Genomic DNA, 57,671 nt, shown 5'->3' on the forward strand with positions numbered 1-57,671 from the left:
GGTTCGCTGCAAGGCCTGCGTATCGGTGTACCGAAAGAGTACTTCAGCGCCGGTCTCGACCCGCGCATTGCCGACCTGGTCATGGCCAGCGTCGAAGAGCTGAAAAAGCTCGGCGCCGTGGTCAAGGAAATCAGCCTGCCGAACATGCAGCACGCGATTCCTGCGTACTACGTGATCGCCCCGGCGGAAGCCTCTTCCAACCTGTCGCGCTTCGACGGCGTACGTTTCGGCTACCGTTGCGCAGACCCGAAAAACCTGGAAGACCTGTACAAGCGCTCCCGTGGCGAAGGTTTCGGGACAGAAGTGCAGCGCCGGATCATGGTCGGTGCCTACGCCCTGTCCGCCGGTTACTACGACGCCTACTACCTGAAGGCGCAGAAGATTCGTCGCCTGATCAAGAACGACTTCATGGCCGCTTTCAATGAGGTCGACATCATCCTCGGCCCAACCACGCCGAACCCGGCCTGGAAGCTTGGCGCCAAGAACAGCGACCCGGTCGCTGCGTACCTGGAAGACGTCTACACCATCACCGCCAACCTCGCAGGCCTGCCCGGCCTGTCGATGCCGGCCGGTTTTGTCGACGGCCTGCCGGTCGGCGTGCAATTGCTCGCTCCGTATTTCCAGGAAGGTCGCCTGTTGAACGTTGCCCACCAGTATCAGTTGAACACTGACTGGCACACCCGCACCCCAACCGGCTTCTGAGGAGACACACATGCAATGGGAAGTCGTGATCGGGCTGGAGATTCATACCCAGCTCACCACCCGGTCGAAAATCTTTTCCGGTAGTTCCACCACCTTCGGTTCCGAGCCGAACACCCAGGCCAGCCTGGTAGACCTGGGCATGCCGGGCGTATTGCCGGTGCTGAACCAGGAAGCGGTACGCATGGCGGTGATGTTCGGTCTGGCGATTGACGCCGAGATCGGCCAGCACAACGTGTTCGCCCGTAAAAACTACTTCTACCCGGATTTGCCCAAGGGCTACCAGATCAGCCAGATGGAGCTGCCGATCGTCGGCAAGGGCCACCTGGACATCGCCCTCGAGGACGGCACGGTCAAACGCGTAGGCATCACCCGTGCGCACCTGGAAGAAGACGCCGGCAAGAGCCTGCACGAAGAATTCAGCGGCGCCACCGGCATCGACCTGAACCGTGCCGGCACGCCGCTGCTGGAAATCGTTTCCGAGCCGGACATGCGCAGTGCCAAGGAAGCCGTGGCCTACGTCAAGGCGATCCACGCCCTGGTGCGTTACTTAGGGATTTGCGACGGCAACATGGCTGAAGGTTCGCTGCGTTGCGACTGCAACGTTTCGATCCGCCCGAAAGGCCAGGCCGAGTTCGGCACCCGCTGCGAGATCAAGAACGTCAACTCGTTCCGCTTCATCGAGAAGGCGATCAACAGCGAAATCCAGCGTCAGATCGAATTGATCGAAGACGGCGGCAAGGTGATCCAGCAGACCCGCCTGTACGACCCGAACAAGGACGAGACCCGTCCGATGCGCAGCAAAGAGGAAGCCAACGACTACCGTTACTTCCCCGATCCGGACCTGCTGCCGGTGGTCATCGAGAACTCCTTCCTCGACGACGTGCGCGCCACCCTGCCGGAATTGCCACCGCAAAAGCGCGAGCGCTTCCAGGAGCAGTTCGGTCTGTCGGTCTACGACGCCAGCGTGCTGGCCACCAGCCGCGAGCAAGCCGATTACTTCGAGAAAGTCGCGAGCATCGGCGGCGACGCCAAACTGGCGGCGAACTGGGTGATGGTCGAGTTGGGCAGCCTGCTCAACAAGCAAGGTCTGGACATCGAAGAGTCGCCGGTTTCCGCCGAGCTTCTGGGCGGCATGCTGCTGCGCATCAAGGACAACACTATCTCCGGCAAGATCGCCAAGGTGGTGTTTGAAGCGATGGCCAACGGCGAAGGCAGCGCAGACGAGATCATCGACAAGCGCGGCCTCAAGCAAGTGACCGACACCGGCGCCATCTCGGCGGTGCTGGACGAAATGCTCGCGGCCAACGCCGAGCAGGTCGAACAATACCGCGCGGCAGACGAAGCCAAGCGCGGCAAGATGTTCGGCTTCTTCGTCGGTCAGGCCATGAAAGCCTCCAAAGGCAAGGCCAACCCGCAACAGGTCAACGAACTGCTCAAAAGCAAGCTCGAAGGCTGATGAGAATGGAGCCAGCTCTAAAATCTGGCTCCATTCCCTGTGGGAGCCAGCTTGCTCGCGATAGCGGTCCGGCACTCAACACCAAGTTGACTGTCAGAATGCCAATCGCGAGCAAGCTCGCTCCCACATTTGTTTTCGGAAGCTTTCAAATGAAGCGTCTACTTGGACTTTGCGCCCTCCTCTCGCTCCTGGCCGGTTGCGCCAGCACCGACACCGTCGATCCGCATGGCTACGACAAAACCGGCGTGGCTTCGTACTACGGCGCCAAACACCAAGGCAAACGCACCGCCAACGGCGAGCGTTTCAACATGAATTCCATGACCGCCGCCCATCGCCAGCTACCCTTCGGTACACGGGTGAAGGTCACCAATCTGAATAACGACAAATCCTGCGTGGTGCGCATCAATGATCGCGGGCCGCACACCCGGGGCCGCCTGATCGACCTGTCCAAGGAAGCCGCCGAGCGCCTGGGCATGCTGCGCAGCGGCACCGCGCGGGTTCGCGTGCAAGCCCTCGACGACTGACCGATGGAGCCCCGACCATTTTCGGATTAGCCGATTTACCCCTGATCAGCGTGATCGAATTGCTCAGCGGATTGCTCCTGCTGATTGTCGGCGCCGAATTGATGGTGCGCGCCGCCGTACGCATCGCCGCGCGGTTGCACGTACGACCGCTGATCATCGGCCTGACCATCGTCGCCCTCGGCAGCAGCGCACCGCAGATGGCGGTCAGCCTGCAAGCGACCCTGGCGCACAATGCCGACATCGCCGTCGGCAGTGTGATCGGCAGCAGCATTTTCAACATCCTCGTCACCCTCGGGTTGTCTGCACTGATCATTCCGCTGCGGGTTTCCCGACAATTGGTGCGCCTGGATATTCCGTTGATGATCGGCGCCAGCCTGTTGGTGTTCGTACTCGCCTGGAATGAAGATCTGACCCGGGCCGACGGCGTGATGTTGCTGACGGCGCTGGCGATTTACCTGGGCTTGTTGCTGCGTCAGTCGCGACACTCGGCACGCCCGGTATCGAGCCATGATCACAACGGCCAGGCGCCATGGCTGAGCAGCCTGCTGATGATCGTCGCCGGACTGGCGATGCTGGTGTACGCCGGGCACTTGCTGCTGGGGGCGGCCGTTGCGGTCGCTACCGACCTTGGGTTGTCGGAGCGGATCATCGGCCTGACCATCGTCGCCGTCAGCACCTCACTGCCTGAGCTCGCCACTTCGTTGATCGCGGCTATACGCGGCGAACGCGATATTGCCGTGGGCAACGTGATTGGCAGCAACCTGTTCAACCTCCTGGGCGTGCTCGGCTTTACCGCGCTCGTGGCACCGTCACCGCTGTCGGTGTCGCCCAACGCCCTGGATTTCGACCTGCCGGTGATGCTCGGCATCGCGGCGCTGTGTCTGCCGGTGTTCTACTCCGGCTATCGGGTGACCCGCGCCGAAGGCCTGCTGTTTCTGGGTTTGTACCTGGCGTATGGGCTGCACGTGGTGTCGTTCACCACCGGCATGCCACTGGCCGGCAAGCTGGAACACTTGATGCTGTTATTCGTCCTGCCAGCGCTGGTAGCGTTTTTGCTGTTCACGTCACTTCGCGCCTGGCGTCGCCAACACCATAAGAAGGAAGTCCCATGACCGAGAATAAAAAACCCGGCGTTGAAGTCCGCCGCCAAGTGATGGGCGACGCCTTCGTCGACCGCGCACTGGGCAACGCCACCGAGTTCACCCAGCCGCTGCAAGACTTCGTCAATGAACACGCCTGGGGCGGCGTGTGGAATCGCGAAGGCCTGCCGCTGAAAACCCGCAGCCTGATTACCCTCGCAGCCCTGACCGCACTCAAGTGCCCGCAGGAGCTGAAAGGTCACGTACGCGGTGCGCTGAACAACGGCTGCACCGTGGAGGAGATTCGCGAAGCGCTGCTGCATTGCGCGGTGTATGCCGGTGTGCCGGCGGCGATCGATGCGTTTCGGGCGGCGCAGGAAGTGATCGACAGTTACCAGAAGCCGGAGTGATCACCATCGCCAGAGCGGACCACAGCCCTCGGTAACGCTCGTGACTGAACGGCTCAACCACATATTTCGACAATAAAAGGCGCCCCGCCAAACCTGTTCATCCACACCTCCTTTCGACACACTGCGCCGACAAAAAACCGCCAGGGGGAAGGCCGGCGCAGCTTCGTTGTACCCAGCACTCGAACCTCCCCCCCTGCTTTACAAGGAAGGTTCCCATGGGATTGAACGTCAGGTTCGTATTGTCGAAATTGATATTATCCAGCCTGCTCATCAGCAGTTCGATACATGCCTCAACCCAAGCGTGTTTCGAGGCCGGCAATCAAGACTTCAGCGAAGTGCTTGCCTGCTACAAGAAAGCCGAAGACGCCAATCCACTGGTTTACACCGCCAAAGGCAACACGACATTTCCAGGTGTGGAAAAGCGCAGTTTCGACCTGTCCTCCCAGCAATGGTCGCCGCAGGGATTGGTCAGCCCCGCGCAGTGGAAACACACCGTGGACATCTACATCCCGGACAATGCCCTGCACGGCCAGTCACTGCTGGTGGCCAATAACGGAACCCCCAACGCAGGGCAGAACAACGCCGACGATCCGACGGACTTTACCGAAACCATGGCACTTGAAGTGGCGCGCAAAACACGCACGATTGTCATTTCAGTCAGCAACGTTCCGAACCAGTACCTGACCTATGCCGACGACGGCATAGCGCGCACGGAAGATGCCAGTGTCGCCCACAGCTGGAAACTCTTCCTCGATGACCCGCACCAGCGCCCGTACATGTCGGTGCGCCTGCCCATGGTGGTGTCGATGGTCAAGGCTATGGACCTCGCGCAAAAGGAGCTGCAACCCTGGGGAATAGACCGTTTCATTGCCAGCGGCGCATCAAAACGTGGCTGGACCACTTGGCTGGCGGCGATTGCAGATGACCGGATCATGGCCATCGTGCCTTTTGTGATCGACGTACTGGGCACGGACAATGTGCTTGAACATACCTGGCAAGCCTATGGAAAGAACTGGCCACTGGCATTTTTTGACTACCATCACGAGGGCATCACCCAACAGATCAAGACTGAAAACTTCGCACACCTGATGAAAATCGAAGACCCGTTAAGCTACCTGCAAACCCGCTATGCCGATCGCCTGGCGATTCCGAAATACATCGTCAATGCCAGCAGCGACGATTTTTTCCTGCCAGACAATTCGCAGTATTTCTTCGATCAATTGCCAGGTCCGAAAGCTTTGCGAGTCGCTCCCAATGCGAGCCACTACGGTATCAACCGGTTCATCGAGAACTCGCTGATACCGGTCATCAATCGCTGGCAACAGGACAAGCCTTTGCCGGTCATTTCCATGCGCTCGAACCCGCACGTTTCATCACAAGGGATGGGGCTGCACTTTTCCGAGACACCGGTGCGAGTGGTTCAGTGGACGGCGGTAAATCCGGTCGCCCGGGACTTTCGTCACCCCTGTGGCATCCAGTACGCGCCTGAAGACGTAAAACTCACGGACCCGTTCAACGCCGACATACAGATCGACACACCGGAAAATGGCTGGAAAGCGACCTTTGTCGAAACGACTTTTGCCGATGGCTTCGTCATGACGACCCCGGTTCAGGTCATACCCACGCACTATCCGACCCAGGCGCCTCCGGTTATCGAACCGGCGTGCAAAACCCTGGCCGATGAACAGAGGCGTTAAATCCAGCCACCCCACTGCAAAAAGAAGATCCCGACGTTAGTGGTGACCGCCGCCATCAGCGTGGTGATCACGATGATCGCTGCCGCCAACTCGTGATTGCCGTCCGCCGCCCGGGCCATGACGAAACTGGCTGCGGCTGTCGGGCTGCCGAAGTACAGAAACAGAATCCCCAGTTCCGCCCCACGAAAGCCCCACAACCACGCCCCCAGTGTCGCCAATACTGGCAAGCCGATCATCTTCACCAGGCTTGAACTCAGCGCCATGCTGCCGCTTTTGCGCAGTGCCGCCAGCGACAGCGTGCCGCCGATGCAGATCAGCGCCAGCGGCAACGTGGTTTGCGCCAGGTACTGGCCGGAGGTTTCCAGCCAGCCGGGCAAGCCGATCTTGAAATAGGCGAAGGGTGCAGCCGCAATCACGCTGATGATCAGCGGATTGCTGAACACGCTTTTGCAGATGCTCCACGGATCGGACTTGATCACCGGGCTGTACACCGCCAGCACGATGGTCGAAAGGGTGTTGTAGAACAGGATCACCAGCGCCGCCAGGATCGCTCCGAGGGAAATCCCGTAGTCGCCGTACATGCTTGCCGCCAGCGCCAGGCCAATGACCCCGTTGTTACCGCGAAAGGCACCTTGGGTGTAGATCCCCCGATCTTCCCGCGGGCACTTCCAGATCGCCCAAACCCAGGCGATGGCAAAACACACCAGGGTCGCAAGGGAAAAATAGATCAGCAGCGCCGGCTGCAACGCCGCGTGCAGGTCGGCATGCAGGATGCCCAAAAACAGCAACGCCGGCATGGTGACGTTGAACACCAATGCTGACGCGGTGTGGATGAAATTGTCGTTGATCCAGTCGATGCGTTTGAGCAGCACACCCAGAAACAGCATGACGAACACCGGCGCGGTGATGTTCAGGGTTTCAAGGAAAATTGCCAGCATGCCGGGAGGACCTTGGGGTGGGCGTCGTTAGGGGGCTAATGATAAGCCACCAAGTCCCCTGGCGTCTGTTAGACCGATATCGCGAGCAAGCTCGCTCCCACATTTTTCCAGTGCCGAACACAAAATTTATGCACGGCGAAAATCCACTGTGGGAGCGAGCTTGCTCGCGATGAAGGCGACTCGGTCTTAGGTGATCGGTGCCGGGTTAAACAAGGTGATGTCGTTATGCAGTTTGTGCTGCTCGGCCCACGTCTGCTTCTTGCCGCTCGCCACGTCCAGATAGTAGTGGAACAACTCCCAGCCAAGATCTTCGATGGAAGCGCGGCCGGTGGCAATGCGCCCTGCGTCGATGTCGATCAGGTCCGGCCAGCGTTGCGCCAGTTCGGTCCGGGTAGAGACCTTCACCACCGGCGCCATGGCCAGCCCGTAAGGCGTGCCACGACCGGTGGTGAACACGTGCAGGTTCATCCCCGCCGCCAACTGCAAGGTCCCGCAGACAAAGTCGCTGGCCGGGGTCGCGCAGAAGATCAGGCCTTTGCGCTTGAAACGCTCGCCAGGGCCAAGCACGCCGTTGATCGCGCTGCTACCGGACTTGACGATCGATCCCAGGGATTTCTCGACAATGTTCGACAACCCGCCCTTCTTGTTGCCCGGCGTGGTGTTGGCACTGCGATCCGCCTCGCCCTTGGCCAGGTAGCGGTCGTACCAGTCCATTTCCCGCACCAGTTCCTGGGCGACGTCCTGGTTTTCCGCGCGGGAGGTCAGCAGATAAATTGCATCGCGCACTTCGGTGACTTCGGAGAACATCACCGTCGCACCGGCCCGTAGCAGCAGGTCAGAGGCATATCCGAGCGCCGGGTTGGCGGTGATGCCGGAGAACGCATCACTGCCACCGCATTGCATGCCCAGGATCAACTCGGATGCCGGCACGGTTTCCCGGCGACGTTGATCGAGCTTCTTCAAGCGCGTCTCGGCCAGTTCCATGATCTGCTCGATCATCTCGGTGAAGCCGTGACTGGAATCCTGCAGGCGGTACAGCCATGGCTCGCTCAAATCCACCGAGCTGTCGTTCTCGTGCATCACTTGCCCGGCCTGCAATTTCTCGCAGCCCAGGCTGATCACCAAGGCTTCGCCACCCAGGTTCGGGTTGCGTGCCAGGTTGCGCACGGTGCGGATCGGGATGTACGCGTCGGTGGCGGTGATGGCCACGCCACAGCCGTAGCTGTGGGTCAGCGCCACCACATCATCGACGTGCGGGTACTTGGGCAGCAACTCGTCCTTGATGCGCTTGACCGCATGATCCAGTACTCCGGTCACGCACTGCACGGTGGTAGTGATGCCGAGAATGTTGCGCGTGCCGACGGTGCCGTCGGCGTTGCGATAACCCTCGAAAGTGAAGCCCTCCAGCGGTGCCTGCGCGGCCGGCACGTCGGTGGACAGCGGCAGGCTGTCCAGCGGTGGCGCGGTCGGCATGCGCAGTTGATCTTCCTTGACCCAACTGCCTCGGGGAATCGGCTGCAAGGCATAACCAATGACCTGGCCATAACGAATCACCTGACCACCTTCGGGAATGTCTTCCAGGGTGACCTTGTGGCTCTGCGGCACGAAATCCACGGTAACCAGACCGTCCGCAAACTCGGTGCCGGCCGGTACACCCTGATCATTGACCACGATCACTACGTTGTCCCGCTCGTGCAGGCGGATGTAGCGCGGCGAGTCGGAATGTTCAATCAACTGCATGACGCCGCTCCTCAGGAATGCGCTTGAGACAATTTGCCTGGGGCTTCAGTACCGTTCGCTGGTGGCTCTTTGAGCACCACGCGCTTGATCGGGCCCACGATCACCAGGTAGCTGAACACCGCAACCAGTGCGTTGCAACCGACGAACACCAACGCCCACTTGAATGAACCGGTGGAGCTGATGATGTAACCGATCACGATTGGAGTGGTGATCGAAGCAATGTTTCCGAAGGTGTTGAACAGGCCACCGCTCAGACCGGCGATCTGCTTCGGCGACGTGTCGGACACCACGGCCCAGCCCAGTGCGCCGACGCCTTTGCCGAAGAACGCCAGGGCCATGAAGCCGACGACCATCCATTCTACGTCCACGTAGTTGCACGCCACGATGCTGCTGGAAACCAGCAGGCCAGCGATGATCGGCGCCTTGCGGGCGAAGGTCAGGGAATGGCCCTTGCGCAACAGGTAATCGGAAATCACCCCGCCGAGTACACCACCGATGAAGCCGCAGATTGCCGGCAAGGACGCGATGAAACCGGCCTTGAGGATGGTCATGCCGCGCTCCTGCACCAGGTACACCGGGAACCAGGTCAGGAAGAAGTAAGTGATGCCATTGATGCAGTACTGGCCCAGGTACACGCCGAGCATCATGCGGTTGGTCAGTAACTGGCGGATGTAATCCCACTTCGGACCGTCGGACTTCTTGCCCTTCTGGTCCATGTCGACCATGCCGCCGTTTTCGGAGATGTGCTTGAACTCAGCATCGTTGATCCGTGGGTGTTCGCGCGGGCTGTAGATCACTTTCAGCCAGACCAGCGAGAAGATGATGCCCAGGATACCCATGACGATGAACACGTGCTCCCAGCCGAAGGAATAGACGATCCAGCCCATCAGCGGAGCGAACAGCACGGTGGCGAAGTATTGCGCCGAGTTGAAGATCGCCGAGGCCGTACCGCGTTCAGCAGTCGGGAACCACGCCGCAACGATTCGGGCGTTACCAGGGAAAGACGGCGCTTCAGCCAGGCCCACCAGGAAGCGCAGCATGAACAGCGCAACCACCGCCGTGGACATGCCGAACTCACCGACGAAGCCTTGCAGCACGGTGAACAGCGACCAGGTGAAGATGCTCAATGCGTAGATTTTTTTCGAGCCAAAACGGTCCAGTAGCCAGCCGCCGGGGATTTGCCCGGCCACATAGGCCCAACCGAATGCGGAGAAGATGTAGCCGAGGGTCACGGCGTCGATGCCGAGGTCTTTTTGCAGGCTGGAGCCAGCGATTGCGATGGTAGCCCGGTCGGCGTAGTTGATTGTGGTCACCAGAAACAGCATGAGCAGGATCAAATAGCGGACGTGAGTCGGCTTCTGGGTCGGTTGCATGTAGATGTACTCCCACTGATTATTTTTATGCGGGTAATAACGGTGCTCTGTAGGAGCGAGCCTGCTCGCGATGGTGGTCAACGATGACGCGAGGCTCAGGTTTACCGCCGCGACCTCAAGACCATCGCGAGCAGAGCTCGCTCCTACAGGGGGCACGGTATCGTTGCCAATACCGCGGTGTTTCTTGTTACGAGCCGATGTAGCTGGTCTTCACGACCGTATAGAACTCTTGCGCATAGCGACCTTGCTCACGTGATCCATAGGATGAACCTTTACGCCCACCGAACGGAACGTGGTAGTCCACACCGGCGGTCGGCAGGTTGACCATCACCATCCCGGCCTGGGAGTGGCGTTTGAAGTGGTTGGCGTACTTCAGCGAGGTGGTGGCAATGCCCGCCGACAGCCCGAACTCGGTGTCGTTGGCCATGGCCAGCGCGGCTTCGTAATCGGCGACGCGGACGATGTTGGCCACTGGGCCGAAGATCTCTTCCTGGCTGATGCGCATCGAAGCTTCGCTGTCGGCAAACAGGGTTGGCGCGAGGAAGTAGCCCTCGGTGTCGCACGTCACCAGACCACCGCCGCTGACCAGACGCGCACCTTCGGACTGGCCGATGTCGATGTACTTCATGTCCTGCTCGAGTTGCGCTTGCGAGACCACCGGACCGATATCGGTACCCGCCTTCAATGCATGGCCGACCTTGATCGACTTCATGCGCTCGGCCATGGCTTCGACGAACTGGTCGTGAATCCCGGCGGTGACGATAAAGCGGCTGGAAGCGGTGCAACGCTGGCCGGTGGAGTAGAACGCGCTCTGTACTGACAACTCGACCGCTTGCTTGAGGTCGGCGTCGTCGAGAATGATCTGCGGGTTCTTGCCGCCCATTTCCAACTGGACTTTGGCCTGGCGCGATACACAGCTGACAGCGATCTGACGACCCACGCCCACGGAGCCTGTGAAGCTGATGCCGTCGACTTTCGGGCTGTGGACCAGTGCATCGCCCACCACGCGACCGCTGCCCATCACCAGGTTGAACACACCGGCCGGGAAGCCTGCGCGGGAGATGATTTCGGCCAGGGCCCAGGCGCAACCTGGAACCAGGTCTGCGGGTTTCAGCACGACGCAGTTGCCGTAGGCCAGGGCCGGGGCGATTTTCCATGCCGGGATGGCGATCGGGAAGTTCCACGGGGTGATCAGACCGACCACGCCCAAAGCTTCGCGAGTGACTTCAACGTTGACGCCCGGACGCACCGACGGCAGGTAGTCGCCGGACAGGCGCAGGCACTCGCCGGCGAAGAACTTGAAGATATTGCCGGCGCGGGTCACTTCGCCGATGGCTTCAGGCAGGGTCTTGCCCTCTTCCCGGGCCAGCAGGGTGCCGAGTTCTTCGCGACGGGCGAGGATCTCAGTGCCGACTTTATCCAGGGAATCGTGACGCGCCTGAATGCCGGACGTGGACCAGGCCGGGAACGCGGCACGGGCGGCGTCGATGGCAGCGTGGACCTGAGCCAGATCAGCCTTGGCGTAGTCGCCGATGGCGTCGGTCAGTTCGGACGGGTTGATGTTGGTCGAATAATCGCCACCGGCAACCCATTCGCCGTTGATGTAGTTATCGAAACGCTTTGTATCTGCCACTTTGAGATCTCCTCACGCAAAAGGCCGCTGATTGCTCAGCGGCCTTACTTGAACGGATGTGTTACTGCGCACCCTGCTTGTCGATCAGCGCGGCGAGCATTTCGTACTCTTCGCCGGTCAGATCGGTCAGCGGTGCACGCACAGGACCTGCGTCGTAGCCGGCAATTTTTGCCCCGGCCTTGACGATGCTTACGGCATAACCGGCTTTGCGGTTACGGATGTCCAGGTACGGCAGGAAGAAGTCGTCGATGATCTTGCCGACGGTGGCGTGATCTTCGCGAGCGATCGCGTGGTAGAAGTCCATCGCGGTTTTCGGAATGAAGTTGAACACCGCCGAGGAGTAGACCGGCACGCCCAGTGCCTTGTAGGCCGCGGCGTAGACTTCGGCGGTCGGCAAGCCACCCAGGTAGCTGAAGCGATCACCAAGGCGGCGACGGATCGACACCATCAACTCGATATCACCCAGGCCATCCTTGTAGCCGATCAGGTTCGGGCAGCGCTCGGCCAGACGTTCCAGCAGCGGCGCGGTCAGGCGGCAGACGTTACGGTTGTAGACCACCACGCCGATGTTGACCGACTTGCACACGGCTTCAACGTGGGCGGCAACGCCGTCCTGGCTGGCTTCGGTCAGGTAGTGCGGCAGCAGCAGCAGACCTTTGGCGCCCAGACGCTCGGCTTCCTGTGCGTATTCGATAGCCTGGCGAGTCGAACCGCCGACACCGGCCAGGATTGGCACGCTGGTGGCGCAAGTGTCGACCGCAGTCTTGATGATTTGCGAATATTCGCTGGCCGCCAGAGAGAAGAACTCACCGGTGCCGCCTGCGGCGAACAGAGCCGAGGCGCCGTATGGGGCCAGCCATTCCAGACGCTTGATGTAACCCGCGCGGTTGAAGTCGCCCTGTGCATTGAAATCGGTAACCGGGAAAGACAGCAGACCGGAAGAGAGGATGGACTTCAGTTCTTGTGGATTCATTATTCGAACACCCTGGATTGCGACGTTGTGTGAGAAAACCGTTCAGCCTGCGCTGAAGTTGTAGGTCATCGTACAACTTAAAATACAACCGTCAACTGCATTTCATCGCTGCGGGTGAAAATTGTTGGACAAGCGGATCAGGAAACCAGCAAATCAGAGGCTCTCCGACCTAAGAGCGCGGAGGAAAAAAGTCGCGACCGTAGGCGTATCAGAGATACGTTGTCAGAAGAGAAGTCAGTAGGAACGAGGCTTTTCTGGTGTGGCTTACGGCCCAATCGCGAGCAAGTTCGCTCCCACAGGGGCTGTGTGTGATCTCAATTCTACGATCGACACAAGACACTGTGGGAGCGAGCTTGCTCGCGATGGCGGCAGATCAGGCGAGGGATTACCGGAGTCAGATTTCTTATCCGCGCTGCGCCTCAGCCTCTTCATGGGCATGACGCAACCGCTCACGGCTGTTGGTCAGGTGCAAACGCATGGCGGCCCGCGCCGCATCGGAATCCTGACGGGCAATGGCGTCGTAGATTTCTTCGTGCTCACGGCTCAGGCGACTCATGTAGTGCTGCTGGTCGTCATGGGCCAAGCGCGCGGAGTTCAGCCGTGTGCGCGGAATGATGCTGGTGCCCAGGTGGGTCATGATGTCGGTGAAGTAGCGGTTGCCGGTGGACAGCGCGATTTCGAGGTGGAAGGCGAAGTCCGAAGCCACGGCGTCACTGGCGTGAGCGGCACTTTCATTCAACGCATCGAGGGCGGCGCGCATGTTGGCCAGTTGTTCCGGACTGCGCCGTTGCGCCGCCAGCCCGGCAGACTCCACTTCCAGACTGATGCGCAGTTCCAGGATCGCCAGCACATCTCGCAGGGTTACCACAGTCGCCGGGTCGATACGGAAACCGCTCGGGCTCGGCGTGTCGAGCACGAAGGTGCCGATACCGTGGCGGGTTTCCACTTGCCCTGCCGCCTGCAAACGGGAAATCGCCTCGCGCACCACCGTGCGGCTGACACCATGGGCATCCATGATGGCCGACTCGGTGGGCAACTTGTCGCCACGCTTGAGATGGCCGTCGCGGATCTGCTCCGACAGCACCGTCACCAGTTCCTGAGCGAGGCTGCGGCGCTTGCGTGGGAGGCGTGGTACGTCGTTCGGGTTTTCCATGGTGAACATCTGTCTCGAAAAAATCGGCGGCTGAAACCGCATCATAGCGCAACGCGGTTGTACGATCACCACCACCCCTGCTCGCGATGGACTGGCAAGCGCCGCGTGTCTTCAGGAAGCACGCGTTATCGTTAGCCACCATCGCAAGCAAGCTCGCTCCTACAAGGGATTGTGGTGTTATGCAGTCACAGCCTGGTCCACCAGATGGCCATTCTCGATACGAATGTGCCGAGGGTGGAAGCGCTTCAGGCTGCTGCGATGGCCGACGCTGACGATGCTCAGCCCCGGCAACTCGTCGATCAGCGCCTGATAAAGCGTGGCCTCGTCTTCTTCGTCCATCGCCGAGGTGGCCTCATCCATGTACAGCCATTGCGGTGCATAAAGCAGCGCACGGGCGAAGGCCAGGCGCTGCTGCTCACCCGGCGACAACATGCGCTGCCAGTGGTTGGCTTCGTCGAGACGGGCAATCAGGTGCGGCAAGCGGCAGGTTTCCAGCACCTGCGCGTAGCGCTCGTTCGGATAGGTATCGCCGGGCTGTGGATAACTGAGGACATCACGCAGGGTGCCAATCGGCAAATACGGTTTTTGCGGCAGGAACAGGTAGCGCGCCGATGGCAGGCGAATACTGCCGTGGCCGGTCGGCCACAGATGCCCCATCGCCCGCAGCAGGGTCGACTTGCCGCTGCCGGAACGACCGCTGAGCATCACACGCTCGCCCTCCTTCACGGTCATGTCGGCGTTGGTCAGCAGGTGACGACCTTCAGCCAGGTCGAGGCCGAGGTTGTGCACCTTCAGCACCGATCCCGAATTCTGGACGTCGATGGCCGGCGCACGTTCTTCGTTGTCACGCATGGCCTGGTGGAAGCTCAACAGACGATCGCAGGTGGCGCGCCAGGAAGCGAGGCTCTGGTAGGCACTGATAAACCAGCTGAAACTTTCCTGCACATTGCCGAACGCCGAGCTGATTTGCATCAGTTCGCCCAGTTCGATCTTGCCGGAAAGGTAACGCGGGGCGGCAACCATGAAGGGGAAGATGATCGCGGCCTGGCTGTAACCAGCGGTGAAGAACGTCAGGCGCTTGGACACCTTCATGATGTCCCAGAAGTTATGCCAGACCATCCCGAAGCGACTGCTCAACCGGCGGTTTTCGTTCGGCTCTCCGTTGTACAACGCGATGCTTTCGGCATTCTCGCGAATTCGCACCATGGAGAAACGCAGGTCAGCTTCGAAGCGTTGTTGCTGGTTATTCAGGCCGATCAGGCGACGACCGATCAAATGCGTCAACCAGCTGCCGACCACCGCGTAAACCAGCACGCACCAGAACATGTAGCCGGGAATGGTGATGCCGAATACTTCAATACTGCCCGACACACCCCACAGGATGATCGAGAACGACACCAGGCTGACAATATTGCGCAGCAGCCCGATACCCAGCTCAAGGGTGTTGGAGGTGAAGTTGTTGAGGTCTTCGGAAATCCGCTGGTCCGGGTTATCGGTGTAACCGCCCTGCTCCAGCTGGTAGTAGTTTTTGTCACCCAGCCAGCGGGTGAAATGCTTTTCGGTGAGCCATGCCCGCCAGCGGATCGTCAGCATCTGCGTCAGGTACAGCCGATACACCGCGCCGACGATCGCCACCGCAGCAATCCCGCAGAAATACAGGATCAGCCGCCAGAATGCCTCCTCGTCCTTTTGTTGCAGCGCGTTGTAGAAATCCTTGTACCAGGTGTTGAACCACACCGAGATCCCTACGCTGATCAGCGACAGCGCAATCACGGCGATCAGCAGAGTCCAGGCTTTGACCTTTTCTTCACTGCGCCAGTAAGGCGTGATCATCGCCCACACTTTGCGAAAAAACTGCCCGCGCACAGCGTCGTTGACCGCGGAATACTCAGCGTTCTGATTCATGGATAAGGCTCGATAGAAAAAAGTACACACACGAACCGATCATAGATGATCGGTCCGGTTTTTCGCGAGATACGGCCCGCATTCGTTCAGCGCAGGCTCAGCGGCGAACGGGACGCTTCTGCAGTTTGCGCTGCAGGGTGCGGCGGTGCATGCCCAGGGCACGGGCGGTGGCGGAGATGTTGCCTTCGTGTTCAGTCAGCACGCGCTGGATGTGCTCCCACTGCAGGCGGTCCACGGACATCGGGTTTTCCGGCACCAGGCTGTCGAGGTCGGCGTGCTCGGACAGCAGCGCCGCCAGCACGTCGTCGGCGTCCGCCGGCTTGCACAGGTAGTTGCAGGCACCGCGCTTGATCGCCTCGACGGCAGTGGCAATGCTCGAGTAACCGGTGAGGATCACCACGCGCATTTCCGGGTCCATTTCCAGCAACTTGGGCAGCAGCACCAGGCCGGAATCGCCGTCCATCTTCAGGTCCAGGGCGGCGTAATCCGGCAGATCGGCCTTGGCCAACTCCAGGCCTTCCTCGGCGGAACCGGCAGTGCTGACGCGAAAACCGCGGCGAGCCATGGCGCGGGCCATGACGCGGGTGAATGTGGCGTCGTCATCGACCAGCAACAAATGCGGCAGTTCTTCGCCTTCGACTTGGATCTCTTCACTCATGTTCGTCTCCTCGGGCGACACGGGGCAGGCGCAGCTCGGTGAGCGTGCCACCTTCCTCATGACTGTAGAGTTTCACTGAGCCGCCGGCGCGTGTCACGCTGGCCTTGCTCAAAAACAGGCCCAGGCCGAAGCCTTTGCCCTTGGTGGTAAAAAACGGCTTGCCGATTTGCTCGGCGATGGCCAGCGGCACACCGGCACCATGGTCACGAATGCTGATGGTGAGGTTTTCCCAATCCCAGTCCAGCGTCACTTGCAGCCCTTCGGGGCAGGCATCGGCAGCGTTGTTCAACAGATTCAGCAAAGCCTGGGTCAGGTCCGGCGGCGGCGCCATCCGGGGGACCGGGCCCTGGCCGAGGCGCTGGAAGCGATAACTGGCTTCCGGGCGCATCAGGTGCCAGCGATTGAGGGCTTCATCAAGCCAATCGGTGACGTCCTGCATCTCCACCGCCAACCGGCGATTGGCCTCGGCGGCGCGTACCAGATGCTGCAAGGTCTCTTTACACAGCTTGACCTGATCCTGCAGCACGCTCAGGTCGTCCTGCAACATCGGATCATGATGATCCTGGCGCATTTCCTTGAGTAGCACACTCATGGTCGCCAACGGCGTGCCCAGTTCATGGGCCGCACCGGCGGCCTGGGTGGCGACGGCCAGCAGTTGCTGATCGCGCAGGCCTTCTTCGCGGCGAATGGCGCGCAACTCTTCCTGACGACGCAGCTCTTCGGCCATGCGCGCGGCGAAAAACGTGATCACCGCTGCAGCCAGGGCGAAGCTCAGCCACATTCCGTACACCTGCAGGTTTTCGCGGGCGATCGGGAAGGTTTGCAGCGGATAGAACTGCGCCAGCAACAGCGTGTACATCGTCAACGCGATACCCGACAGGATCACCGAGTAACGCCACGGCAAGGTCACGGCGGCAATGGTCAGCGGCACCAGGTAATAGGAGACGAAGGGGTTGGTCGAGCCACCGGAGAAATACAGCAATGCGCTGTGGATAAACAGATCGCAGGCCAGTTGCACGGCGTATTCGAGCTCGGTCACCGGCCACGAGGTACGCAGGCGAATGGCCGTGAACACGCACAGCAGCATTGAACATGCGAGCGTCGCCGCCAACTGAAACCAGGGCAGTGGCAGCAATTCGAGCCAGTAGGCCAGGCCAACGGAACCGGCCTGGGCGGCCAGCACCAACGTGCGGATGAACGTCAGCCGCCAGAGGTTCTGGCGAGTGGCGGAAGTGATTTGAACGGGGGCGAGCATGAGCTCTCCTGATGAGCGCTCCAGGCGGATCGCAGGGAGTATAACCAAGCGCGGGGGCTGACAGGCAAAAGTGCGGCAAACGGCCACATGGCAGGAAGGTCTGCAGCGTCTACGAGGCCGCTTTCGCGAGCAGGCTCGCTCCCACATTGGAATGCGGTCAACTGTGGGAGCGAGCCTGCTCGCGATTGGCTGCGAAGCAGCCACCAAAGTTCCATCTGTATAGAAGTTGTAACTGTGCGAACCGGAACTTAAAAGCTAGAGTCTGATGGTTTCACGCAGGTCCGGACCATACCCCTGCGCACCTTTCAAGGAGCCTTCATGCACACATTCCGCCGCAGCGCCGCCGTCCTCGCCCTGAGCGTTGGCACCGTCGCCAGCCTCCCGGCCCTGGCCGCCGACGAGCTTCATTACAACCAGATTTCCCTGCGCGCCGAAGTCAGTCAGGAAGTGGCCCGCGACCTGATGATCGTGACCCTCTACACCGAAGAACAGAACACCGACCCGGCCAAACTCGCCGCCGATGTCAGCACCACCATGAACAAGGCACTGGCCAAGGCCAAGCAAGTCAAGGACATCACTCTGCGCCAGGGCAGCCGCAACAGCTACCCGATCTACGACACCAAGGGCCAGAAAATCACCGGCTGGCGCGAGCGCGCCGAATTGCGCCTGGAAAGCCCGGACTTCGCTGCGCTGTCGAAGCTGACCGGCGAACTGCTCACCGACCTGAAAATGGGCGGCATGGACTTCGCTATCGCCACCCCGACCCGCAAGGCCAGCGAAGACGCCTTGCTCAAGGACGCCGTGACCGCCTTCAAGGCCCGCGCCCAACTGGCCACCGACGCCCTTGGCGGCAAGAGCTACAAAATCGTCAACCTGAACCTCAACAGCAACGGTTATCCACAGCCTTACATGCGCGCGCCGATGATGATGAAAGCCGCCGCCATGGACAGCGCACCGGTGACGCCGGATGTCGAGGCCGGCACCAGCCAGGTCAGCATGACCGCCGATGGCTCGATTGAAGTGCTGATGCCTTGAATCGGTAGCCCGTAAACAAAAACGGCGATCATGAAAATGATCGCCGTTTTTTTTGGCAGTTTTCAGGCATGAGCTATAACTGGATAGGTCCCCCCGAGAAAAGCCGTCGATTGGCCACTATCGGTACAACAATAACCACTCTTATTCACGCCATGCCCACCCCTCAATCCGGGGTATGAATAAGTAACACCCCGCCCCACGCGGGAGCAACCCGAGTCAAGAGCGCACTGTAAAAGTGCGTCATTTGCACCGTAAAAACGCCGCGCAAACGGTCAAATGCGTCAGGAATTATACAAATGCGACATTAAGGTACGTTCGTTCCACTGTTTAAGGCTTGTAGTCACTCTGGATCTTGCATTGGGTATGGCCCCTGCATAAGTATCCGCAGGCACGACTCACGAGGTCGTCCTCTAATTCCAAAAATGACAACAAATCATGAGGCCACCATGCTTAAACACGCGGTCATTCCGTTCTTAGTTGGCGCAAGCTTGTTAGCCAGCGCACCGTTCGCCCAAGCAGCGACTAACCTGGTGTTCTGCTCCGAAGGGAGCCCGGCCGGTTTCGATCCAGGTCAATACACCACCGGAACCGACTTCGACGCCTCTGCAGAAACCATGTTCAACCGCCTCACCCAGTTCGAACGTGGCGGCACCGCCGTGGTTCCTGGGCTGGCGACCAAGTGGGACGTTTCCGATGACGGCCTGACCTACACCTTTCACCTGCGTGAAGGCGTCAAGTTCCACACTACCCCGTATTTCAAACCGACTCGTGAGTTCAACGCCGACGACGTGCTGTTCACCTTTAATCGCATGATTAACAAGGATGATCCGTTCCGCAAAGCGTACCCGACCGAATTCCCGTACTTCACCGACATGGGGATGGATACCAACATCACCAAGATCGATAAAGTCGACGACCACACGGTCAAGTTCACCCTCAAGGACGTTGATGCCGCGTTCATCCAGAACATGGCCATGAGCTTCGCCTCGATCCAGTCCGCCGAGTACGCTGCCCAGCTGCTCAAGGAAGGCAAGGCAGCCGACATCAACCAGAAGCCGGTCGGCACCGGCCCGTTCGTGTTCAAGAGCTACCAGAAAGACTCCAACATCCGCTACACCGGGAACAAGGACTACTGGAAGCCTGACGACGTCAAGATCGACAACCTGATCTTCGCCATCACCACCGACCCGTCGGTACGCATCCAGAAGCTGAAGAAGAACGAGTGCCAGGTCACCCTGTTCCCTCGTCCGGCCGACCTGAAGGCGCTCAAGGAAGACAAGTCCTTGAAGATGCCTGAGCAGGCGGGGTTCAACCTGGGCTACATCGCCTACAACGTGATGGACAAGATCAAGGGCGACGACAAGCCAAACCCGATGTCGCAGTTGAAAGTGCGCCAGGCCATGGACATGGCCGTCAACAAGCAGCAGATCATCGACTCCGTGTACCAGGGCGCCGGCCAACTGGCGGTCAACGCCATGCCGCCGACCCAGTGGTCCTACGACACCACCATCAAGGACGCCAAGTACGATCCCGAGAAAGCCAAGGAGCTGCTCAAGGAAGCCGGCGTCAAGGAAGGTACCGAAATCGTCCTGTGGGCGATGCCGGTTCAGCGTCCGTACAACCCGAACGCCAAGCTGATGGCAGAAATGCTGCAGTCCGACTGGGCCAAGATCGGCCTCAAGGTCAAGATCCAGAGCTACGAGTGGGGCGAGTACATCAAGCGCTCCAAGGGCGGCGAGAACGGCGCGATGCTGATTGGCTGGAGCGGCGACAACGGTGACCCGGACAACTGGCTGAACGTGCTGTTCGGCTGCGACTCGCTGGAAGGCAACAACTTCTCCAAATGGTGCGACAAGAAGTTTGACGACATCGTCAAGCAAGCCAAGCGCACTTCGGACCAAGGCAAACGCACCGAGCTGTACAAACAGGCGCAACACGTCCTCAAGGATGCTGTGCCTATGACACCTATCGCTCACTCGACGGTGTTCCAACCCATGCGCGCCAACGTGCAGGACTTCAAGATCAGCCCATTTGGCTTGAACTCCTTCTACGGCGTCAGCGTCAGCAAATAAGGTTTTGCAACGGCGACGTTCCTGACGTCGCCGTTGCTTTATCTTCCGAGAAAGCAGGAATTCGCCTACATCCTGGTCCGCAGCTGACTACAGCATCGGGCGAGGACGCGTTGCCATTTCCTACGAGTCTTTAGGACTCTACGCATTTACTGCCGGACCCGTGGCTCATACCGTCGGGATCTGACCAGTGCACGCGTGGGTCATCGGTTAATGCTGCGCGCATGGCTTGAAATCAGTGATGCCTCTACGTCCGCGGACGGGACGGCGACTCATTGAAAACACTTTGAGAGTAAAGGGAGCGTTATGCGCCATACCTTGGTTTTATCCGCATTGCTGGGCACCGGCCTGTTGGCCGCCACTTCCATCAGCCAGGCCGCCAACAACAGCCTGGTGTTCTGCTCCGAAGGCAGCCCCGCCGGTTTCGACACGGCGCAGTACACCACTGCGACCGACAACGACGCCGCCGAGCCGCTGTACAACCGGTTGGCTGAGTTTGAAAAAGGCGCGACCAACGTCGTACCGGGCCTGGCCACGAGCTGGGATATTTCCGAGGACGGCCTCAAATACACGTTTCACCTGCGCGAAGGGGTGAAGTTTCATACCACCAAGTACTTCACGCCGACCCGCGACTTCAACGCCGACGACGTGCTGTTCACGTTCAATCGCATGCTCGACCCGCAGCAACCTTTCCGTAAGGCTTATCCGACAGAGTTTCCGTACTTCAACGGCATGAGCCTGAACAAGAACATCGCCAAGGTCGAAAAGACCGGGCCACTGACCGTGGTCTTTACGCTCAATAGCGTGGACGCCGCGTTCATCCAGAACATCGCCATGAGCTTCGCTGCCATCCTTTCGGCCGAATACGCCGACAAGCTGCTGGCCGAAGGCAAGCCGAGCGACATCAACCAGAAGCCGATCGGCACCGGGCCGTTCGTGTTCAAGAGCTACCAGAAAGACTCGAACATCCGTTACACCGGCAACAAGCATTACTGGGCCCCTGACCGGGTCAAGCTCGATAACCTGATTTTCGCCATCAACACCGACGCCTCGGTGCGCGTGCAGAAACTCAAGGCCGGCGAGTGCCAGATCACCCTGCACCCGCGTCCTGCCGATGTGCCCGCACTGAAGAACGACACGGCCCTGCAACTGATCGAGAAGCCCGGTTTCAACCTCGGTTACATCGCCTACAACGTGCGCCACAAACCATTCGACCAGCTTGAAGTACGCCAGGCGCTGGACATGGCGGTGAACAAGCAAGGCATTCTCAATGCCGTCTACCAGGGCGCGGGGCAACTGGCGGTCAACGCCATGCCGCCGACCCAATGGTCCTACGACGAGACTATCAAGGACGCCGCCTACAACCCGGAAAAAGCCAAGGAGCTGCTCAAGGCTGCCGGCGTCAAGGAAGGCACCGAAATCACCCTCTGGGCCATGCCGGTCCAGCGTCCATACAACCCCAACGCCAAGTTGATGGCCGAGATGCTCCAGGCTGACTGGGCGAAGATCGGCCTCAAGGTCAAGATTGTCAGTTATGAGTGGGGCGAGTACATCAAGCGCACCAAGAATGGCGAACACGACATCAGCCTGATCGGCTGGACCGGCGACAACGGTGACCCGGACAACTGGCTGGGCACGCTCTACAGCTGTGACGCCATTGGCGGCAACAACTACTCGATGTGGTGTGATCCGGCTTACGACAAGCTGATCAAGCAGGCCAAGGTCGTCACCGACCGCGACCAGCGCACCCTGCTCTACAAACAGGCGCAGCAATTGCTCAAGCAGCAAGTGCCGATGACGCCAGTCGCCCACTCGACGGTCAACCAGCCGCTGAGCGCCAAAATCGAAGGGTTCAAGGTGAGCCCGTTCGGTCGCAATGTTTTCTCGGGTGTCAGCATAGAAAAATAACCGATTAGCCAGAAATGCCGGGGGGCGGATGTTCCGCCCTCACGCAGACGCTTTGCCGTCTTTTGCCAATTTGGCTGGCAGCAAACGTTTGCGACGCCGTGAATGAGTTCTAAACCAATAGCCGGATCACAAAAAAAGACCGGCATAAAAAAAAGAAAGTAAGGAGCTTTACCCATGAAACTGAGCAGCACCGCGTTATTGGCCATGGCCATCAGCAGCGTAACCGCCACGGCTTACGCAGAAACCCAAAGCCAGGCTTTCACCCCGGTTACCGTGAACGAGAAAAGCGCCCAAAGCGAAGCCACCGGCTTTATCGAAGGCCAGTCGATCACCGGCACCACGCGCAACTGGTACGCCAACGAACAACTGCAACGCGGCGCCAAGTTCGCCTACAAGAAAGACGGCGTATCGACCCCGACCGATCGCCGGATCAACTGGGTCCAGGGCACCATCCTCAAGTACAACTCGGGCTTCACCGAAGGCACCGTAGGCTTCAGCACTGAAGTGGCGGCGTACAACGCGATCGCACTGGACCAGGACCGCAAAGACCTGGCGTCCAACAACGGCGGCGCACCGGGCACTCGTCCAGGCGCGGGCAACAACCGTACCCTGACCAAAGAGGGCGGCGACGCTCAAGGCCAGTGGAGCAAACTGGGCCTGGCCAACGTCAAGGCTCGTGTCTCCAACAGCACCCTGACCGCCGGCCGCATGAACTTCAGCAGCCCGATGGTCGACGTGATCGGTAACCGTGCACTGCCTTCGAGCTTCCAGGGCGTGGCCCTCCACAGCGAAGAGCTGAACAACCTGGCCTTCGACCTGGCCACCTTCGACCGCAACTCACCGCGTACCGAAGAAAGCCAGCGCAAATTCCGCACCGAATACGCAAACGGCATCGTCGAAACCGACCACGTCTACACCGGCGGTATCACCTACAACCCGTTCGCCAGCCTGACCACCAGTCTCTGGGCGACCCAGGCTGAAGATATCTGGAACCAGTACTACTTCGGCGCCTCTCACGTACTGGGCGACAGCCAGGTACTGAGCCTGACCACCGGCCTGAACTACTACAAAACCAAGGAAACCGGTAAAGCCCTGATCGGCGACATCGACAACGACACCTACTCGCTGTCGTTCGGACTGACCCACCAGGCCCACACCCTGACCTTCTCGTACCAGGAAGTGAACGGTAACGAGTACTTCGACTACCTGCACGAAACCAACGGCATCTACCTGGCCAACTCCCTGTTGTCGGACTTCAACGGCCCGAACGAAAAATCGTTCCAGGTTGCCTACGGTCTGAACATGGCCGAATACGGCGTACCAGGCCTGAAGTTCAACATCTACCAGGCTCGCGGCTGGGGTATCGACGGCACTCACTACACCGGCAACGGCGGCGTGGCAGGCAAGGGTTACGACGGCATCCAGTCCCAGGATGGCGAACACCATTATGAATACGGCATCGGCGCGACCTACGCCGTGCAGAGCGGCCCGCTCAAGGCCACCACGATTCGCGGCACCTACACCGCTCACCGTGCCAGCGAAAACCAGGCTGACGGCAGCATCAACGAGTTCCGCCTCGTAACCACGGTTCCGTTCAACATCCTGTAATGCCCGTGCCGAACGGCTGATTCAGTGACGAATCGGCCGTTCGGCTTTTGTCCTTTAACTGATTGCAGAGGGTTCTTGATGAAAATGCTTCCCCTACGTGCGGCCATCGCGGCCGCGTTGCTCAGTGTCGCTGTCGGTGTTTCGGCCAAGCCCCTGGTGGTTTGCACGGAAGCCAGCCCCGAAGGCTTCGACATGGTCCAGTACACGACTGCAGTCACCGCCGATGCCGTGGCCGAAACCATCTTCAATCGCCTGGCAGACTTCAAGCCCGGCACCACCGACGTGATTCCGGCACTGGCCGACTCCTGGGACATCAGCGAAGACGGCCTGACCTACACGTTCCATCTGCGTAAAGGCGTCAAGTTCCACACCACCGAATACTTCAAGCCGACCCGCGACATGAATGCCGACGACGTGGTCTGGAGCTTCCAGCGTCAGCTGGACCCGAATCATCCGTGGCACAAGCTGTCGAGCGTGGGCTTCCCGTACTTTGAAAGCATGGGCTTCAAGGAACTGCTCAAGAGCGTCGAGAAAGTCGACGACAACACGGTCAAGTTCACCCTGACCCGTCGCGAAGCACCGTTTCTGGCCGACATCGCCATGGCGTTCTCCTCGATCTACTCCGCCGAGTACGCCGACCTGTTGCTCAAAGCGAACAAGACCGGCGACCTGAACAACAAGCCGATCGGCACTGGCCCGTTCGTCTTCCAGCGCTACAACAAGGACGCCCAGGTCCGCTTCAAGGCCAACCCGGACTACTTCCGTGGCAAACCGCCAGCCGATGCGTTGATCCTGGCCATCGCCACCGACAACAACGTGCGCCTGCAGAAGCTCAAGGCCAACGAGTGCCAGGTCGCGCTCTATCCGAAGCCGGATGACATTCCGAGCATCAAGAAAGACGACAAGCTGAAAGTCGATGAACTGAACGCGATGACCGTTTCCTACATCGCCATGAACACCACGCACAAATACATGAGTGATGTGCGGGTGCGCAAAGCCATCGACATCGCCTTCGACAAAGAGGCATACGTCAATGCGTTGTTCGGCAAGGGCAATGCGACCGCCGCGGTCAACCCGTACCCGGACACCCTGCTGGGCTACAACCACAGCCTGAAAAACCCGGCCCGTGATCTGGACAAGGCTCGCGCCCTGCTCAAGGAAGCCGGCGTACCGGAAGGCACCACCTTCACCCTGTTCACCCGCAACGGTGGCGGTCCGACCAACCCGAACCCGATGCTCGGCGCGCAGATGATGCAAGCCGACCTGGCCAAGGTCGGGATCAAGATCGACATCCGCGTGATGGAATGGGGCGAAATGCTCAAACGCGCCAAAAACGGCGAGCACGACATGGTTTCCGCCGGATGGGCGGGTGATAACGGCGACCCGGATAACTTCCTGACGCCTATGCTCAGTTGTGAAGCGGCCAAGAACGGAGAAAACTACGCACGCTGGTGCAATGACAAGTTCCAGGCGCTGCTCGACCAGGCCCGGGAAAAAACCGATCCGGCCGAACGCGCAGCGCTCTACGAACAGGCCCAGGTTATTTTCAACCAGGACCAGCCGTGGATCAGCATGGCGCACACTAGAATGTTTACCGCAATGCGCAACAACGTAGAGGGCTATCACATTAGCCCCCTCACCACGAATAACTTCGCCACCACCCAGGTGAAGTAATAAGAAAACTCCCGGCATTCCTGACCCAGGCATGCCGGGCACGCCTAACCGGCTGATGAGGTACAACACACGATGTTTAGTTTTATTGCCCGCCGACTGGGGTTACTGATCCCCACGTTCTTCGGCATCACCTTGCTGACTTTCGCGTTGATTCGCATGATCCCGGGCGACCCCGTAGAAGTCATGATGGGAGAACGTAGGGTCGACCCCGAAATGCACGCTCAGGCAATGGAACGCCTAGGTCTGAACAAACCCCTGTATGCCCAGTACCTGGATTACATCGGCAAGCTCGCCCACGGCGATCTCGGGGAATCCCTGCGTACCCGTGAAAGCGTGTGGAGCGAATTCACCTCCCTGTTCCCCGCGACCCTGGAACTGTCCATGGCCGCCCTGTTGTTCGCCGGCATCCTGGGCCTTCTGGCCGGGGTGATCGCGGCACTCAAGCGAGGATCCTTGTTCGACCATGGAGTGATGGGTGTCTCCCTGGCGGGATACTCGATGCCGATCTTCTGGTGGGGCCTGATCCTGATCATGTTCTTCTCGGTAAGTCTGGGCTGGACCCCGGTATCCGGGCGGATCGACCTGCTGTATGACATCGAGCCACGCACCGGCTTCATGCTGATCGATACGCTGCTGGCCGACGAGCCGGACGCCTTCTTCGACGCCCTGCACCACCTGATCCTGCCGGCCATTGTGCTCGGCACCATTCCGCTGGCAGTGATCGCGCGGATGACCCGTTCGTCGATGCTCGAAGTGCTGCGTGAAGACTACATCCGCACCGCCAAGGCCAAAGGCCTGTCGCCGGCACGCGTGGTGTTCGTACACGGCCTGCGCAACGCGCTGATCCCGGTACTCACCGTGGTCGGCCTGCAAGTCGGCACCCTGTTGGCCGGTGCGGTCCTGACCGAAACCATCTTCTCGTGGCCCGGCATCGGCAAATGGCTGATCGAAGCCATTGGCGCCCGGGATTATCCCGTTGTGCAAAACGGCATCCTGTTAATCGCCTGCCTGGTGATTGTGGTCAACTTCGTAGTGGACATCCTCTACGGCTTTGCCAACCCACGCATCCGTCATCAGCGCTGAGATCATGACCATGACCACTCCAATTCCATCGGTAGCAGTCGATCAAAGCCTGCTGTACCCGTCTCCGTACAAAGAATTCTGGCAAGCGTTTTCCAAGAACAAAGGTGCCGTCGCCGGCCTGATGTTCATGCTGCTGGTGATTTTCTGCGCCATCTTCGCCCCGTGGGTTGCCCCTCACGACCCGAGCGAGCAGTACCGTGACTTCCTGCTGACCCCGCCGGCCTGGCTGGAAGGTGGACAGATGCAGTTCCTGCTCGGCACCGACGAACTGGGTCGCGACCTGCTGTCGCGCCTGATCCAGGGCTCGCGCCTGTCGTTGCTGATCGGTTTGTCGTCGGTGGTGATGTCGCTGATCCCGGGGATCCTGCTGGGTCTGTTCGCCGGGTTCTTCCCGCGCATACTTGGCCCGAGCATCATGCGTCTGATGGACATCATGCTGGCCCTGCCGTCCCTGCTGCTGGCCGTGGCGATCGTCGCCATCCTCGGCCCTGGCCTGATCAATACCGTGATCGCCATCGCCGTGGTGTCCCTGCCGTCCTACGTTCGTCTGACCCGCGCTGCGGTGATGGGCGAACTGAACCGCGACTACGTGACCGCCGCGCGCCTGGCCGGTGCCGGTCTGCCGCGCCTGATGTTCGTCACCGTGCTGCCTAATTGCATGGCGCCGCTGATCGTTCAGGCCACCCTGAGCTTCTCCTCGGCGATCCTCGATGCCGCCGCACTGGGCTTCCTCGGCCTTGGCGTACAACCGCCAACCCCTGAGTGGGGCACCATGCTGGCTTCGGCCCGCGACTACATCGAACGCGCCTGGTGGGTAGTGAGCCTGCCTGGTCTGACCATTTTGCTCAGCGTGCTGGCAATCAACCTGATGGGCGACGGCCTGCGCGATGCGCTGGACCCGAAACTCAAGAACGCCGCCTGAGGAGATTCCCATGTCACTGCTAGAAATCAAGAATCTCAATGTTCGCTTCGGCGACAAAAACGCCACGCCAGTCGTCGATGGCCTCGACCTGCAAGTGGACAAGGGCGAAGTGCTGGCCATCGTTGGCGAGTCCGGTTCCGGCAAGTCCGTGACCATGATGGCGCTGATGGGCCTGATCGAGCATCCGGGGATCGTCACCGCTGACGCCCTGAATTTCGACGGCAAGAACATGCTCAAGCTCAACAATCGCCAGCGTCGCCAGATCGTGGGTAAAGACCTGTCCATGGTCTTCCAGGACCCGATGACTGCCCTGAACCCGAGCTACACCGTCGGTTTCCAGATTGAAGAAGTGCTGCGCCTGCACCTGAAAATGTCCGGCAAGGCTGCCCGCAAGCGCGCCATCGAACTGCTGGAAAAAGTTGAAATCCCGGGTGCCGCCAGCCGTATGGACGCCTACCCGCATCAACTGTCCGGGGGCATGAGCCAGCGTGTCGCGATTGCCATGGCGATTGCCGGCGAACCGAAACTGCTGATCGCCGACGAACCGACCACGGCGCTGGACGTAACCATCCAGGCGCAAATCATGGACCTGCTGCTGGCGTTGCAGAAAGAGCAGAACATGGGCCTGGTGCTGATCACCCACGACCTCGCCGTCGTGGCCGAAACCGCCCAGCGCGTGTGCGTGATGTACGCCGGCCAGGCGGTCGAAGTCGGCCAGGTGCCGCAACTGTTCGACATTCCGGCACACCCGTACAGCGAAGCGTTGCTCAAGGCAATTCCGGAACACAGCCTGGGTGCCTCGCGCCTGTCGACCCTGCCGGGCATCGTTCCCGGTCGCTACGACCGCCCGCAAGGTTGCCTGCTGTCGCCACGCTGCCCGTACGTGAAAGACAACTGCCGTCAACAACGTCCGGCCCTTGACCAGAAAAGCAACAGCCTCGCTCGCTGCTTCTACCCGCTGAACCAGGAGGTGGCGTAATGGCCGTCGTTCTTACCGCCCGCGACCTGACCCGTCACTACGAGGTGTCCCGAGGCCTGTTCAAGGGGCACGCCACCGTGCGCGCCCTCAACGGCGTATCGTTCGAACTGGAAGCCGGCAAGACCCTCGCTGTCGTAGGCGAGTCGGGTTGCGGCAAATCCACCCTGGCCCGTGCCCTGACCCTGATCGAAGAGCCGTCCTCCGGCTCCTTGAAAATTGCCGGGCAGGAAGTCGCCGGTGCCGACAAGGCCCAGCGCAAGCAACTGCGCAAAGACGTGCAGATGGTGTTCCAGAGCCCGTACGCCTCGTTGAACCCTCGGCAGAAAGTCGGTGATCAGCTTGCAGAGCCATTATTGATCAACACCAACCTGAGCGCCGCGGAACGTCGCGAGAAAGTCCAGGCGATGATGAAGCAGGTGGGTTTGCGTCCCGAGCACTATCAACGTTATCCGCACATGTTCTCCGGTGGTCAGCGCCAGCGGATCGCCCTGGCCCGCGCGATGATGCTGCAACCGAAAGTGTTGGTGGCGGACGAACCGACCTCGGCACTGGACGTGTCGATTCAGGCACAGGTACTCAACCTGTTCATGGATTTGCAGCAAGAGTTCAACACCGCCTATGTGTTCATCTCCCACAACCTGGCAGTGGTACGCCACGTTGCCGACCATGTGATGGTGATGTACCTCGGTCGTCCGGTGGAAATGGGCACGAAAGAGGACATTTACTCCCGACCTCTGCACCCTTACACCCAGGCGCTGTTGTCGGCGACGCCGGCCATCCACCCGGATCCGGACAAGCCGAAAATCAAGATCGTCGGCGAATTGCCCAACCCGCTGAACCCGCCGTCCGGCTGCGCCTTCCACAAGCGCTGCCCGTACGCCACCGAGCGTTGCAGCACTGAAGAGCCGGCCCTGCGCCTGATCGCCGGCCGCCAGGTGGCTTGCCACTACGCCGAGCAATTCCTCGACGGCGCGGCATAAAAAACTGTAGGAGCTAGCCTGCTGGCGATAGCGGCATACCAGTCAACATTTCTGCTCACTGGCACACCGCAATCGCTAGCAGGCTAGCTCCCACAGGGATTGAGTAGCTCAAGTAATTACGCGTTAACCAAACCCCTTCTGCCTCGAATGCGCATCACTCAGGTAGAAGGGGTTTTCTTTTGCCTGCAATAGAGCGACTACGTCTGGCTGTCGCCCTCTTCCTCATCGGAGTCCGGTTCGTCGGTGGTCGAGTCATCGTCGTTGTCCGCACCGCCCTGCCCCTGATCTCCCGGTTCCGATTCGGACTTGGCGATCATCAACCCCGCATAACCCGCCTGCCCGCTCGAAGCCTGCTCCCCGTGATCGATACACTCGGCCCACGCCGTCGAAGCTCCGAGCGAGAGCATCACCATCACCTTCAACAGCAGTAAAACGCGAAACAACCTGTTCATAGCCGATTCCTTCCTTTCGTTGAGTGCCTGTCTGGTGCTGAGTCAAATCTAGTTCCGATCAGCCGGGTTCTCCAGATTGGACGCTAACGAGCAGGCAGAAACGCAATGAAAATCAGACTAGTTTGGAATAAAAACTATAACAAAAGAAAATAAACAGTGTAGAAACCCTTAAAAACCTTTAATACTCAGCAAAGTAGAATTTCCCACTACAAATAAAAACCTCACTCGACCCAAGTACTGAGCGAACACCAAATCACACGCAACAAAACTTAAACACCAACAACAAAAAACTAATTAATATTCTTACAAACTAATAGGACATTTAAATCCCTAAAGACGCCCACACACGACACCTTGGCAAGAAGAAAATAAATAGGTAACATACTCCATTTTTTACGGGATTTGCCAAACAGGAGTTACATATGGCTCACACCATAAACATAACAGAATTCAAAAAAGCATTTACTTGCGGGAGTGATCTTGTCGAGAGCTACTGCAGACTAATAGCTATAGAACTAAAGCTCGCCGACATCAAACCTATCAAAAGTCACGACATAATAAACAAGCTACAACATCTATCAAAAACATCAGCAGGCCTACCACACGCCGGCGCTCTGAACACAAGAATCTCAGAGCTAACAAGTGCTTTCAACAGCATTAATGTTGAGTCAACAAAAGGTACGCGAACCTTGCCTTTAGCCTCATACCCGACTATCAGATACACACGATTCATCACCGACTGGCCATCACAAAATACGGACCACTCCAAACTTAGCGAGCTAAATAAAATCGCCAAAAGCACAATACTAACGCTTAAAGCGCTAGGAAAGAACGTATGAAAACCCTATCTGAACTCCTAAAAAACATTCGCACAACATACCCTACAGCAACAATCAACTTTAACTATCCAACTATATACATTATTATTTCAGATGCGGAATTTGAAAACCTTGATGACAACCAGAGATTCAAGCTACTCCTTGAGAAGTGCTCATTCAACGAAAGTGAATTAACGCGCATAATAGACAGCAGCGCATCTCAAATACTACTGCTAACTGAAAAAGAGCTAGAATGTGATTACAGCTTCCTCCTAAGCAGTCAGCAAAATAATCACTGGCTATCTCAACACAATGCTTGCTTCAAAAGTAACATCAGATATGAAAATACAAAAAACATAAACACCATACACTTTTACGGCCAAAAAGGTGGGCAAGCTCGATCATCCGTAGTTGGCGCTTTGGCTCGAGATCTTGCTGACAACGGGCACAAGGTACTAGTAATTGACGCTGACATAGAAGCACCAACCCTGCACACTATATTTGGAATAGAGAAAATCCAAATTGAAAACTCACTAATGGGATATGCAGGATGGGCAGCGGAGCCAAGTTATACTTCAAACCCAACAATTCCAGGCGTTTACTTCATCGGGTGCCGCCCAACTGATGAAGAATGGGAAATGGATTATGAAGCATTCTCTTTACGTTGTGCTTTAGACCCGAAATCTCTTTCTGATGTTTTCACAAAAATTTTTGAAATTGACAATCTAATCAATGGAGAGTTTGATACGGTTTTAGTTGACCACAGAACCGGCGCGACTACTTCAGTGATTCCAATCATAAGTACGATTCCTGGACCGTGCGTAATTTTCAGTCGCCCAGATAATCAGACAACCTGACTACAAGGCATTAAAACCCTTCTATCCTTCAACCCTACAAACCCGGGTGCGTACGTCTCCTTCTCTCTCGACAATCTAAAAAAGAAGGGAAGCACAACCGAAGCGGAGGCGGAGTTCAAAGAAAAACTGCTTGAGGCATTATCTGAAGCTTTGGCTATAGATGCTGAAGACCCAGAACCCTTGCCAACGGATGAACTTGAGCGCTTTTATATTCCATGGATTTATGATCGTGCGTTTTTTAATAGCTCACTTCCTAAAATCTCACAACTTCAAACAGAAAATATCTACGCAATAAGCCAGCTAAAAGAAATTCTTGGCATTAACAAGCGCGCTATAAAAATAGCAACGCCTGAGGTCATCCATCAAAACAAAACCTCATCATCAGGAATTATAGATGAGACATGGTTTGTAGAATCCGACATGACAAGGTCAATCCTACAACAAGACTCAAATCTTAATTATATATTCGGACGTAAAGGCACAGGAAAAAGTCGACTTTTCAAAGAGTCCGTAGAGCGAGGAATTGGCCTTCCTCTTTTATCACCGAGTGAATATGGAGAGATAGATGCTAGCATCCCAAACAGCTCCGACACTTATATAAAGGCTATACTAAGCAATATAAATGAGGATTACGAAGTATTTTGGTGGGCATTAATATCTGCACGATTAGAAGCCGAACGCTCCAACTCTCAATACAAAGAAACCCTACAAGGTTATGCTCGCCTGACCTATGAGCAATTAGCACAAATAGCCTCACCCTTGAATGTTGTCGAAAAACTTAGAAACCGCAAAATAAACCTACTTGTAGACGGACTAGAAACAGCAGTACCCTCAACAAAACTGAAGCGCTTTGTAGAGGGAATTCTTTTATGTATGAACACCGTACAAAATAGTAGCGATTTCCGTCAGAGATTAAGCATCCGTCTTTTTATACGAGTAGACTTAGCAATCGGAAGTCAAAACATCGAACAGCAAACTTCCGGAAGAAAAATCGATCTATACTGGGACGAACAAGCCCAAATGAACTACGCACTAGCGTGCATAGCCTCCAACTCATGGGTACAACAAAAGTTTCCAGATACCATTAAGAAAATCGAACAACACAAGCAAGATATATGCCTAGGAAAACTTCTAACAGAAGACTGCGAGACTTTCTTACTTCAAATATTTCCTGAAAACTTGCGTCGTAGCAACATCAAGACCATTACATTCATCAAAACGTATTTCCGGGATGCATCCTCACAGGACAACGAACATCTTGCAACATTTTATCCGCGCCTATTTTTAAACTTCATAAATTCACTATTTTCCCATTTACAAAAGCTGAAAAACCCTCTTGATGAAAACGGAAAAATTGAACAATCTTCAATTTTTGAATCTTATGATACAGCTGCAACAAACTTCATAAACGATGCAAAACAAGAACTCGCTCACGCGATCACTTTAGATCCTGAACTTTCCGAAAACCATAGACAAGTAAACTTATTACTAGACGCTCTCAAAGGCAAAGCAACACCATTTACTTTAGACTCTCTCGCACAGAAAATTTGCAGCGATATCGGCTCATCAATCACAGAAGAGTCTATAAAGAGCGCGCTTCGAATAATGAAAGATATGGGCTTTTTCGAACAAACACCTAAAGACGTCTCAAAATGGCGAGCAGGCCGAGTATATAAATCCGCGCTAAAAATGAAATTTGTTAGAGGAATCAAAGCCAAGGAGAGCTGATTAAAATTAAACAAGGGCAGAATTAACTGCCCTTATTCGATTACTTAATGATGCTCACGGGTCGCACGGAATTTCACGTCCGGCCAGCGCTCTTCCATCAGGGCCAGGTTGACCCGCGTCGGTGCGAGGTAGGTCAGGTGACCACCGCCGTCCAGCGCCAGGTTTTCCACAGCCTTGTTGGAGAATTCCTCAAGCTTCTTCTTGTCGCTGCATTCGATCCAGCGCGCAGAGTAAACAGTGATCGGCTCGTAGGAGCACTCGACCTTGTATTCCTCTTTCAAGCGGCTGGCGACCACATCGAACTGCAGCACACCGACGGCGCCGAGGATGATGTCGTTGCTGCGTTCCGGGAAGAACACCTGGGTCGCGCCTTCTTCGGCCAGTTGTTGCAGGCCCTGGCGCAGTTGCTTGGATTTCAGCGGATCTTTCAGGCGTACGCGACGGAACAGTTCCGGGGCGAAGTGTGGAATGCCGGTGAAACCCAGGACTTCGCCTTCGCTGAAGGTGTCGCCGATCTGGATGGTGCCGTGGTTGTGCAAGCCGATGATGTCGCCGGCAAACGCCTCTTCCAGTTGCTCACGCTCGGAGGAGAAGAAGGTCAGCGCGTCGCCGATCCGCACGTCCTTGCCGGTGCGCACGTGGCGCATCTTCATGCCTTTTTCGTACTTGCCGGAGCAGATACGCATGAAGGCGATGCGGTCGCGGTGTTTCGGGTCCATGTTCGCCTGGATCTTGAAGATGAAACCCGAGAACTTCTCTTCCACCGGCTCCACGGTGCGCTCGTTGGCCACGCGTGCCAGTGGGCGCGGCGCCCAATCAACGACGGCGTCGAGAACGTGGTCGACACCGAAGTTGCCCAGTGCCGTACCGAAGAACACCGGAGTCAGTTGACCGTCGAGGAACTCCTGCTGGTTGAACTCGTGGCAGGCGCCCTGCACCAGTTCCAGCTGCTCGATGAAACGCTCGTACTCGTCACCCAGGTGGGCGCGGGCTTCATCGGAGTCGAGCTTCTCGATGATCCTGGTTTCGGTGCGTTCGTGGCCGTGACCGGCGGTGTACACGATGATGTAGTCATCGGCGAGGTGATACACGCCTTTGAAGTCACGGTAGCAACCAATCGGCCAGGTGATCGGCGCAGCCTTGATCTTGAGGACGGCTTCGATTTCGTCGAGCAGTTCGATCGGGTCGCGGATGTCACGGTCGAGTTTGTTGATGAAGCTGACGATCGGCGTGTCACGCAGACGGCAGACGTCCATCAGGGCGATGGTCCGAGGCTCTACACCTTTACCGCCGTCGAGAACCATCAACGCCGAGTCCACCGCCGTCAGGGTGCGATAGGTATCTTCGGAGAAGTCTTCGTGACCCGGGGTGTCGAGCAGGTTGATCATGTGTTCACGATACGGGAACTGCATGACCGACGTGGTAATGGAAATACCCCGCTGCTTTTCCATTTCCATCCAGTCGGAGGTGGCATGGCGATCGGATTTACGAGATTTCACCGTACCGGCTACCGCAATCGCCTTGCCCATCAGCAGGAGCTTCTCGGTGATGGTGGTCTTACCGGCATCGGGGTGGGAAATAATGGCGAAAGTGCGGCGTTTCGCGACTTCGGCGGCCTGTTTGGTCATGGGAAATCGCCTGGCAGGTGATTCAAAAAAGGGCGCAGATTATAGCCCAAGTTGATCGAAGAACCGAACCGTTGAGCACATTAGGGGTGGCCAAATGCTGCTTCAGATGGGAACCTTTTAAAGCACGGAGACGTCCACTCCCCCGTAACGACCACTCGTCGGGGGCCTGAAACACCTGCAATTCGGCCTGACGAGGCTGTGCTCATGGCTCGATTGCCGTGCGTTTCCCCCTGTAGGAGCGAGCCTGCTCGCGATGGACGTCAACGATAATGCTGGGTACCTGAAGGTACGCATTGTCTTGAAGTTTTTCGCGAGCAAGCTCGCTCCAACAGTGAAACGCGCTCGGCATGAGCTGCTTATCGCGATCATTTTTTCGGCAGCCAGGAATGGCGTTGCCACACGAGAAAGTGTTCGCCGACTGAAAAAAGGAGTCCGCCTGTGGCTATCCACTATGGCAAAGGGCTGATAGGAGGCGCGCTGGTATTCGCCCTTCTGGCCCTGCTGATCCAATGGATCGGCATCAACACGATCGAACACTACCGCGACGATTTGTTGTTTTACCTGCAAGCTCATCTGGTTCTCGTCCTCGCTTCCATGCTGGCCGCCCTTGTCGTGGGCATTCCTGCCGGCATCCTCCTCAGCCGCCCGTCCATGGTCGGCCGTGCCGAACGCTTCATGCAGTTTTTCAACATTGGCAACACCGTTCCGCCCCTGGCCGTCCTGGCCATCGCCTTGGGCATCCTCGGCATCGGCAGCGGCCCTGCCATCTTCGCCCTGTTCCTCGCCTCTTTGCTGCCCATCGTGCGCAACACCTACGAAGGCCTGAAAAACGTTCAGGGTTCGCTCAAGGAAGCCGCCGTCGGCATCGGCATGACCCCGCGCCAGGTGCTGTGGAAAGTCGAATTGCCCAACGCGGTGCCGATCATCATCGGTGGTGTGCGTGTGGCATTGGCGATCAATGTCGGGACGGCGCCGCTGGCGTTCCTGATCGGTGCCAACAGTCTCGGCAGCCTGATCTTCCCCGGCATCGCCCTGAACAATCAGCCGCAATTGCTGCTCGGCGCGGCCTGCACAGCCCTGCTGGCCTTGTTGCTCGACGGTCTGGTGACACTCGCCAGCCGCCTCTGGCTCGAACGCGGCTTGCGCCCGTCTTAAGCCTCGGCAAAGGAATCGTCATGAAAACTTCAAGCTTTTTACTAGGCTGCGTCCTGCTGTTCGCAGGATTTGCCCAAGCCACGGAAAAACCGTTGATCCGCATCGGTGCCCGGGTGTTCACCGAACAGACCCTGCTGGCGGAAATCACCTCGCAGTACCTGCGCACCAAGGGTTACGAGGTGCAGGTGACCGGCGGCCTGGGCAGCAATCTGGCCCGCAGCGCCCATGAAAGTGGTCAACTGGACATGCTCTGGGAATACACCGGCGTTTCGCTGGTGGCCTACAACCATGTCACTGAAAAATTCGACAGCGAACAGTCCTACGCACGAGTAAAAGAACTCGACGCGAAAAAAGGCCTGGTCTGGCTGACACCGTCGAAATTCAGCAACACCTATGCCCTGGCACTGCCGAAAAACGTTGCTGACCAATACCCGCAGATCAACACCATCAGCGAGCTGAACTCGGTGCTGCGCAAGGAAGCCGAGACCAACAATCTGGTGGCGCTGGATACCGAGTTCGCCAACCGCTCGGACGGTCTTGATGGCATGGTCAAGCTCTACGACATGAACCTGACCCGCAAGAACATCCGGCAGATGGACGCCGGTCTGGTTTATACCGCCCTGCGCAACGGCCAGGTGTTTGCCGGTCTAGTCTACACCACCGACGGTCGCCTCAACGCCTTCAAGCTGAAGCTGCTGGAAGACGACAAGCATTACTTCCCCGACTACACCGCTGCACCGGTGGTGCGTCAGGCCTACCTCGATGCGCATCCGCAACTGGCCGAACAACTCAAGCCTCTGGCTGAGCTGTTCGACGACAACACCATGCGCGAGCTCAATGCGCGGGTCGATGTCGATCACCAAAGTCCTTCGTCCGTTGCCGCAGATTTCCTGCGCCAGCATCCAATCAAATAGGGAGGAAAAGCCATGGAATTTCTCAACGCCTTTTCCCACCTCGACTGGCAGCAGGTGATACAGCTGACCGGCCAACACATCACCCTGGTCGGCATCGCCGTGACCCTGGCGATTGTGGTTGGCGTGCCGTTGGGCATCCTGATGACACGCTTCCCGAGCCTCGCCGGGCCGTTGCAAGCCAGCGCCACGGTGCTCCTGACCGTGCCGTCGATTGCCCTGTTTGGCCTGCTGCTGCCGTTCTACTCCAAGTTCGGCCAGGGCCTGGGCCCGATGCCAGCCATCACCGCGGTGTTTCTGTATTCGCTGCTGCCGATCATGCGTAACACCTACCTGGCCCTGACCAACGTCGAACCGGGCATCCGTGAAGCCGCGCGCGGCATCGGCATGACCTTCGGTCAGCGCCTGCGCATGGTCGAATTACCCATCGCCGTGCCGGTGATCCTCGCTGGTGTGCGCACTGCCGTGGTCATGAACATCGGCGTCATGACCATCGCCGCGACCATCGGCGCCGGTGGCCTGGGCGTACTCATCCTCGCTGCCATCAGCCGCAGCGACATGTCGATGCTGATTGTCGGCGCTGTACTGGTCAGTGTGCTGGCGATCATCGCCGACCTGATCCTGCAAGTGCTGCAACGTTCGCTGACTCCAAAAGGACTGCTCAAATGATCGAACTTCAAAACCTCAGCAAGACCTTCCAAAGCAACGGCAAAGATGTGAAAGCCGTGGACTCGGTGAGCCTGACCGTCAATGAAGGCGAAATCTGCGTGTTCCTCGGGCCATCGGGTTGCGGCAAAAGCACCACGCTGAAAATGATCAACCGCCTGATCAAACCGACCTCGGGTAAGATCCTGATCAACGGTGAAGACACCACGGGCCTCGACGAAGTGACGCTGCGCCGCAACATCGGCTACGTCATCCAGCAAATCGGTTTGTTCCCGAACATGACCATCGAGGAGAACATCGTCGTGGTGCCGAAACTGCTCGGCTGGGACAAGCAGAAATGCCACGACCGCGCGCGCGAGTTGATGAGCATGATCAAGCTCGAACCCAAGCAATATCTGCATCGCTATCCCCGCGAATTGTCCGGTGGCCAGCAACAGCGGATCGGCGTGATTCGCGCACTGGCCGCCGATGCACCACTGCTATTAATGGACGAGCCGTTCGGGGCAGTCGACCCGATCAACCGCGAGATGATCCAGAACGAGTTCTTCGAAATGCAGCGGGCGCTGAACAAGACCGTGATCATGGTCAGCCACGACATCGACGAGGCGATCAAGCTCGGCGACAAGATCGCGATTTTCCGCGCCGGCAAGCTGCTGCAGATCGATCACCCGGACACTTTGCTCGCGCATCCGGCGGATGAGTTTGTCAGCAACTTCGTCGGCCAGGACAGCACTCTGAAACGCCTGCTGCTGGTGAAAGCCGAAGATGCGGCGGACAACGCGCCTTCCGTCAGCCCGCATACCCCGGTGGCCGAAGCGCTGGAGTTGATGGACGAGCATGACCGACGCTATGTGGTGGTCACTTGTGCCGAGAATAAAGCCCTGGGTTATGTACGACGTCGCGACTTGCACCGTCAGACCGGCACCTGCGCGCAGTACCAACGCGAGTTCAACGCCACGGCGGCGTACGACGAACATTTGCGCATCCTGCTGTCGCGCATGTACGAGTTCAATCGGGCGTGGTTGCCGGTGATGGATGCCGAGCGGGTGTTCCTTGGCGAGGTCACGCAGGAGTCGATTGCGGCGTACCTGAGTTCCGGACGTTCGCGGGGGATGAAGACCAATATCGTCTCGCCAGCTGAGGCAGTGGTCGCCTGACAGCTCACATTAACCGGTAAAAATACAAAACCTGTGGGAGCGAGCTTGCTCGCGATGGCGTCATTTCAGACAACTACGATGCTGGCTGTGAAAATGTCATCGCGAGCAAGCTCGCTCCCACAGGTTCTATGCGATTTTCCAGTGATTCGCAGGCCGGAAAAAAATATCAACAGTAGCGTCTGTAAAAGCTATCCGAAAACACGCTCCTGAATAGTCAAATCCCCTCTCAGCCCACCTTTTCGCAGCCAACTTCGCCGATGTTGACGCTATCGTAGTTACTAGCGACTTTGCACACAAAAGCGTCGAACGTGCAGGTATTTTTAACACTCCATAAATCCTAGGGAACATCCGACTGTCATCTGTGTCGGTTACAAAGAGTGATGCCTGCAACGCGCGTCAGAAGAGTGCAAAAACGCGACATTTTTTGTTGATCTCAAGCCCCTCACGCCCTAAAGTTCGCGCCGAACGTCCATGCTGGAAACGATCCATCCGGCTCAAGTACTGACGACGAGACAGCAAGGCCAAGGGAAAGCTGCACTTCCCATGGCCTTTTTGCTTTCGGCGACATGCCTTGGGAAGTAGGCGAACCAAAGTGGGGATACGGAGGACGTTCATTTGCACCCATTGATTAACAACGTTTGCCTTTAGGAGCTCCCAGGTATGTCGATCCAGGTCGAAGACTATTTCGCGCGTGAAACCTTTCAGAAAATGAAGGCGTTCGCCGACAAACAGGAAACCCCGTTCGTGGTGATCGACACCGCGATGATCAGCCAGGCCTATGACGACCTGCGCGCCGGTTTCGAATTTGCCAAGGTCTACTACGCGGTCAAGGCCAACCCGGCCGTCGAGATCATCGACCTGCTCAAAGAGAAAGGCTCGAGCTTCGACATCGCCTCGATCTACGAGCTGGACAAAGTGCTTGGTCGCGGCGTCAGCGCTGACCAGATCAGCTACGGCAACACCATCAAGAAATCCAAGGACATCCGCTACTTCTACGAGAAGGGCGTGCGCCTGTTCGCCACCGACTCCGAAGCCGACCTGCGCAACATCGCCAAGGCCGCACCAGGCTCGAAAGTCTACGTGCGTATCCTGACCGAAGGCTCGACCACCGCCGACTGGCCGTTGTCGCGCAAATTCGGCTGCCAGACCGACATGGCCATGGACCTGCTGATCCTCGCCCGCGACCTGGGCCTGGTGCCTTACGGCATCTCGTTCCACGTCGGCTCGCAGCAGCGCGACATCAGCGTCTGGGACGCGGCGATCGCCAAGGTCAAAGTGATCTTCGAACGCCTGAAGGAAGAAGACGGCATCCACCTGAAGCTGATCAACATGGGTGGCGGCTTCCCGGCCAACTACATCACCCGCACCAACAGCCTGGAAACCTACGCCGAGGAAATCATCCGCTTCCTGAAGGAAGACTTCGGTGATGACTTGCCGGAAATCATCCTGGAGCCAGGCCGCTCGCTGATCGCCAACGCCGGCATCCTGGTCAGCGAAGTGGTACTGGTTGCACGTAAATCCCGTACCGCGGTAGAGCGTTGGGTGTACACGGATGTGGGCAAGTTCTCCGGCCTGATCGAAACCATGGACGAAGCCATCAAGTTCCCGATCTGGACCGAGAAGAAAGGCGAAATGGAAGAAGTGGTCATCGCCGGTCCAACCTGCGACAGCGCCGACATCATGTACGAAAACTACAAGTACGGCCTGCCGCTGAACCTGGCCATCGGTGATCGCCTGTACTGGCTGTCGACCGGTGCGTACACCACCAGCTACAGCGCCGTCGAGTTCAATGGCTTCCCGCCGCTGAAGTCGTTCTACGTGTAAATACTGCGTAGAAAACAAAAAGCCCATGACCTGTCATGGGCTTTTTCATTTACGCCACCCTCTGTGGGAGCGAGCTTGCTCGCGATGGCGATAGCTCAATCAACATTGATGCTGAATGTCATGACGTCATCGCGAGCAAGCTCGCTCCCACAAAGGCTCAAGAGACTGGGGTTAATTCTTCGGCACGATGATGGAATTCGTGGGCCAGTGCCTGGATCCTCGGATCGACCGCGCCCATCAGCGCCTGACTCGCCACTCGCAGAAAATTCAGGTTGCCACCGGCCAACGCCTTGCGCAGCCAGACCAACGCATCCTCGATATTCCCTTCGTCGGTCAAGACCGCAGCAAAGCTGAACTGCCCGCGAAAATCCCCGCCCTCGGCCGAACGTCGATACCAGCTACGAGCTGCTGCCGGATTCACAGGACAGACCCGCCCTTCTTCCAGATACCGCCCCAACAGATTCATCGATTTTGCATGGCCCAACTCAGCCGCACGGCGATAGAGACTCAGTGCCTGAAGCTGATCCTCAACCACCCCGCGACCGGTCGCCAGCAGATTGGCGTAGTTGTACATCGCCCAATCCAGCCCTGCAGTGGCGGCAAGTCGGTAATGCCTGGCCGCTAGCGAGGCATCGGCAGCGCAGCCCCAACCATGCTCATGGCAACGACCGAGCATGTTGCGCGCCATGAGGTGCCCCTGGCGCGCTGCGATGCCGAACCAGCTCAGCGCCAGCGGTTGGTCCTGCGCGATCCCCTGGCCGTCGAGCAGAATCTGCCCGAGCAAGGCCTGGGCTTCGACCTCTCCTTCTCGTGCGGCAATCAGGATGGCTTGGGCAGCACGGGCCGGACTTTCGTCGAGCATCGCGCGCAGGCGCTCACCGTCGAGCATTTCCTCGCGGCGTAAACGAAAATCCGCCACTTACACCTCGACCCAGCGACGCAACAGGTTGTGATACGTCCCGGTCAGGCGGATCAGCGATGGATGATCGGGCACATCGCGGGTCAGTTGCTGGATTGCCCCGTCCATCTCGAACAACAGGGCGCGCTGGCTGTCTTCACGCACCAGGCTTTGCGTCCAGAAAAACGAGGCGAGCCGCGCTCCGCGTGTCACCGCATTGACCTTGTGCAGACTGGTGCCGGGATACAGCACCATGTCGCCGGCAGGCAGCTTCACCCGTTGGGTGCCGAAGGTGTCCTGGATCTCCAGCTCGCCGCCGTCGTAATCCTCCGGCTCGCTGAAGAACAGCGTGGCGGACAAATCCGTACGCACCCGCTCGATGCTGCCTTTTGGCTGACGTACCGCGTTGTCGATATGGAAGTCGAAACTGCCACCGGCGGTGTAACAGTTCACTAACGGAGGGAAGACTTTGTGCGGTAACGCTGCTGACATGAACAGCGGATTTTTCCACAGCCGCTCCAGCATCGCCGCGCCGATCTCCTTGGCCAGCGGGTGACCTTCCGGCAACTGCAAATTGTGTTTGGCCTTCGCCGACTGGTAGCCGGCGGTGATCTTGCCATCGGCCCAATCGGCTTGCTCCAGAGCCTCGCGAATGCGCTGCACCTCGTCTTTTTCAAACAGGCCGGGAATGTGCAGCAGCATGACAAAGGCACCTGAAACCAAAGGGATGCCAATGGTATTGATTCTTATTGCCTGTGTAAAACACATCTGACGAATGAGTCAGCAGAAACCGTAAGGGTAAATTGTAAAGAATGTAAATTCAGTGCGAATAGTAATGTTTCGCAATTGATACGAATACGTGTTTACCCTATATTCCGCGGCCTCAAATCCTTGGGGAGGGGAACTCAAATGTCGCGTCAACAACCACAAGTACCGGTCAGTTCACCACGTCTGCTCGCATCGGCCATCGGCATGGCGATTACTGCCGGCTCTGCGGGCCACATGGTTTTCGCGGCGGAAAAAGCCGACGAAAAAGCACCGGGCAATGTGATTTCGCTGGGCGCCACCGCCATCACCGGCGAAGCTCAGGACGAGACGACCTACAACGTAGAGAAAGCTTCCTCGCCCAAGTACACCGCGCCGCTGGTGGACACACCGCGCTCGATCACCGTCATTCCGCAACAAGTGTTGAAAGACACGGGCGCCATGAACATGCAGGACGCCCTGCGCACCATTCCAGGCATTACCTTCGGTGCCGGTGAAGGCGGTAACCCACAGGGCGACCGTCCGTTCATTCGCGGCTTTGACGCCCAGGGCGATACCTACCTGGACGGCGTTCGCGATACCGGTTCCCAGAGCCGCGAGATCTTCGCCGTGGAATCGATCGAAGTCAGCAAAGGCCCGAACTCTGCCATCGGCGGTCGCGGCGCTGCAGGCGGCAGCATCAACCTGGTCAGCAAGAAAGCTCACCTGGGCAATTCGTTCGATGGTGGTTTCACCTGGGGCTCCGACCAGACCCAGCGCTACACCATGGACGGCAACTATCAGTTCACCGACACTGCCGCTGGCCGTCTGAACCTGATGAGCCATGAGAGCAACGTCGCCGGACGTGACAGCGTCGACTACGACCGCTGGGGTGTCGCACCGTCCCTGGCTTTCGGCCTGGGTACAGACACCCGCGTCAACCTCGACTACTACCACCTCGAAAGCAACGACACGCCGGATTCGGGCATTCCGTACTCGATCCCGACCACTCTCGCGGCTGGACGCACCAAGTCCAATCCGGACAAGCCGAATGACGGCGGCGACAGCAGCAATTTCTATGGTCTGACCGACCGCGACTTCCGCAAGACCCGCACCGACACCGCGACCTTCGCCATCGAGCACGACCTGAGCGACTCGCTGACCATCAAGAACACCCTGCGTCACGGCACCAGCATGCAGGATTACATCCTGACCCAGCCGGACGACAGTAAAGGCAACGTCAACAACGGCAGCGTCTGGCGCCGGGCGAACACCCGCGTGAGCAACACCGAGACCACCACCAACCAGACCGACCTGTTTGGTGATATCTACATCGCCGGGTTCAAGAACAGCTTCTCCACCGGTGTCGAATACACCCACGAGGAAAGTGAAAAATCCTCGTACAACGTCAACACGGACACCACCCCGGGAACGGCAGCGGTAACCAACAACTGCTCGCCGGCACTGATCGGCGCGCCAAGCGGTTACAACTGCACCTCGCTGTCCAACCCGACGCCGAATGATCCGTGGAGCGGTGCCATCTCCCGCAACTACGCGGGCACCGATACCAAGGCCAACACCTACGCACTGTATGTATTCGACACCCTGACGTTGTCCGAGCAGTGGCTGGTGAACATGGGCCTGCGCTACGACCATTTCGACACCGACTACAAAACCTTCAACGGTTCCAGCGTGACCACGTCCAAGGGCGATGACACCAGCGAGTTCGTTACCGGTCAGTTCGGTGTGGTGTACAAACCAGCGGAAAACGGCAGCATCTATGCCTCCTATGCGACGTCTGCCACTCCACCGGGCAACACCCTCGGCGATGGCGCGGAAGGCAACCCGTTGGGTGGCACGCCGGATCGCAACGGCAACCTGCTCAAAAGCGACATGGAGCCGGAAACCACCAAGAACTACGAAATCGGTACCAAGTGGGATCTGCTGAACGATCGTTTGTCCCTGACTGCAGACATCTTCCGCACCGAGAAAGAAAACGCTCGTGTGCAAACCAACACCACTACGTTTGAAAACGTCGGCAAAACCCGCGTTCAAGGTATCGAACTGTCGGCCACCGGCAAGCTCACCGACAAATGGCAGGTCTTCGCCGGTTACGCCTACATGGACAGCGAGCAAGTCGATGGCGGCGACATGCCAGCAAACAAAGCCAACAACGGCAACGAACTGCCTAACACGCCGAAAAACAGCGCCAGCCTGTGGACGACCTATCAGGTCACGCCAAGGCTGACCATCGGTGGCGGTGCGTTCTATGTCGATGACGTGTTCGGCAGTGCCGCCAACACCACCATGGTCGATTCCTACGTTCGTTACGACGCAATGGCGGCCTACAAGCTGACCAAGAACGTCGACCTGCAACTGAACGTACAGAACCTGACCGACGAAACCTACTACGACAAGGCGTTCTCGACTCACTTCGCCAACCAGGCGGCCGGTCGTACCGCCTTGCTGAGCACCAACTTCCACTTCTGATTGCCACTCACACTGCAATCCTTGTGGGAGCGAGCTTGCTCGCGATGACGTCGCCACATTCAACATTTATGTTGGCCGACACACCGCTATCGCGAGCAAGCTCGCTCCCACAGGAGAGGGTGAATGCTGAAATCAGACCCGGCCCCGTTCATCCACATGAACGGGGCCTTTGTGCGTAAAAAAGAATGCTTCTCGACAACCCCACGGCATAATGCGCGCCGTGATGAATCAACTTGAACGAACAAGGCGAGCGACGTGTTGAAGAAAACCCTGTTCCAGTTGCACTGGTTTTTCGGCATCAGCGCCGGGCTGGTCCTGGCCCTGATGGGCATCACCGGGGCGGCGGTGTCGTTTCAGGATGAAATCCTGAGCACACTCAATCCTTCTGTGTTGCAGGTCGAGAAACAGGTCGCCGGTGTGCTGCCGCCCGTCGAACTGGTGGAGCGAATCGAAGCCGCATCGGGCAAAAAAGTCTCGATGCTCACGGTGGAAACCGACAGCGGCAGCGCCGCCAAAGTGTGGTTCACCCCGCCGCCGGGTGAACGCCGTGGCGAGATGCGCTACTTCGACCCGTACACCGCCGAATTCCTCGGCGACGCCACCGGCCAGGGCTTTTTCGGCCTGATGCTGCAACTGCACCGTTTCCTCGCCATGGGCGACACGGGGCGGCAGATCACCGGCGCGTGCACGCTGATCCTGGTGTTCTTCTGCCTGTCCGGCCTGTACCTGCGCTGGCCTCGCCAGTGGAAAAGCTGGCGGACCTGGCTGACCCTGGACTGGAAGAAAAAGGGCCGCAGCTTCAACTGGGACCTGCACTCGGTGGCCGGCACCTGGTGCCTGGTGTTTTACCTCCTGGCGGCGCTGACCGGGTTGTCCTGGTCCTACGAGTGGTACAACAAAGGCCTGACCCGGTTGCTCTCCGACTCACCACAGAGCGAACGCGTGCGCGGCGGACGCGGCCCTGCGCCAAGCGGTCCGGCACCGACGGCCGATTACGCGGCGATGTGGAGCAGCATCTACAGTGCGGCCGGCCCGCAGCTGAGCTCCTATAACGTGCGCATGCCGCCCGTGGCCGGCCAACCGGCGACCGTTTACTTCCTGCTGAAAACTTCGCCTCACGACCGCGCCCTGAACCAGATCACCCTCGACCCGGCCACCGGCGTGGTCAAACGGGTTGATCGCTACAGCGACAAGAGCCTCAAGGCGCAACTGCTGACCAGCATCTATGCGCTGCACGTCGGTAGTTACTTCGGCATCGTCGGGCGCATTATCCTGACCATCGCCTCGCTGACCATGCCGCTGTTCTTCATCACCGGCTGGATGCTGTACTTGGATCGTCGGCGCAAAAAGCGCCAGATCAAGGATGCACGCAAAGATCTCGTGCAAACCGCCAGCGACGCGCCGGCGTGGCTGATCGGCTTCGCCAGCCAAAGTGGTTTTGCCGAACAGCTGGCATGGCAAACCGCCGGGCAATTACAGGCCGCAGGCTTGCCGGTCAAAGTGCAGCCATTGGCGGACGTCAGCGAACAGGACTTGCATGAATCGAACAATGCCTTGTTCGTCGTCAGCACCTTCGGCGACGGCGAAGCACCGGACAGCGCCCGCAGTTTCGAGCGCAAGGTACTGGGCCGGACACCGAGCCTGGGACGCCTGAATTACGCCGTCCTGGGGTTGGGCGACCGGCAGTATCAACACTTCTGCGGTTTCGCCAAACGCCTGCACGCCTGGTTGGGCGAACAGGGCGCAAAGACCCTGTTCGCCCCGGTGGAGGTCGACAGCGGTGACCCTTACGCCTTGCGCCACTGGCAACAGCAACTGGGCCTGTTGACCGGCCAGGCCCCCGTGGATACCTGGCAAGCGCCCAGCTACGACAACTGGACCCTGCTGCATCGTGAACTGCTCAATCCGGACAGCAGTGGCTCGCCGGTGTACTTGTTGGGCCTCAAGCCTCCTTCCACCAGCAGCTGGCTGGCGGGCGACCTGGTGGAAGTGATGCCGCGCAATTGCCCGTGGGCCATCGAGCACTTCCTCGACGGCATGGGGATTCACGGTGAAACCAAGGTGCAACTCAACGGCCTTGAAGAAACCCTCGAACAGGCCCTGGCCAGCCGCCAGTTGCCGGAGAACCGCGCCCACCTGGTCGGCCTGCACGCCCAAGCGTTGGCAGAGGCCCTCGTGCCGCTGGCCATGCGCGAGTATTCCATTGCGTCGATCCCGGCCGATGGCGTACTGGAATTGATCGTGCGTCAGGAAGTGCATGCCGACGGCAACCTCGGTGTCGGTTCCGGCTGGCTGACCGAACACGCGCCGGTGGGCAGTTCCATCAGCCTGCGCGTGCGGCGCAACAGTGGTTTCCATCTGCCGGCCCAACCGGTGCCGATGATCCTGCTGGGCAATGGCACGGGCCTGGCCGGGTTGCGCAGCCTGCTCAAGGCCCGGATTGCCGATGGTCAGCAACGCCAGTGGCTGCTGTTTGGCGAGCGCCACCGCGAGCACGATTACCTGTGCCGAAAGGAGCTGGAGGAGTGGCTGATCAATGGTGATCTGGCACGCCTCGACCTGGCATTTTCCCGCGACCAGGCCGAAAAGATTTACGTACAGGATCGCCTGCGTGAATCGGCGGCCGAGCTCAAGAAGTGGCTGGCGGACGATGCGGTGATCTACATCTGCGGCAGCCTTCAAGGCATGGCTTCGGGCGTGGATCAGGTGCTCAACGAAGTGTTGGGTAGCGCCGAAGTGGAGCGCCTGATCGAACAGGGCCGCTACCGCCGCGACGTGTACTGATTCACTGAGTTCCCTGTGGGAGCGAGCTTGCTCGCGATTACGGTCTATCAGTCAACCAATGTGTTGAATGTAATACCGCCATCGCGAGCAAGCTCGCTCCCACAAGGGTTCATGTATCCATCTCCATCTCAAACCGGCTGCAGCTTTTTCTCAAATACAGACACCCCGTCCAGATCCCGCAACACCACGCTCAACTCCCCGCTCTGCCCATCGATGTTCACCTCGCCAAAAAACTGAAACCCGGCAAACGGCGAGACGTTCTGCGCGGGCGGCGCCTTCTCGAACACCACTTCAGGACCAAAGGTTTTATCCAGCGAGTTCGGTCCAAAGCTACCGGCATTCAGCGGTCCGGCGACGAACTCCCAGAACGGTTCGAAATCCTGAAACGCCGCCCGATCCGGATGGTAATGATGGGCCGCGCAGTAATGCACATCCGCGGTGAGGAACAGGAAATTGCGCACCTCTTGCGCCCGCAGAAAGCCGAGCAATTCTGCGATTTCCAGTTCACGCCCCTGTGCCGGGCCGGGGTCACCGTTGGCCACGGCCTCCCAGCGCGCGACACCAGGGCTGATCTCGCCGTCGGGCACGCCGAGGCCAATGGGCATGTCTGCGGCGATCACTTTCCATTGCGCGTTCGAGGCCTGCATTTCGCGCTTGAGCCAGTCCAGTTGCTCACGCCCGAGGAAAGGTTTTTCAGCGCCCTGATTGTCATCGTTGGGCCCGCGATAACTGCGCATGTCCAGTACAAAAACATCGAGCAGCGGCCCGTAACCAAGCTTGCGATAGATCCGCCCGCCGCCATCGGCACTCTGCAAACGCATCGGCGCATATTCAAGCCAGGCCTGGCGTGCGCGGCCCACCAGACTGTGGATATCTTTGTCCTGGTAACGTGCATCCAGCTGCTTGCCCGGCGACCAGTTGTTCACCACTTCGTGGTCGTCCCACTGCCAGATCTGCGGGACCTCGGCATTGAAACGACGGATGTTTTCGTCCATCAGGTTGTAGCGGTAATTGCCGCGGTACTCATCGAGGGTCTCGGCGACTTTGCTCTTGGCTTCGGTGGTGATGTTGCGCCACACCCGGCCGCCTTCCGTGGTGAGCTGAGCCGGGATCGGGCCGTCGGCGTAAATGGTGTCGCCGCTGTGGATAAAAAAGTCTGGCAGACGCAGGCGCATTGCGTCGTAGATGCGCATGCCGCCAATGTCGGGGTTGATGCCGAAGCCCTGGCCGACGGTGTCGCCGCTCCAGACAAAACGGATGTCACGGCGGGCCTGCGGCACGCTGCGCAAGTGACCGAACCAGGGCTCGCTGGCAACGCCATTCCGGGCGTCTTCGAACTGCACGCGATAGAAGATCGCCTGGTCGACGGGCAACCCGGTGAGTTCGACCCGGGCGGTGAAATCGGTGCGCGCATCGACCAGGGGCGAGACGAATCGCCGTGGGTTGGGAAACAGACTGCGGGTGTCCCACTCCACCACCATCCGCGCGGGGCGGTCGCAGCGGCTCCAGATAACCGCACGGTCGCCCAGCAGGTCGCCGGACTGTACGCCGTCGGTGAGTTGCGGCCGATCCTTGACCGAAGCGATCACCGCCGGCGCCAGCCCCGGCAACAACAGCCCGGCGCCGACCGCTTGCATGACACGACGGCGCCCGAGGTTGAAATCGCTCATGGTGTTCTCCCTGGAAAAGGAAAAACTAAAGCATGACCCTATGACCCTGGCATGACACAAATCTTCCCAGCGCTGAAGATCCCTGTGGGAGCGAGCTTGCTCGCGATAGCGGACGTTCAGCCAACATACTTGTTGAGTGTGAATCCGTCATCGCGAGCAAGCTCGCTCCCACAGGGTCAGGTGTCAGGCGGTGACGGGCTCTACCGCCAACTCCACCACCTCCGGCCGTTTCACCAGCGCATACGCCACCGCCGTCAACAGACTCCCCGCCACAATCGCCAACAGGTAGAGCAGCGCATGGTTGATCGCATTCGGGATCGCCAGGACGAACAACCCACCATGGGGCGCCATCAATTTGCAGCCGAAATACATCGACAACGCACCCGTCAGCGCACCGCCGGCGATGCTCGCCGGAATCACCCGTAGCGGATCTTTTGCCGCAAAAGGAATCGCCCCTTCAGAGATAAAGCACAGCCCCAGCACCAGCGCTGCTTTGCCGGCCTCGCGCTCGGTCTGGGCGAACTTGCGTCGGGCAATGAACGTGGCGATGCCCAGGCCGATCGGCGGCACCATGCCGGCCGCCATGGTCACCGCCATCGGCGCGTAGCTCTGCGACGCCAGTAACCCCACCGAAAACGCATAGGCCGCCTTGTTGATCGGCCCGCCGAGGTCGACGCACATCATGCCGCCCAGCAACACACCGAGCAGAATCGCGTTGGTGGTGCCCATGCTGTCGAGAAAATTCGTGAGCCCGGCAAGCATCCCGGCGACCGGCTTGCCGACCACGTAGATCATCACCAGACCGGTGAACAGACTCGCCAGCAGCGGGATGATCAGGATCGGCTTGAGCGCCTCAAGACTTTGCGGCAATCGCGCATAACGGTTGATCGCCCTGGCCGCATAACCGGCAAGAAAGCCGGCAATGATCCCGCCGATGAAACCGGCGCCCAAGGTGCTCGCCAGCAGTCCGCCGATCATCCCCGGCGCGAGGCCCGGACGGTCGGCGATGGAATAGGCGATATAGCCTGCCAGCAGCGGCACCATCAGCTTGAACGCGCTGTCGCCACCGATCTGCATCAACGCCGCCGCCAGCGTGCCCTCCTCCTTGAACGCGGTGATGCCGAACACGAACGACAAGGCGATCATCAAGCCGCCGGCCACCACCATCGGCAACATGAAGGACACGCCGGTCAGCAAGTGTTTATAGACGCCCGTCTTCTCCTGTTTGGCCGTTGTTTTGGCAGCGCTCGATGCGCTTTCCTGTTGACCTTCGGCCAAGGCCTTTTTCAACGTCGCTTCGGCTTGCTTGAGGGCAATGCCGGTGCCGCAGCGATAGATTTTCTTGCCGGCGAAACGCTCGGTGGCGACTTCGATATCGGCCGCCAGCAGCACCACATCGGCCTCGGCAATCGCTTGCGCGCTCAATGGATTGCGCGCGCCGACCGAGCCCTGGGTTTCCACCTGCAGCTCATAGCCCAGGCGCTTGGCCGCTTGCTGCAAGGCTTCGGCGGCCATGAACGTGTGAGCGACACCCGTCGGGCACGCGGTAACGGCCACCAGTCGCGGCGCGTTCTGGACAACCGCCACAGGTTCGACGACGGCCTCTTCGGCGACGTAAACCTGAGCGTCCTGCGCTCCACGGCGCAGCACGGCTTCCACGTCCTGCAGGGCCTGGGCCGGGGTGCTCTGGAACACCCGCTTGCCGACAAAGCGCGACATTTCCACCGGCGCGCTGGTCACCAGCAGCACCCACTCAGCCGCCTCGAGGGTGGCCGCCGACAGTTGCTTTTCGGGATGCGCGGCATCGGTGACTTCGACACTGGTGCTCCAGCCCTGGCGCTGGGCCGCGGCATCGAGCAGCCGGGCACACAGCACACTGGTGACCATGCCGTTCGGGCAGGCCGTAACGATGGCTAACTTCATGACAATCCCTCTTATTGTTCTGTCAGGGGACGCACGCGCACACCCTGTTCGAGCTGCGCCAGTTGCGCTGCATCACCAATGCCGAATCCGATCTGGGTCACTGCCATCGCGGCAATCGCCGTGGCGGTGCGCAAGGTCTGCTCCGGCGTATCGGCACTGAGCAAACCGTGGAGCATCCCCGCCAGCAACGAATCACCCGCGCCCACCGTGCTGGCGACGTTGACCCTGGGTGGCGTGGCATGCAGCGCCGAGCCGACGCTGAACCAGTTCACGCCATCGACGCCATGGGAAATCACCACATGCTCGATGCCCTGGGCATGCAAACGCTCCGCCGCCAAGGCCTGGGCACTGACCGACACGACCTCGCAGCCCAGCACCTCGGCCAGCTCTTCAGTGTTGGGTTTGATCAGCCACGGCCCCGCTTTCAGCGCTGCGCGCAATGCCTCGCCGCTGGTGTCGAGGGCGACATTCAGCCCCAGGCTCTTCAAGCGCAAGATCAACGCCTGCAACCATTGCGCACTGACGCCCAACGGCAAGCTTCCGGCGACAACCACCGCATCGTGCCCCGGAGCAATCTGCTCCAGCCGATCCATCAAGGCCTGCTGCGCCGCCTCGCTGACCTGCGGCCCCGGCCCGTTGATGTCGGTGATGCGGCCGTCGCTTTCCGCCAGTTTGATATTGCTGCGGGTTTCGCCCGGAACACGGATGAAGGCATCGACAAAACCGCGTTTGGCGAACAATGTTTCGAACGCTTGCAGGTTGTCTTCGCCAAGAAAGCCACTGACGGTCAGTTGATGCCCGAGGTCCGCCAGCACCTGCGCCACGTTCACGCCTTTGCCGGCGGCGTGGGTGTGCATCACATCGCTGCGGTTGACCTGGCCGGCGTCAAGGCGCGGCAACTGGACGGTCAGGTCCAGCGCCGGGTTGAGGGTCAAGGTAAGAATCCGGGACATTACAAGTCCTCCACTAATGCGCGCACTTCATTGGCACTGCCCACGGCCAGCGCCTGTCGGGCAAGGGTTTGAGTCTGAGTGAAGCCCAGTTCGCGAATCCGCGCCTTGACCTCGGCAATGCTGCGCGCCCCGACGCTGAGCTCATCCACTCCGAGGCCGACCAGCACCGGCACCGCCAGCGGGTCGGCCGCCAGCTCGCCGCACACACCGACCCATTTACCGTGAGCATGGGCCGCACGCACGGTGATGTCGATCAGTTGCAGCACCGCCGGATGCAAGCCATCGGCCTGGGCCGACAGTGTCGGATGGCCACGGTCGATGGCCAGGGTGTACTGGGTCAGGTCGTTGGTGCCGACGCTGAAGAAATCGACTTCCTTGGCCAGGACCGGTGCCAGCAATGCCGCCGACGGCACTTCGATCATGATCCCCAGTTGCAGGTCGGCGACCGGGATTTCCTGGCGCAGGCGTTCGGTCATGTCACGGGCCTGGCGCCACTCGTCGACGCTGCCCACCATCGGGAACATGATCCGCAGCGGCCGGTTGTCGGCAGCCCGCAACAAGGCGCGCAGTTGCGCTTCCATGATCTGCGGACGCTGCAAGGTCAGGCGAATGCCGCGCACGCCGAGGAACGGGTTCTCTTCCTTCGCAATCGGCCAGTACGGCAGCGGTTTGTCGCCACCGACATCGAGGGTGCGCACCACCAGCGGCCGCCCGGCCAGACCGTCGAGGACGCGGCGGTACTCGACTTCCTGGGTCGCCTCGTCGGGCACTTGCGGGTGGGCCATGAAAATCAGTTCGGTGCGCAACAGGCCAATGCCTTCGGCGCCCTGCTCCACCGCACTGGTGACGCCGGCGCTTTCACCAATGTTGGCGAACACTTCGACGGCGTGGCCATCGATGGTCAATGCCGGTTGATGACGCAGTTCAGCAGCCGCCTTCAAGCGTTGCTCGCGGGTATCGCGTTCGGCCGTGGCGCGCTGCAAGGTCGCCGCGTCAGCGTCCACATGCAGACGACCACGCTGGCCATCGAGCAGCAAAGCCGTACCCGGTGCCAGCAGCAACACGCCGGGACCGGCGCCGACCAAGGCCGGAATACCCAGCGCCCGGGCAACAATCGCACTGTGCGCCGTAGCACCACCCCGAGCGGTGAGAATCCCCGCCACGCGAGCCGGGTCGAGACGGGCGACGTCGGACGGGCCGACCTCGTCCATCACCAGAATGTACGGTTGATCCGGTTCGCTCGGGGTTTCGATGCCGCTGAGTTGCATCAACACCCGACGCCCGATGTCGCGCAAGTCGGCCGCACGCTCGGCGAGCAAGGCATCCTGCAACGCTTCCTGCTGCCGAGTCGCCGCTTCAATCACGGCCATCCACGCCGCCTCGGCGCTTTCGCCCTGTTTGAGGCGCGTATCGACCTCATCGGTCAGTTCCGGGTCGTCGAGCATCTCTTGGTGGGTGATGAAGATTTCGCGAATGGCTTTGCTCTTGCTGCGCTCGATCAGGCCCTGGATATCACCGCGCACCTGCGCCAGGGCGTGCTGGAGGCGCTCGCGCTCGATGCCGGCGGACTCGCCGCGCAACGGGTAATCGATGGTTTGCAGCACCTGAATATGCGCCGGGCCGATGGCGATCCCCGGAGCGGCGGCAATCGCCTGAACCACGCTGCCAGATAACGGGGCGAGGACCACTTCGGCCATATCGGCAACGACTTCACGCGCCTGACTTACCGGCGGCAGCGGTTCGACTTCCTCCCCGAGGCCTTCTTCGATGGCGGCCAACAAGGCCGGCAACGCATCCGCCGCGATGCCCGGTTCGGCGATGATTTCCAGGACCTGTCCCCGACGGGCGCCGAGGCTGAGCAACTTGCTCAAGCTCTTTACCGACACCGCACTGTCATGGCCATCGACGATGCGTACGCGGATGTCACCTTCAAAACTCTTTGCCAGTTGCGCGAGGATTTTCGCCGGGCGCGCATGCAAACCGTGGGCGTTGGCCAATGCAATTCGTGCGCTGGGCCAGTCGGCAGGCACTTCACCACCGAGCACTTCGAGGACCTTGCGGCTGCTGGTGGCGCGCCCCAACTCATGGCCACGCCCTTCGATCAACAACGCGCACAGGCGTTCGAGCAGGGCTTGATGGGCCTCACCGAGGCTGGCCAGGCAGAACAGTCCAGTGAGTGGCTGGCCGAGATAACGCAGCGGTCTGTCCGGGGTGACGAAGGCCAGGCCCGGACGCTTCACCGTTTGCTCGCTGTGCAGCCACCACAGGCCATCGCCCAAGGGCAGCGCTTCAACCTGCTGCAGCACGGCGGAGAAACCGTTGCTCACGCAGTCGGCCTGCCGCAGCAAACGTGCACCACGCCAGACCAGCTCTTCGAAATCTTCGGCCGCCACACCGAGACCGATCATCTGTGCATCCAGCGCCAACTCCTGCGGCGCGCCTTGCAGCAACTTCAGCAAGGCTTCGGCGGAACCGGCGCGACGCAGGGCCTGGCCCAGGTCAGTCTCGCCGAGGGCGCGGGTGAGCAATTGCAACAGGCGCAGATGTTCATCGGATTTGGCGGCGATGCCGATCGCCAGGTAAACGATATGACCATCGCCCCAGTCCACGCCATCGGGGAACTGCATCAGGCGCACACCGGTGGTGAACACCAGGTCGCGGGTTTCGGGCGTACCGTGGGGGATGGCAATACCTTGACCGAGAAAGGTCGAGCCCTGAGCCTCCCGCGCCTGCAAGCCGGCGAGATAACCCTCGGCAACCAGGCCGTCGGCGACCAGATGCCCGGCCAGCAATTGCAGGGCTGCGGACTTATCCACAGCCGACTGGCCCATCGAAATCTGCTCTACAGTGAGCTCGAGCATGCTTTCTCCTTTTTGGCGCCTTGGGGCACCAGGTATTGTTTTGAATGAGTCAGCTTAGGCGCTTGGTCATCGCTTTTGGCGGTTTCACGGCAGAACCGGCCAAAGGCGCCTAAAACGTAGAAAATACGCTTGCTGAAACGTTTAATCTATATCGATTGGCACGTTACTCGAAATTGGCCCATCCTTGAAGTCCAACTTGTCGGATGCGTTGCGACAATGGTCGCCTGCCTTAATCGGTTAGGATTGACGAAAATGTCGAGGCAATCTCGAAAAAACAAGGAAACAGCGGGTTGAAACTCAGTGATATCGCCCAGTTGGCCGGTGTGTCCGTCACCACCGCCAGCTATGTCATCAATGGCAAGGCCGAACAACAGCGCATCAGCAGCGCTACCGTCGAACGCGTGCGCGCGGTCGTCGAACAACATGGCTTCACGCCTAACCCACAGGCCGCCGGATTGCGCAGCCGACACACCCGCACATTGGGGTTCATTCTGCCGGATCTGGAAAACCCCAGTTACGCGCGAATCGCCAAATTGCTGGAACAAGGTGCGCGGGCCCGGGGTTATCAGTTGCTGATCGCCAGTTCCGACGATGCGCCGGACAGCGAACGGCAATTGCTGCAGTTGTTCCGCGCCCGGCGCTGCGACGCATTGATCGTTGCCAGCTGCCTGCCGCCCGGCGACGACAGCTATCGCCAATTGCAGGCCAAGGGCATTCCGATCATCGCCATCGACCGGGTCATGGAACCCGAGCATTTCTGCTCGGTGATCAGTGACGACCGCGAGGCCAGCCTGCAACTGACCCGCAGCCTGCTCGATCCCTTGCCCAAACAGATCGCGCTGATCGGCGCCCGCCCGGAGCTGAGCATCAGCCAGGAACGTTGCGCCGGCTTCAAAGAGGCGCTCGTCGGGTTCAACGGTGAGGTGCTGATTGAAGAAGGCGAATCCTTCAGCCGCGAGTGCGGCAAACAATTGATGGAAGAATTACTGCAGCGCCTGGGCCATTTGCCCGATGCCCTGGTGACCACATCCTACGTGCTGCTTCAAGGCGTGTTCGATGCGCTGCACGACTTCCCGCTGAAAAACCGCCCGCTGCGCCTCGGCACGTTCGGCGACACTCAGTTGCTGGACTTCCTGCCGCTGCCGGTCAACGCCATGGCCCAGCAGCACCAGCTGATTGCCGACAAAGCCCTCGCGCTGGCCCTGGCAGCCATCGAGCAGTCGGATTACCGGCCCGGTGTGCAAGCCATTGCGCGCACGTTCAAGCAGCGTATTCGCCAGGACTGAACCGTGGAGCTGATCGACACCCACACCCATCTGGATTTTCCGGACTTCGACGCCGACCGTCAGGCGCTGCTGGCCGAAAGCCGCGCCCTCGGGGTCCGGCGGATCGTGGTGCTGGGGGTTTATCAGGCCAATTGGCAGCGGGTCTGGGAGCTGGTGCAAAACGATCCCGACCTGCATGCGGCGTTCGGATTGCATCCGGTGTATCTGGACGATCATCGCCCTGAAGACTTGAGCGAACTCGGCGATTGGCTGACCCGCCTGGCTGGCCATCGGCAACTGTGTGCCGTCGGCGAGATCGGCCTGGACTACTTCATCGAAACCCTGGACCGCGACCGCCAGCAGGCGTTGTTCGAGGCGCAATTGCAATTGGCGGCGGATTTCGCTCTTCCGGCATTGATCCATGTGCGGCGCAGCCATGCCGCGGTGATTGCCACGCTCAAACGGTTTCGCCTGAAACGGGCCGGCATCATCCACGCCTTTGCCGGCAGCCAGGAAGAAGCCCGGGAATACATCAAGCTGGGTTTCAAACTCGGCCTGGGCGGCGCCGCGACCTGGCCTCAAGCGCTGCGCATGCACCGAGTGCTCGCCAAGCTACCGCTGGATTCTGTGGTGCTGGAAACCGACTCTCCGGACATGGCTCCCGCCATGTTCCCCGGCCAACGCAACAGCCCCGCGTATCTGCCCGCGATCTGCGCGGCACTGGCCGACATCATGGCGATCAGCCCCGAGCAATTGGCTGCGGCCAGTACGGCCAATGCCTGCGAGTTGTTCAACTGGTGAATCAAATCCTGTGGTATCAGGCGACCGCTACACCCGAAATGCGCTGATCAACTGTTTCAACTCCACGACCTGGGCCGACAACGCCCGGCTGGCATCTTCGGTCTGATGCGCACCTTCAGCGGTGCGCTCGCCAGCGCGATTGATCTCGACGATGTTCTGGTCGATGTCGTGAGCCACGGCGGTTTGTTGCTCCACTGCGGCGGCAATCTGCTGGTTCTGGTCGACGATCATGCCGACCGCTCCCAAGATGTTTTCCAGCGCCCGCTGGACCTTTTCCGACTGCCCGACCGTGCCATTGGCCATTTCATGGCTGGTGCCCATGGCCTTGACCG

At 59.1% G+C, this 57,671-nt stretch carries 44 protein-coding genes (2 of these 44 only partly in view); 26 read left to right on the top strand and 18 right to left on the bottom strand.

Translation table 11 applies throughout. From position 1 onward, the window contains the following. The 6 genes from gatA to AC1RS8_RS08735 form a co-directional block, all read left to right on the top strand. On the top strand, nt 1-702 hold the final stretch of the coding sequence (gatA, locus tag AC1RS8_RS08710) for an Asp-tRNA(Asn)/Glu-tRNA(Gln) amidotransferase subunit GatA (protein ID WP_057398872.1). It extends 750 nt beyond the left edge of the window; 702 of the gene's 1,452 nt are visible here — the last part of the coding sequence; the start codon falls outside the window, past its left edge; its stop codon occupies nt 700-702. A gap of 10 nt (nt 703-712) precedes the next feature. Next, complete coding sequence (gene gatB / locus AC1RS8_RS08715) at nt 713-2,158, top strand: Asp-tRNA(Asn)/Glu-tRNA(Gln) amidotransferase subunit GatB (protein ID WP_090453075.1); 1,446 nt, start codon at nt 713-715, stop codon at nt 2,156-2,158. A gap of 149 nt (nt 2,159-2,307) precedes the next feature. Next, a complete protein-coding gene (locus AC1RS8_RS08720; protein WP_008051680.1) occupies nt 2,308-2,682 on the top strand; it encodes a septal ring lytic transglycosylase RlpA family protein in 375 nt (124 codons plus the stop codon). 50 nt (nt 2,683-2,732) lie between these two features. After that, nucleotides 2,733-3,794 (top strand): calcium/sodium antiporter, encoded by a 1,062-nt coding sequence (locus AC1RS8_RS08725; RefSeq protein WP_218494916.1) that lies wholly within the window; start codon nt 2,733-2,735, stop codon nt 3,792-3,794. Next, the gene (locus AC1RS8_RS08730; RefSeq protein WP_057716435.1) at nt 3,791-4,171 is read left to right on the top strand and encodes a carboxymuconolactone decarboxylase family protein; all 381 of its coding nucleotides are present in this window, start codon (nt 3,791-3,793) and stop codon (nt 4,169-4,171) included. Before AC1RS8_RS08725 ends, AC1RS8_RS08730 begins: the two co-directional genes overlap by 4 nt. Before the next feature lie 215 nt (nt 4,172-4,386). Then, nucleotides 4,387-5,868, top strand: a complete 1,482-nt coding sequence (locus AC1RS8_RS08735) for a PhoPQ-activated pathogenicity-related family protein (protein WP_489339746.1) — start codon at nt 4,387-4,389, stop codon at nt 5,866-5,868. Here AC1RS8_RS08735 and AC1RS8_RS08740 read toward each other — a convergent pair. The 9 genes from AC1RS8_RS08740 to AC1RS8_RS08780 all read right to left on the bottom strand — a co-directional run bounded on the left by AC1RS8_RS08740 (nt 5,865) and on the right by AC1RS8_RS08780 (nt 17,496). Continuing rightward, the gene (locus tag AC1RS8_RS08740; RefSeq protein WP_090453070.1) at nt 5,865-6,806 is read right to left on the bottom strand and encodes an AEC family transporter; all 942 of its coding nucleotides are present in this window, start codon (nt 6,804-6,806) and stop codon (nt 5,865-5,867) included. The genes AC1RS8_RS08735 and AC1RS8_RS08740 overlap by 4 nt on opposite strands. 186 nt (nt 6,807-6,992) lie before the next feature. Further along, nucleotides 6,993-8,546 carry a galactarate dehydratase gene (gene garD / locus AC1RS8_RS08745; protein WP_057716438.1) on the bottom strand — a complete coding sequence of 518 codons (1,554 nt, stop codon included), beginning with the start codon at nt 8,544-8,546 and terminating at the stop codon, nt 6,993-6,995. Nucleotides 8,547-8,557: 11 nt separating this feature from the next. Further along, entirely contained in the window at nt 8,558-9,919 is a 1,362-nt protein-coding gene (locus AC1RS8_RS08750; RefSeq protein WP_102669068.1) for an MFS transporter, read from the bottom strand. 187 nt (nt 9,920-10,106) lie between these two features. Continuing rightward, nucleotides 10,107-11,552 (bottom strand): aldehyde dehydrogenase family protein, encoded by a 1,446-nt coding sequence (locus AC1RS8_RS08755; protein ID WP_057716440.1) that lies wholly within the window; start codon nt 11,550-11,552, stop codon nt 10,107-10,109. Nucleotides 11,553-11,613: 61 nt separating this feature from the next. Then, nucleotides 11,614-12,525, bottom strand: a complete 912-nt coding sequence (kdgD, locus tag AC1RS8_RS08760) for a 5-dehydro-4-deoxyglucarate dehydratase (RefSeq protein WP_057716441.1) — start codon at nt 12,523-12,525, stop codon at nt 11,614-11,616. Nucleotides 12,526-12,928: 403 nt separating this feature from the next. Continuing rightward, on the bottom strand, nt 12,929-13,678 hold the full coding sequence (locus tag AC1RS8_RS08765) for a FadR/GntR family transcriptional regulator (protein WP_178081865.1): 750 nt from the start codon (nt 13,676-13,678) through the stop codon (nt 12,929-12,931). 177 nt (nt 13,679-13,855) lie between these two features. After that, nucleotides 13,856-15,583 carry an ABC transporter ATP-binding protein/permease gene (locus AC1RS8_RS08770; protein WP_057716442.1) on the bottom strand — a complete coding sequence of 576 codons (1,728 nt, stop codon included), beginning with the start codon at nt 15,581-15,583 and terminating at the stop codon, nt 13,856-13,858. A 97-nt stretch (nt 15,584-15,680) separates the two neighbouring features. Continuing rightward, on the bottom strand, nt 15,681-16,241 hold the full coding sequence (locus tag AC1RS8_RS08775; protein WP_007973041.1) for a response regulator transcription factor: 561 nt from the start codon (nt 16,239-16,241) through the stop codon (nt 15,681-15,683). Continuing rightward, nucleotides 16,234-17,496, bottom strand: coding sequence for an ATP-binding protein (locus tag AC1RS8_RS08780; protein WP_057716443.1), 1,263 nt, complete (start codon nt 17,494-17,496; stop codon nt 16,234-16,236). The genes AC1RS8_RS08775 and AC1RS8_RS08780 overlap by 8 nt, the downstream gene beginning before the upstream one ends. Nucleotides 17,497-17,814: 318 nt before the next feature. On the opposite strand from AC1RS8_RS08780, the gene AC1RS8_RS08785 reads away from it, so the two are divergent. The 9 genes from AC1RS8_RS08785 (at nt 17,815) to AC1RS8_RS08825 (ending at nt 29,754) form a co-directional block, all read left to right on the top strand. Continuing rightward, nucleotides 17,815-18,531: an SIMPL domain-containing protein gene (locus tag AC1RS8_RS08785; RefSeq protein ID WP_057716444.1), complete on the top strand. Its 717-nt coding sequence runs from the start codon at nt 17,815-17,817 to the stop codon at nt 18,529-18,531. A gap of 446 nt (nt 18,532-18,977) precedes the next feature. Then, nucleotides 18,978-20,603: an ABC transporter substrate-binding protein gene (locus tag AC1RS8_RS08790; RefSeq protein ID WP_057716445.1), complete on the top strand. Its 1,626-nt coding sequence runs from the start codon at nt 18,978-18,980 to the stop codon at nt 20,601-20,603. 303 nt (nt 20,604-20,906) lie between these two features. Continuing rightward, nucleotides 20,907-22,508, top strand: coding sequence for an ABC transporter substrate-binding protein (locus AC1RS8_RS08795; protein WP_057716446.1), 1,602 nt, complete (start codon nt 20,907-20,909; stop codon nt 22,506-22,508). 174 nt (nt 22,509-22,682) lie between these two features. Next, nucleotides 22,683-24,116, top strand: coding sequence for an OprD family porin (locus AC1RS8_RS08800; RefSeq protein WP_057716447.1), 1,434 nt, complete (start codon nt 22,683-22,685; stop codon nt 24,114-24,116). Between the two features lie 78 nt (nt 24,117-24,194). Continuing rightward, nucleotides 24,195-25,790, top strand: a complete 1,596-nt coding sequence (locus AC1RS8_RS08805; protein ID WP_057716448.1) for an ABC transporter substrate-binding protein — start codon at nt 24,195-24,197, stop codon at nt 25,788-25,790. Between the two features lie 72 nt (nt 25,791-25,862). Then, complete coding sequence (locus tag AC1RS8_RS08810; RefSeq protein WP_008051717.1) at nt 25,863-26,873, top strand: ABC transporter permease subunit; 1,011 nt, start codon at nt 25,863-25,865, stop codon at nt 26,871-26,873. Nucleotides 26,874-26,883: 10 nt separating this feature from the next. Continuing rightward, complete coding sequence (locus AC1RS8_RS08815) at nt 26,884-27,795, top strand: ABC transporter permease subunit (protein ID WP_057716449.1); 912 nt, start codon at nt 26,884-26,886, stop codon at nt 27,793-27,795. Between the two features lie 10 nt (nt 27,796-27,805). Then, a complete protein-coding gene (locus AC1RS8_RS08820; RefSeq protein WP_057716450.1) occupies nt 27,806-28,774 on the top strand; it encodes an ABC transporter ATP-binding protein in 969 nt (322 codons plus the stop codon). Then, nucleotides 28,774-29,754 (top strand): peptide ABC transporter ATP-binding protein, encoded by a 981-nt coding sequence (locus tag AC1RS8_RS08825; RefSeq protein ID WP_057716451.1) that lies wholly within the window; start codon nt 28,774-28,776, stop codon nt 29,752-29,754. Before AC1RS8_RS08820 ends, AC1RS8_RS08825 begins: the two co-directional genes overlap by 1 nt. Nucleotides 29,755-29,951: 197 nt before the next feature. On the opposite strand, the gene AC1RS8_RS08830 is transcribed toward AC1RS8_RS08825, so the two are convergent. After that, complete coding sequence (locus tag AC1RS8_RS08830; RefSeq protein ID WP_057716452.1) at nt 29,952-30,206, bottom strand: hypothetical protein; 255 nt, start codon at nt 30,204-30,206, stop codon at nt 29,952-29,954. An 835-nt stretch (nt 30,207-31,041) separates the two neighbouring features. Here AC1RS8_RS08830 and AC1RS8_RS08835 point away from each other — a divergent pair. Beyond that, the gene (locus tag AC1RS8_RS08835; RefSeq protein ID WP_493162500.1) at nt 31,042-31,881 is read left to right on the top strand and encodes an AAA family ATPase; all 840 of its coding nucleotides are present in this window, start codon (nt 31,042-31,044) and stop codon (nt 31,879-31,881) included. A gap of 150 nt (nt 31,882-32,031) precedes the next feature. Then, nucleotides 32,032-33,609 (top strand): hypothetical protein, encoded by a 1,578-nt coding sequence (locus AC1RS8_RS08840; protein WP_493162501.1) that lies wholly within the window; start codon nt 32,032-32,034, stop codon nt 33,607-33,609. Between the two features lie 44 nt (nt 33,610-33,653). Here AC1RS8_RS08840 and AC1RS8_RS08845 read toward each other — a convergent pair whose 3' ends face one another. Then, nucleotides 33,654-35,237 (bottom strand): peptide chain release factor 3, encoded by a 1,584-nt coding sequence (locus tag AC1RS8_RS08845; protein ID WP_057716453.1) that lies wholly within the window; start codon nt 35,235-35,237, stop codon nt 33,654-33,656. A gap of 438 nt (nt 35,238-35,675) precedes the next feature. Here AC1RS8_RS08845 and AC1RS8_RS08850 point away from each other — a divergent pair, with 438 nt between their 5' ends. The 5 genes from AC1RS8_RS08850 to AC1RS8_RS08870 all read left to right on the top strand — a co-directional run bounded on the left by AC1RS8_RS08850 (nt 35,676) and on the right by AC1RS8_RS08870 (nt 40,950). Further along, nucleotides 35,676-36,392: an ABC transporter permease gene (locus tag AC1RS8_RS08850; RefSeq protein WP_223501413.1), complete on the top strand. Its 717-nt coding sequence runs from the start codon at nt 35,676-35,678 to the stop codon at nt 36,390-36,392. Nucleotides 36,393-36,412: 20 nt separating this feature from the next. Beyond that, on the top strand, nt 36,413-37,306 hold the full coding sequence (locus AC1RS8_RS08855; protein WP_223501416.1) for a glycine betaine ABC transporter substrate-binding protein: 894 nt from the start codon (nt 36,413-36,415) through the stop codon (nt 37,304-37,306). A gap of 12 nt (nt 37,307-37,318) precedes the next feature. Further along, nucleotides 37,319-37,972: an ABC transporter permease gene (locus tag AC1RS8_RS08860; protein WP_057716456.1), complete on the top strand. Its 654-nt coding sequence runs from the start codon at nt 37,319-37,321 to the stop codon at nt 37,970-37,972. Beyond that, nucleotides 37,969-39,126, top strand: a complete 1,158-nt coding sequence (locus AC1RS8_RS08865; RefSeq protein ID WP_046043937.1) for an osmoprotectant ABC transporter ATP-binding protein OsmV — start codon at nt 37,969-37,971, stop codon at nt 39,124-39,126. The genes AC1RS8_RS08860 and AC1RS8_RS08865 overlap by 4 nt, the downstream gene beginning before the upstream one ends. 660 nt (nt 39,127-39,786) lie before the next feature. Next, entirely contained in the window at nt 39,787-40,950 is a 1,164-nt protein-coding gene (locus tag AC1RS8_RS08870) for a type III PLP-dependent enzyme (RefSeq protein WP_056728269.1), read from the top strand. A gap of 157 nt (nt 40,951-41,107) precedes the next feature. Here AC1RS8_RS08870 and AC1RS8_RS08875 read toward each other — a convergent pair whose 3' ends face one another. Together AC1RS8_RS08875 and AC1RS8_RS08880 are read right to left on the bottom strand one after the other, a co-directional pair. Further along, nucleotides 41,108-41,839, bottom strand: a complete 732-nt coding sequence (locus AC1RS8_RS08875; RefSeq protein WP_489340600.1) for a tetratricopeptide repeat protein — start codon at nt 41,837-41,839, stop codon at nt 41,108-41,110. Between the two features lie 30 nt (nt 41,840-41,869). Further along, nucleotides 41,870-42,550, bottom strand: coding sequence for a Fe2+-dependent dioxygenase (locus tag AC1RS8_RS08880; RefSeq protein ID WP_090453057.1), 681 nt, complete (start codon nt 42,548-42,550; stop codon nt 41,870-41,872). A gap of 207 nt (nt 42,551-42,757) precedes the next feature. Here AC1RS8_RS08880 and AC1RS8_RS08885 point away from each other — a divergent pair, with 207 nt between their 5' ends. Together AC1RS8_RS08885 and AC1RS8_RS08890 are read left to right on the top strand one after the other, a co-directional pair. Beyond that, entirely contained in the window at nt 42,758-45,082 is a 2,325-nt protein-coding gene (locus AC1RS8_RS08885; protein WP_349733727.1) for a TonB-dependent receptor, read from the top strand. Between the two features lie 255 nt (nt 45,083-45,337). After that, nucleotides 45,338-47,866: a PepSY domain-containing protein gene (locus AC1RS8_RS08890; RefSeq protein ID WP_223502901.1), complete on the top strand. Its 2,529-nt coding sequence runs from the start codon at nt 45,338-45,340 to the stop codon at nt 47,864-47,866. 128 nt (nt 47,867-47,994) lie between these two features. On the opposite strand, the gene AC1RS8_RS08895 is transcribed toward AC1RS8_RS08890, so the two are convergent. The 4 genes from AC1RS8_RS08895 to ptsP all read right to left on the bottom strand — a co-directional run bounded on the left by AC1RS8_RS08895 (nt 47,995) and on the right by ptsP (nt 55,273). Continuing rightward, nucleotides 47,995-49,536, bottom strand: a complete 1,542-nt coding sequence (locus AC1RS8_RS08895; protein WP_489339744.1) for an alkaline phosphatase D family protein — start codon at nt 49,534-49,536, stop codon at nt 47,995-47,997. A 183-nt stretch (nt 49,537-49,719) separates the two neighbouring features. Beyond that, nucleotides 49,720-51,459 (bottom strand): PTS fructose-like transporter subunit IIB, encoded by a 1,740-nt coding sequence (locus AC1RS8_RS08900; protein ID WP_489339743.1) that lies wholly within the window; start codon nt 51,457-51,459, stop codon nt 49,720-49,722. Between the two features lie 11 nt (nt 51,460-51,470). Further along, nucleotides 51,471-52,412 (bottom strand): 1-phosphofructokinase, encoded by a 942-nt coding sequence (gene pfkB / locus AC1RS8_RS08905; RefSeq protein WP_489339742.1) that lies wholly within the window; start codon nt 52,410-52,412, stop codon nt 51,471-51,473. Next, nucleotides 52,412-55,273, bottom strand: a complete 2,862-nt coding sequence (gene ptsP, locus AC1RS8_RS08910) for a phosphoenolpyruvate--protein phosphotransferase (RefSeq protein WP_493162502.1) — start codon at nt 55,271-55,273, stop codon at nt 52,412-52,414. Before ptsP ends, pfkB begins: the two co-directional genes overlap by 1 nt. Nucleotides 55,274-55,563: 290 nt before the next feature. Here ptsP and cra point away from each other — a divergent pair, with 290 nt between their 5' ends. Next, entirely contained in the window at nt 55,564-56,559 is a 996-nt protein-coding gene (gene cra, locus AC1RS8_RS08915) for a catabolite repressor/activator (protein ID WP_150812831.1), read from the top strand. A gap of 3 nt (nt 56,560-56,562) precedes the next feature. Beyond that, nucleotides 56,563-57,339: a TatD family hydrolase gene (locus AC1RS8_RS08920; RefSeq protein WP_493162503.1), complete on the top strand. Its 777-nt coding sequence runs from the start codon at nt 56,563-56,565 to the stop codon at nt 57,337-57,339. A 27-nt stretch (nt 57,340-57,366) separates the two neighbouring features. Here AC1RS8_RS08920 and AC1RS8_RS08925 read toward each other — a convergent pair whose 3' ends face one another. Beyond that, a protein-coding gene (locus AC1RS8_RS08925) for a methyl-accepting chemotaxis protein (protein ID WP_431357220.1) crosses the window boundary here: on the bottom strand, nt 57,367-57,671 show its 3' portion. 625 nt of this gene lie beyond the right edge of the window; the window shows 305 of its 930 coding nt (coding positions 626-930); its start codon lies beyond the right edge, outside the window; its stop codon occupies nt 57,367-57,369.

The organism is Pseudomonas sp. GW821-FHT12A04 (assembly GCF_058807755.1).

Bases quoted from the DNA above. Each gene is read 5' to 3' on its own strand.
- AC1RS8_RS08785 (WP_057716444.1), top strand. From the start codon at position 17,815: ATGCACACATTCCGCCGCAGCGCCGCCGTCCTCGCCCTGAGCGTTGGC.
- AC1RS8_RS08735 (WP_489339746.1), top strand. From the start codon at position 4,387: ATGGGATTGAACGTCAGGTTCGTATTGTCGAAATTGATATTATCCAGC.
- AC1RS8_RS08825 (WP_057716451.1), top strand. From the start codon at position 28,774: ATGGCCGTCGTTCTTACCGCCCGCGACCTGACCCGTCACTACGAGGTG.
- AC1RS8_RS08800 (WP_057716447.1), top strand. From the start codon at position 22,683: ATGAAACTGAGCAGCACCGCGTTATTGGCCATGGCCATCAGCAGCGTA.
- AC1RS8_RS08860 (WP_057716456.1), top strand. From the start codon at position 37,319: ATGGAATTTCTCAACGCCTTTTCCCACCTCGACTGGCAGCAGGTGATA.
- AC1RS8_RS08770 (WP_057716442.1), bottom strand. From the start codon at position 15,583: ATGAATCAGAACGCTGAGTATTCCGCGGTCAACGACGCTGTGCGCGGG.
- AC1RS8_RS08815 (WP_057716449.1), top strand. From the start codon at position 26,884: ATGACCACTCCAATTCCATCGGTAGCAGTCGATCAAAGCCTGCTGTAC.
- AC1RS8_RS08765 (WP_178081865.1), bottom strand. From the start codon at position 13,678: ATGGAAAACCCGAACGACGTACCACGCCTCCCACGCAAGCGCCGCAGC.
- AC1RS8_RS08880 (WP_090453057.1), bottom strand. From the start codon at position 42,550: ATGCTGCTGCACATTCCCGGCCTGTTTGAAAAAGACGAGGTGCAGCGC.
- AC1RS8_RS08740 (WP_090453070.1), bottom strand. From the start codon at position 6,806: ATGCTGGCAATTTTCCTTGAAACCCTGAACATCACCGCGCCGGTGTTC.
- AC1RS8_RS08875 (WP_489340600.1), bottom strand. From the start codon at position 41,839: ATGCTCGACGGTGAGCGCCTGCGCGCGATGCTCGACGAAAGTCCGGCC.
- AC1RS8_RS08790 (WP_057716445.1), top strand. From the start codon at position 18,978: ATGCTTAAACACGCGGTCATTCCGTTCTTAGTTGGCGCAAGCTTGTTA.
- pfkB (WP_489339742.1), bottom strand. From the start codon at position 52,412: ATGTCCCGGATTCTTACCTTGACCCTCAACCCGGCGCTGGACCTGACC.
- AC1RS8_RS08720 (WP_008051680.1), top strand. From the start codon at position 2,308: ATGAAGCGTCTACTTGGACTTTGCGCCCTCCTCTCGCTCCTGGCCGGT.
- AC1RS8_RS08795 (WP_057716446.1), top strand. From the start codon at position 20,907: ATGCGCCATACCTTGGTTTTATCCGCATTGCTGGGCACCGGCCTGTTG.
- AC1RS8_RS08775 (WP_007973041.1), bottom strand. From the start codon at position 16,241: ATGAGTGAAGAGATCCAAGTCGAAGGCGAAGAACTGCCGCATTTGTTG.
- AC1RS8_RS08780 (WP_057716443.1), bottom strand. From the start codon at position 17,496: ATGCTCGCCCCCGTTCAAATCACTTCCGCCACTCGCCAGAACCTCTGG.
- AC1RS8_RS08830 (WP_057716452.1), bottom strand. From the start codon at position 30,206: ATGAACAGGTTGTTTCGCGTTTTACTGCTGTTGAAGGTGATGGTGATG.
- AC1RS8_RS08855 (WP_223501416.1), top strand. From the start codon at position 36,413: ATGAAAACTTCAAGCTTTTTACTAGGCTGCGTCCTGCTGTTCGCAGGA.
- AC1RS8_RS08870 (WP_056728269.1), top strand. From the start codon at position 39,787: ATGTCGATCCAGGTCGAAGACTATTTCGCGCGTGAAACCTTTCAGAAA.
- AC1RS8_RS08730 (WP_057716435.1), top strand. From the start codon at position 3,791: ATGACCGAGAATAAAAAACCCGGCGTTGAAGTCCGCCGCCAAGTGATG.
- AC1RS8_RS08835 (WP_493162500.1), top strand. From the start codon at position 31,042: ATGAAAACCCTATCTGAACTCCTAAAAAACATTCGCACAACATACCCT.
- gatB (WP_090453075.1), top strand. From the start codon at position 713: ATGCAATGGGAAGTCGTGATCGGGCTGGAGATTCATACCCAGCTCACC.
- AC1RS8_RS08895 (WP_489339744.1), bottom strand. From the start codon at position 49,536: ATGAGCGATTTCAACCTCGGGCGCCGTCGTGTCATGCAAGCGGTCGGC.
- AC1RS8_RS08845 (WP_057716453.1), bottom strand. From the start codon at position 35,237: ATGACCAAACAGGCCGCCGAAGTCGCGAAACGCCGCACTTTCGCCATT.
- kdgD (WP_057716441.1), bottom strand. From the start codon at position 12,525: ATGAATCCACAAGAACTGAAGTCCATCCTCTCTTCCGGTCTGCTGTCT.
- ptsP (WP_493162502.1), bottom strand. From the start codon at position 55,273: ATGCTCGAGCTCACTGTAGAGCAGATTTCGATGGGCCAGTCGGCTGTG.
- AC1RS8_RS08900 (WP_489339743.1), bottom strand. From the start codon at position 51,459: ATGAAGTTAGCCATCGTTACGGCCTGCCCGAACGGCATGGTCACCAGT.
- AC1RS8_RS08810 (WP_008051717.1), top strand. From the start codon at position 25,863: ATGTTTAGTTTTATTGCCCGCCGACTGGGGTTACTGATCCCCACGTTC.
- AC1RS8_RS08805 (WP_057716448.1), top strand. From the start codon at position 24,195: ATGAAAATGCTTCCCCTACGTGCGGCCATCGCGGCCGCGTTGCTCAGT.
- AC1RS8_RS08750 (WP_102669068.1), bottom strand. From the start codon at position 9,919: ATGCAACCGACCCAGAAGCCGACTCACGTCCGCTATTTGATCCTGCTC.
- AC1RS8_RS08865 (WP_046043937.1), top strand. From the start codon at position 37,969: ATGATCGAACTTCAAAACCTCAGCAAGACCTTCCAAAGCAACGGCAAA.
- AC1RS8_RS08820 (WP_057716450.1), top strand. From the start codon at position 27,806: ATGTCACTGCTAGAAATCAAGAATCTCAATGTTCGCTTCGGCGACAAA.
- garD (WP_057716438.1), bottom strand. From the start codon at position 8,546: ATGCAGTTGATTGAACATTCCGACTCGCCGCGCTACATCCGCCTGCAC.
- AC1RS8_RS08885 (WP_349733727.1), top strand. From the start codon at position 42,758: ATGTCGCGTCAACAACCACAAGTACCGGTCAGTTCACCACGTCTGCTC.